The 57,671-nt window shown below is 37.0% G+C and carries 51 protein-coding genes and 1 pseudogene; 27 read left to right on the forward strand and 25 right to left on the reverse strand.

What is annotated here, in order from left to right; all coding sequences use genetic code 11:
- Positions 1–1,287 (reverse strand): hypothetical protein (locus tag V9G42_00130; protein MEI2757816.1); only part of this gene is annotated, 1,287 nt, incomplete at its 3' end.
- Between the two features lie 58 nt (positions 1,288–1,345).
- On the opposite strand from V9G42_00130, the gene V9G42_00135 reads away from it, so the two are divergent.
- Entirely contained in the window at positions 1,346–2,893 is a 1,548-nt protein-coding gene (locus V9G42_00135) for an IS1182 family transposase (GenBank protein MEI2757817.1), read from the forward strand.
- A gap of 179 nt (positions 2,894–3,072) precedes the next feature.
- On the opposite strand, the gene V9G42_00140 is transcribed toward V9G42_00135, so the two are convergent.
- The 5 genes from V9G42_00140 to V9G42_00160 form a co-directional block, all read right to left on the reverse strand.
- A complete protein-coding gene (locus V9G42_00140) occupies positions 3,073–4,650 on the reverse strand; it encodes a T9SS type A sorting domain-containing protein (protein ID MEI2757818.1) in 1,578 nt (525 codons plus the stop codon).
- Positions 4,651–4,857: 207 nt separating this feature from the next.
- On the reverse strand, positions 4,858–6,402 hold the full coding sequence (locus V9G42_00145) for a T9SS type A sorting domain-containing protein (GenBank protein ID MEI2757819.1): 1,545 nt from the start codon (positions 6,400–6,402) through the stop codon (positions 4,858–4,860).
- Between the two features lie 209 nt (positions 6,403–6,611).
- Complete coding sequence (locus V9G42_00150; GenBank protein MEI2757820.1) at positions 6,612–8,162, reverse strand: T9SS type A sorting domain-containing protein; 1,551 nt, start codon at positions 8,160–8,162, stop codon at positions 6,612–6,614.
- A 58-nt stretch (positions 8,163–8,220) separates the two neighbouring features.
- Positions 8,221–11,295 (reverse strand): T9SS type A sorting domain-containing protein, encoded by a 3,075-nt coding sequence (locus V9G42_00155; protein MEI2757821.1) that lies wholly within the window; start codon positions 11,293–11,295, stop codon positions 8,221–8,223.
- A gap of 47 nt (positions 11,296–11,342) precedes the next feature.
- On the reverse strand, positions 11,343–11,876 hold the full coding sequence (locus V9G42_00160) for a hypothetical protein (GenBank protein MEI2757822.1): 534 nt from the start codon (positions 11,874–11,876) through the stop codon (positions 11,343–11,345).
- A 408-nt stretch (positions 11,877–12,284) separates the two neighbouring features.
- On the opposite strand from V9G42_00160, the gene V9G42_00165 reads away from it, so the two are divergent.
- Positions 12,285–12,836: a transposase gene (locus tag V9G42_00165; protein ID MEI2757823.1), complete on the forward strand. Its 552-nt coding sequence runs from the start codon at positions 12,285–12,287 to the stop codon at positions 12,834–12,836.
- On the opposite strand, the gene V9G42_00170 is transcribed toward V9G42_00165, so the two are convergent.
- The 3 genes from V9G42_00170 to V9G42_00180 all read right to left on the reverse strand — a co-directional run bounded on the left by V9G42_00170 (position 12,811) and on the right by V9G42_00180 (position 18,270).
- A complete protein-coding gene (locus V9G42_00170) occupies positions 12,811–13,146 on the reverse strand; it encodes a T9SS type A sorting domain-containing protein (GenBank protein ID MEI2757824.1) in 336 nt (111 codons plus the stop codon). The two genes, V9G42_00165 and V9G42_00170, sit on opposite strands and share 26 nt — an antisense overlap.
- A 37-nt stretch (positions 13,147–13,183) precedes the next feature.
- The gene (locus V9G42_00175; GenBank protein ID MEI2757825.1) at positions 13,184–14,722 is read right to left on the reverse strand and encodes a T9SS type A sorting domain-containing protein; all 1,539 of its coding nucleotides are present in this window, start codon (positions 14,720–14,722) and stop codon (positions 13,184–13,186) included.
- Positions 14,723–14,790: 68 nt separating this feature from the next.
- Positions 14,791–18,270, reverse strand: a complete 3,480-nt coding sequence (locus V9G42_00180; protein MEI2757826.1) for a T9SS type A sorting domain-containing protein — start codon at positions 18,268–18,270, stop codon at positions 14,791–14,793.
- A gap of 264 nt (positions 18,271–18,534) precedes the next feature.
- On the opposite strand from V9G42_00180, the gene V9G42_00185 reads away from it, so the two are divergent.
- Positions 18,535–18,906 (forward strand): helix-turn-helix transcriptional regulator, encoded by a 372-nt coding sequence (locus V9G42_00185; protein ID MEI2757827.1) that lies wholly within the window; start codon positions 18,535–18,537, stop codon positions 18,904–18,906.
- A 211-nt stretch (positions 18,907–19,117) separates the two neighbouring features.
- Here the strand turns inward: V9G42_00185 and V9G42_00190 are convergent, their stop codons facing one another.
- The 4 genes from V9G42_00190 to accC form a co-directional block, all read right to left on the reverse strand.
- The gene (locus V9G42_00190) at positions 19,118–19,948 is read right to left on the reverse strand and encodes a 5'-nucleotidase, lipoprotein e(P4) family (protein MEI2757828.1); all 831 of its coding nucleotides are present in this window, start codon (positions 19,946–19,948) and stop codon (positions 19,118–19,120) included.
- Positions 19,949–20,023: 75 nt separating this feature from the next.
- A complete protein-coding gene (guaB, locus tag V9G42_00195; protein ID MEI2757829.1) occupies positions 20,024–21,493 on the reverse strand; it encodes an IMP dehydrogenase in 1,470 nt (489 codons plus the stop codon).
- A 62-nt stretch (positions 21,494–21,555) separates the two neighbouring features.
- Positions 21,556–22,203: a DUF4294 domain-containing protein gene (locus V9G42_00200; protein ID MEI2757830.1), complete on the reverse strand. Its 648-nt coding sequence runs from the start codon at positions 22,201–22,203 to the stop codon at positions 21,556–21,558.
- A gap of 20 nt (positions 22,204–22,223) precedes the next feature.
- Complete coding sequence (gene accC, locus V9G42_00205; protein ID MEI2757831.1) at positions 22,224–23,705, reverse strand: acetyl-CoA carboxylase biotin carboxylase subunit; 1,482 nt, start codon at positions 23,703–23,705, stop codon at positions 22,224–22,226.
- A 179-nt stretch (positions 23,706–23,884) separates the two neighbouring features.
- Here accC and pckA point away from each other — a divergent pair, with 179 nt between their 5' ends.
- Together pckA and V9G42_00215 are read left to right on the forward strand one after the other, a co-directional pair.
- Positions 23,885–25,501 carry a phosphoenolpyruvate carboxykinase (ATP) gene (pckA, locus tag V9G42_00210; protein MEI2757832.1) on the forward strand — a complete coding sequence of 539 codons (1,617 nt, stop codon included), beginning with the start codon at positions 23,885–23,887 and terminating at the stop codon, positions 25,499–25,501.
- Between the two features lie 390 nt (positions 25,502–25,891).
- A complete protein-coding gene (locus V9G42_00215) occupies positions 25,892–26,728 on the forward strand; it encodes a choice-of-anchor V domain-containing protein (GenBank protein ID MEI2757833.1) in 837 nt (278 codons plus the stop codon).
- Between the two features lie 30 nt (positions 26,729–26,758).
- Here the strand turns inward: V9G42_00215 and V9G42_00220 are convergent, their stop codons facing one another.
- The 5 genes from V9G42_00220 to V9G42_00240 form a co-directional block, all read right to left on the reverse strand.
- Positions 26,759–28,057, reverse strand: coding sequence for a glycosyl hydrolase family 18 protein (locus V9G42_00220; GenBank protein MEI2757834.1), 1,299 nt, complete (start codon positions 28,055–28,057; stop codon positions 26,759–26,761).
- A gap of 62 nt (positions 28,058–28,119) precedes the next feature.
- Positions 28,120–28,650 (reverse strand): ATP-binding protein, encoded by a 531-nt coding sequence (locus V9G42_00225; GenBank protein MEI2757835.1) that lies wholly within the window; start codon positions 28,648–28,650, stop codon positions 28,120–28,122.
- Positions 28,634–29,233, reverse strand: coding sequence for a nicotinamide riboside transporter PnuC (gene pnuC / locus V9G42_00230; GenBank protein ID MEI2757836.1), 600 nt, complete (start codon positions 29,231–29,233; stop codon positions 28,634–28,636). Before pnuC ends, V9G42_00225 begins: the two co-directional genes overlap by 17 nt.
- A 3-nt stretch (positions 29,234–29,236) precedes the next feature.
- A complete protein-coding gene (locus tag V9G42_00235; GenBank protein ID MEI2757837.1) occupies positions 29,237–29,989 on the reverse strand; it encodes a geranylgeranylglyceryl/heptaprenylglyceryl phosphate synthase in 753 nt (250 codons plus the stop codon).
- Between the two features lie 2 nt (positions 29,990–29,991).
- A complete protein-coding gene (locus V9G42_00240; GenBank protein MEI2757838.1) occupies positions 29,992–30,621 on the reverse strand; it encodes a 4'-phosphopantetheinyl transferase superfamily protein in 630 nt (209 codons plus the stop codon).
- A gap of 79 nt (positions 30,622–30,700) precedes the next feature.
- On the opposite strand from V9G42_00240, the gene ahcY reads away from it, so the two are divergent.
- Complete coding sequence (gene ahcY, locus V9G42_00245) at positions 30,701–32,017, forward strand: adenosylhomocysteinase (protein MEI2757839.1); 1,317 nt, start codon at positions 30,701–30,703, stop codon at positions 32,015–32,017.
- A 304-nt stretch (positions 32,018–32,321) separates the two neighbouring features.
- On the opposite strand, the gene V9G42_00250 is transcribed toward ahcY, so the two are convergent.
- Complete coding sequence (locus V9G42_00250) at positions 32,322–32,567, reverse strand: GDCCVxC domain-containing (seleno)protein (GenBank protein ID MEI2757840.1); 246 nt, start codon at positions 32,565–32,567, stop codon at positions 32,322–32,324.
- Between the two features lie 24 nt (positions 32,568–32,591).
- Positions 32,592–32,930, reverse strand: a pseudogene (locus tag V9G42_00255) (MerC domain-containing protein).
- A 694-nt stretch (positions 32,931–33,624) separates the two neighbouring features.
- On the opposite strand from V9G42_00255, the gene V9G42_00260 reads away from it, so the two are divergent.
- Positions 33,625–33,825, forward strand: coding sequence for a helix-turn-helix transcriptional regulator (locus V9G42_00260; GenBank protein MEI2757841.1), 201 nt, complete (start codon positions 33,625–33,627; stop codon positions 33,823–33,825).
- Positions 33,826–33,883: 58 nt separating this feature from the next.
- Here the strand turns inward: V9G42_00260 and V9G42_00265 are convergent, their stop codons facing one another.
- Both V9G42_00265 and V9G42_00270 read right to left on the reverse strand, forming a co-directional pair.
- Positions 33,884–35,599 (reverse strand): aldolase/citrate lyase family protein, encoded by a 1,716-nt coding sequence (locus V9G42_00265; GenBank protein MEI2757842.1) that lies wholly within the window; start codon positions 35,597–35,599, stop codon positions 33,884–33,886.
- A 320-nt stretch (positions 35,600–35,919) separates the two neighbouring features.
- Positions 35,920–36,327: a GNAT family N-acetyltransferase gene (locus V9G42_00270; GenBank protein ID MEI2757843.1), complete on the reverse strand. Its 408-nt coding sequence runs from the start codon at positions 36,325–36,327 to the stop codon at positions 35,920–35,922.
- Positions 36,328–36,851: 524 nt separating this feature from the next.
- Here V9G42_00270 and V9G42_00275 point away from each other — a divergent pair.
- The 3 genes from V9G42_00275 (at position 36,852) to V9G42_00285 (ending at position 40,878) form a co-directional block, all read left to right on the forward strand.
- Positions 36,852–38,627 carry an ABC transporter ATP-binding protein gene (locus tag V9G42_00275; GenBank protein ID MEI2757844.1) on the forward strand — a complete coding sequence of 592 codons (1,776 nt, stop codon included), beginning with the start codon at positions 36,852–36,854 and terminating at the stop codon, positions 38,625–38,627.
- Complete coding sequence (locus tag V9G42_00280) at positions 38,611–39,231, forward strand: CoA pyrophosphatase (protein ID MEI2757845.1); 621 nt, start codon at positions 38,611–38,613, stop codon at positions 39,229–39,231. Before V9G42_00275 ends, V9G42_00280 begins: the two co-directional genes overlap by 17 nt.
- A 66-nt stretch (positions 39,232–39,297) precedes the next feature.
- Positions 39,298–40,878 (forward strand): T9SS type A sorting domain-containing protein, encoded by a 1,581-nt coding sequence (locus tag V9G42_00285; GenBank protein ID MEI2757846.1) that lies wholly within the window; start codon positions 39,298–39,300, stop codon positions 40,876–40,878.
- A 50-nt stretch (positions 40,879–40,928) separates the two neighbouring features.
- Here the strand turns inward: V9G42_00285 and V9G42_00290 are convergent, their stop codons facing one another.
- A complete protein-coding gene (locus V9G42_00290; GenBank protein MEI2757847.1) occupies positions 40,929–41,846 on the reverse strand; it encodes a pyridoxal-phosphate dependent enzyme in 918 nt (305 codons plus the stop codon).
- A 140-nt stretch (positions 41,847–41,986) separates the two neighbouring features.
- Between V9G42_00290 and V9G42_00295 the strand changes: the two genes are divergently transcribed.
- Entirely contained in the window at positions 41,987–42,163 is a 177-nt protein-coding gene (locus tag V9G42_00295; GenBank protein MEI2757848.1) for a DUF5522 domain-containing protein, read from the forward strand.
- Positions 42,164–42,232: 69 nt separating this feature from the next.
- Positions 42,233–43,873, forward strand: a complete 1,641-nt coding sequence (locus V9G42_00300) for an acyl-CoA carboxylase subunit beta (protein ID MEI2757849.1) — start codon at positions 42,233–42,235, stop codon at positions 43,871–43,873.
- A 76-nt stretch (positions 43,874–43,949) separates the two neighbouring features.
- Here the strand turns inward: V9G42_00300 and V9G42_00305 are convergent, their stop codons facing one another.
- The gene (locus tag V9G42_00305) at positions 43,950–44,381 is read right to left on the reverse strand and encodes a hypothetical protein (protein MEI2757850.1); all 432 of its coding nucleotides are present in this window, start codon (positions 44,379–44,381) and stop codon (positions 43,950–43,952) included.
- Between the two features lie 72 nt (positions 44,382–44,453).
- Between V9G42_00305 and V9G42_00310 the strand changes: the two genes are divergently transcribed.
- The 15 genes from V9G42_00310 (at position 44,454) to V9G42_00380 (ending at position 56,931) form a co-directional block, all read left to right on the forward strand.
- Positions 44,454–44,999 carry a lysophospholipid acyltransferase family protein gene (locus tag V9G42_00310; protein MEI2757851.1) on the forward strand — a complete coding sequence of 182 codons (546 nt, stop codon included), beginning with the start codon at positions 44,454–44,456 and terminating at the stop codon, positions 44,997–44,999.
- A gap of 109 nt (positions 45,000–45,108) precedes the next feature.
- Positions 45,109–45,642 carry a 30S ribosomal protein S16 gene (locus V9G42_00315; GenBank protein MEI2757852.1) on the forward strand — a complete coding sequence of 178 codons (534 nt, stop codon included), beginning with the start codon at positions 45,109–45,111 and terminating at the stop codon, positions 45,640–45,642.
- Between the two features lie 28 nt (positions 45,643–45,670).
- Positions 45,671–46,192, forward strand: a complete 522-nt coding sequence (gene rimM, locus V9G42_00320; protein MEI2757853.1) for a ribosome maturation factor RimM — start codon at positions 45,671–45,673, stop codon at positions 46,190–46,192.
- A 170-nt stretch (positions 46,193–46,362) separates the two neighbouring features.
- A complete protein-coding gene (ccsA, locus tag V9G42_00325) occupies positions 46,363–48,792 on the forward strand; it encodes a cytochrome c biogenesis protein CcsA (GenBank protein ID MEI2757854.1) in 2,430 nt (809 codons plus the stop codon).
- Positions 48,767–49,558, forward strand: coding sequence for a Rossmann-like and DUF2520 domain-containing protein (locus tag V9G42_00330; GenBank protein MEI2757855.1), 792 nt, complete (start codon positions 48,767–48,769; stop codon positions 49,556–49,558). Before ccsA ends, V9G42_00330 begins: the two co-directional genes overlap by 26 nt.
- A complete protein-coding gene (locus V9G42_00335) occupies positions 49,555–50,061 on the forward strand; it encodes a 3-deoxy-D-manno-octulosonate 8-phosphate phosphatase (protein MEI2757856.1) in 507 nt (168 codons plus the stop codon). The genes V9G42_00330 and V9G42_00335 overlap by 4 nt, the downstream gene beginning before the upstream one ends.
- Positions 50,061–51,005 (forward strand): geranylgeranylglycerol-phosphate geranylgeranyltransferase, encoded by a 945-nt coding sequence (locus V9G42_00340; GenBank protein ID MEI2757857.1) that lies wholly within the window; start codon positions 50,061–50,063, stop codon positions 51,003–51,005. The genes V9G42_00335 and V9G42_00340 overlap by 1 nt, the downstream gene beginning before the upstream one ends.
- A 93-nt stretch (positions 51,006–51,098) precedes the next feature.
- Entirely contained in the window at positions 51,099–52,331 is a 1,233-nt protein-coding gene (locus V9G42_00345) for a polysaccharide deacetylase family protein (GenBank protein MEI2757858.1), read from the forward strand.
- Between the two features lies 1 nt (position 52,332).
- Positions 52,333–53,244, forward strand: coding sequence for a hypothetical protein (locus V9G42_00350; GenBank protein ID MEI2757859.1), 912 nt, complete (start codon positions 52,333–52,335; stop codon positions 53,242–53,244).
- Positions 53,245–53,246: 2 nt separating this feature from the next.
- Positions 53,247–53,894 (forward strand): uracil phosphoribosyltransferase, encoded by a 648-nt coding sequence (gene upp, locus V9G42_00355; GenBank protein MEI2757860.1) that lies wholly within the window; start codon positions 53,247–53,249, stop codon positions 53,892–53,894.
- A 51-nt stretch (positions 53,895–53,945) separates the two neighbouring features.
- Positions 53,946–54,527, forward strand: a complete 582-nt coding sequence (locus V9G42_00360; GenBank protein MEI2757861.1) for a hypothetical protein — start codon at positions 53,946–53,948, stop codon at positions 54,525–54,527.
- Complete coding sequence (locus V9G42_00365; protein MEI2757862.1) at positions 54,524–55,228, forward strand: YjjG family noncanonical pyrimidine nucleotidase; 705 nt, start codon at positions 54,524–54,526, stop codon at positions 55,226–55,228. Before V9G42_00360 ends, V9G42_00365 begins: the two co-directional genes overlap by 4 nt.
- A gap of 4 nt (positions 55,229–55,232) precedes the next feature.
- Positions 55,233–56,153 carry a ribosome small subunit-dependent GTPase A gene (rsgA, locus tag V9G42_00370; GenBank protein MEI2757863.1) on the forward strand — a complete coding sequence of 307 codons (921 nt, stop codon included), beginning with the start codon at positions 55,233–55,235 and terminating at the stop codon, positions 56,151–56,153.
- 3 nt (positions 56,154–56,156) lie between these two features.
- Positions 56,157–56,615 carry a D-aminoacyl-tRNA deacylase gene (dtd, locus tag V9G42_00375; GenBank protein ID MEI2757864.1) on the forward strand — a complete coding sequence of 153 codons (459 nt, stop codon included), beginning with the start codon at positions 56,157–56,159 and terminating at the stop codon, positions 56,613–56,615.
- A complete protein-coding gene (locus V9G42_00380) occupies positions 56,605–56,931 on the forward strand; it encodes a nucleotide pyrophosphohydrolase (protein ID MEI2757865.1) in 327 nt (108 codons plus the stop codon). The genes dtd and V9G42_00380 overlap by 11 nt, the downstream gene beginning before the upstream one ends.
- On the opposite strand, the gene V9G42_00385 is transcribed toward V9G42_00380, so the two are convergent.
- Positions 56,932–57,669, reverse strand: coding sequence for a hypothetical protein (locus V9G42_00385; GenBank protein ID MEI2757866.1), 738 nt, complete (start codon positions 57,667–57,669; stop codon positions 56,932–56,934).
- Positions 57,670–57,671 lie beyond the last annotated feature (2 nt).

The following is a 57,671-nucleotide window of genomic DNA, read 5'->3' on the forward strand; positions in this document are numbered from 1 at the left end:
TACTTTTATACTCCCCTCTCCCAATGGAGAGGGGTCGGGGGTGAGGTTTGTAAGCGTATCACACACACTTCCTGCTAACGCTCCCAAATCATACTTGGGGTTATTAGGCAAACCTAAATATGTACGTTTACCGCCTAAGTAAAAACTGAAGGGCTGAAAGTTACAGGTAGCTCCTAAACTATTAGGCTCATTAATTACTCCCAAATTCATGTTTATGTAATTATACATGGTGTCTGCATAAGGATAGCTGTTTGCAGTGAGACTTTTGTAGGCACGACTAAAATATATTTTACCATCAGGAGCAAGTTTTAATCCTCCTCCGGCATATTTAGGATAATTAATAGCCCATATTGTATCTTTGCTTGTAGCAATATTTGCAACATTCAAATCATATTGATATAATAATGTTGAAGTATCGCTTGCAGTAATATAAAGCTTACTTTCATCAGGCGAAAAGGCAACACTCCACAATGCCGGTGAGGGCGATACTAATACTCCGGTTTGTATGTGATGTTGTAATGTTAACTGCCCTGTACATTTGTCAAAATTCAAAATTTCTATCAGTCCGTTATAACTGGTTACAGCAACTTTATTTCCCGAATGTGAAAATGCAATATCAGCATTGTTAGAATAGATAGGACCACCTACATTTTGCTGAGTGTAATTACTTATGCCGGATGGGGTTATTAAATAAGTTAAAAACTCATTGGAAGGATTAAACTGTGGGTCGCGCCTGAATATTACCCACCAGTCTCTCCCATTGCCATGCTTTACAGCATTCAAACAATCCACCATAGGAAAGCTTTGCAATTGAACGTTTTTAACAGTTACATCACCCAATCCATTATTTAGTTTCATATCAATAATGCTGTAATAAATACCATAAAATGAGGTTACTCCCAGTGAAAACAAATAATATGTGCTGTCATTTATGGGATTAGGAACAATTATTAATTCATTATACCATCCTTCTCCTGCGATTGCATCACCATTTGACATTAGACTATTTTGTGAATCATAAACTAAGGTGCTATAAGTTCCCGATGCTGCCCTTGTATTGGCGTAAAATAATAAATTTCCTGAAACATCAGCAATAGACACACAACTGCCTCTGGTTCTTAATCCGGTAGCAATTGGTACAGGGTTAGATGGTATATTAAAATCAATCCCTGCTGAATCTCCAAAACACCAAACAGAATTCTTGTTTTGTGAAAAGCAAAAAAAAGAGGCTGTCTCAAAAGTAGGCAGCCTCTTTTGATTTTTTAGAAAATCAAAGGTTATTAACAAAAAAAGAATAGTTATCCAAAAGGGAAAGAAGGAAAGGTGATGCAACTAAATTTGTTGCATGAGCAAAACCAATATAGTATTCAAACCATATCAGTTTAATCCGCAAATGTTGTTGCCACCGAGTTTTGATGAACTCATTGATAAGAATCATCCGGTGCGTGTAGTACAACAAATCATCAGCGAAATTAAAATAGATGGGCTGATTGATCAGTATAAAGGAGGTGGTACAAGTTCATATCATCCACGTATGCTATTAAGCGCCATTGTGTTCGCTTATTTAAGCAATACGTACAGCAGTCGTAAAATAGAAGCGGCCCTGAAAGAGAACATCCATTACATGTGGCTAACGGGTATGAGTACACCGGATCATAATACGATTAACCGTTTTCGCAGTTCGAAATTAAAAAATGAGATTAAAGAAATATTTGCCCAGGTGGTAACCCTGTTGGTAAAGGAAGAACTGGTTAGTATAGAAGAAGTTTATACCGATGGCACCAAGATAGAAGCCAATGCCAACAAATACACCTTTGTGTGGGGCAAAGCCATCAAAACGCAAAAGGAAAAAATAGCAAAACAGTTAGAAGCGTTGTGGAACTACAGCCAGCAAGTTGCCGTAGAAGAATTAAAAGATACCGAACCGATTGATTTTAAGAACATCGATGCAGCAAAAGTAAAAGCTGTGGCAGCGCAGATTGATGAGGCATTGAAAAACAAACAGGTTGAAAAAAAAACTCTTGACCAAATCAAAAAAGCAAAAACCGATTTTGTAAAGCGCATGGAAAAGTATGAGCAACAAGAGGCCATACTGGGTAATCGAAACAGTTACAGCAAAACCGATCCGGATGCAACTTTTATGCGTATGAAGGAAGACCACATGCGTAACGGACAACTTAAAGCCGGATATAATTTACAAGCCAGTTCATGTCCCGGTAAAAAAATATTTTGTGTGAACTACAGCTTGCATCAAAAACCAACCGACACCACTACTCTCATTCCGCACATCAATCAATATCAACAACTTTACGGTAGTTATCCAAAGAGCATCACAGCAGATGCCGGATACGGGTCGCACGAAAACTATCAGTTCCTGCAAAACAACAGCATTGAGGGCTATGTTAAATACAACACCTTTGATAAAGAACAAAAGCGCAAAGCCACCTATAAGAAAGGATTTAAGAGTGATGAACTTTATTACAATAAGGAGCAAGATTGCTACTACTGCCCAATGGGTCAACGCATGCAATACATCAGTACTTCAACACGCACAACCGAAAATGGATATACACAACAGGTAAAAAAATACCAGACGCAAAACTGCAACGGATGCCCGTTAAGAAGCGTATGTCATCAATCAAAAAACAACAGAACAATCGAAGTCAATCAGCAACTGATCCAACTGAAAAATAAAGCCAATGAAAATTTGAAAAGTGAACAAGGCATCGCCCATCGAAAAAAAAGATGCTACACCATAGAGCCTGTGTTTGCTTGCCTCAAGCAAAACAAAAATTTTAAACGGTTCATGCTGCGATCTATTCCTAAAGTAGAGATAGAGGCCGGATTGTGCCTGATCGGATTTAATCTCAAACAAAAAGCACTCTTGAACTGAAAAAAATCAAAAAAAGGATGTCATAATCATTAAAAACATCTCCTAATGCACCATAACGTCCTTCAGGAATAAAAATAAAACTTGATTTCTTTTTAATCATCTGCCTCTATAAAGCAGTATATAAAAAAAGGCTGCCTCAATTTATTGTTTTGAGACAGCCTCTTAGTAAACATTTTAAATTATTTAATAACCACAAACCGCTTTTTAAAGTATTCGCCTGTTTCATTCTTTATTCTAATATTATACACTCCGTCAGAAAGCGAAGATACATCTATTACACCACTGCTGCTATTATTTTGCTTTTTCAATAATAACCTGCCGTAAAGGTCATAAACCTGCATTTCGTTTTTGCCTTCAGGCATTCCGCTAGCATACAATGTACTGTTGGCGGGGTTGGGATATAACCTCCCTCCCTCCCAATAGCTATCGGGATTCTCCAAAGGAGAGGGAGCAACACCTGTGATTGTATCACACACACTTCCTGTTAACGCTCCCAAATCATAATCGGGATTATTGGGTAAACCTAAATATGTACGTTTACCGCCTAAGTAAAAACTGAAGGGCTGAAAATCACATGCCGTACCTAAACTATCAGGCTGGTTTATTACTGACAAGTTCATGTTGTACATATTATAAACAGTATCCTGATATGGGTAAGGTGTTTGAAAGCCATTAAAATACCAATTGGAAAGATAAATTTTGTTATCAGGCGCTAATTTTAATTCTCCTCCGGCTTCTAATGGATAACTTAATGAATAAATAGTATCCTTGCTTGCAGCAATATTTGGTGAATTCAAATCATATTGAAAAAGGTAAGTTGGTGTTTCGTTTGTGGAAACATATAATTTACTTGCATCGGGAGAAAATGCACAACTCCAAAAATATTTTGCAGGAGGAATAGTGGGTTCAGGCTCAATAATAATTGGATTACTCAATAAACCATTACATCTATCAAAATTGAAAAGTTCTAGCAATCCCATAAGATTTGAGAACACTACTTTATCTCCCAATTGTGAAAAACAAATTTGTCCATTGTTTGTATGATTTTGTGAACCTATGGATTGAACGGAAAAATTTTGAATACCGTAAGGAGTTATTAAGTAAGTGTACCAATCATTGTTTGAACTGCCTACAGAAAAATCACTTTTCCTAAATATTACCCACCAGTCTCTGCCGTTGGCATGTTTGCAGGCTGTTATGCGTCCAAGTATTAACGTATCGTTTATAATATTTATATTTTTTGCATTGGGAAGCACACCCCCCCTCCCGCTGTCAAGCGAGGCATCTATTATGCTGTACGTTAAATGAAAAGGTTGTGCATCATTAAACTGACTATTATAAATAAACTCTTCAGCGCTTTCAGAAATCACATAATAAAACCGCGAGGTATCACTGAAAGGTAAAAATAATGCTGCTTGCGAAAAGCCTAAGCCTCCCGGGTAATAAGACAGTGTATAATAGCCCGGGTTAAAGTTTTGGCTGTTGAGCAAGGTATCGTTATCTTTATTGGCAATATATTGCCCGTTGGTATAAAACAGCAGGTTGCCTGTCGTATCGCATATTGAAGCATGGGTAATAAAAAACGGCATTTCACGATAATATCGTACCGTATCGGGCTGCCCATTTGAGAAATCAAAATAAAAATAATCAGGATTAGGAAAAGATCTGTATCCCATGGGCCAGATGTTATCACGTTTCTGACTATGGACAGTCGTTGACAGCAAACCGAATAATAATATGAATACCGCTTTTTTCATTTAACGCTATATAAAAATAAGAAAGGGCTGCTCTGTATGCAACCCTTTCTTGTTTTTTATTTCACAATTATCAGCTTCCCGTTCTTAATTACTTTTCCATTGCCTTTTATGCAGTAAAAATAACTGCCCTGAGCCGCTTCTATTGCAAGCGTTGTTACCAGCGCATCGGGAAGAAAGCCCCTCCAACCTCCCCGAATGGGGAGGCTCTTAATGTATGACAACAAGTTTTTTCTGTGTAACATAATTTCCTGATGTAATGATACATTGATAAACTCCATTGCTCAACTTAGGCAATGAAATAAATTGGAGTGTACTCCATTGAGGCAAGTTTTGAGAATACACGGCTCTGCCGTTTATATCAAAAATTTCCAATTTTCCACTTGTATTTTGCGGCAACTCATAACTCACAATAAAATTACCATTATTAGGATTAGGCATTACCCTTACTCCCCCTTTAGGGGGCTGGGGGGTATAGGTGAGGTTTGTAAGTGTATCACACGCACTACCCACTAACCTCCCTAAACGGTAATTAGGTAAGTTAGGAACGGTAGTATTACCAATATTATTATGCGGTAATCCATAACTGTGCTGGTTAAAATTACATGATGCTCCTAAGCTGTCAGGATATTCTATTACATGAAGACTGCGGTTACCTCCCCAAGTGCTTAAATATATTTTTCCATCAGGTCCAAGTTGGTTGATAAAAAAATAAGTTTGAAACGGATCCACAAAGCTATCATACACTGCAACCAATATTCCCGAACTGTCAATATTGGCGGCATAAGTATCGTACTGATAGCCGCGCATGTAGGTATTGGCATATAAAAACCTGCTGTTTGGCGAAAAACTGCAACCCAATGCCCAGTTATAACCGGGGTTTATGGGAATATTTACCGTTTGCGCATTGCTGAACATACCCGTGCAACGGTCAAAATCCAGCACTTCCATTATACGGCTCGGACCTACCGTTGCATACTTGCTTCCGTCAGGCGAAAAACACGCCATGCCGGCAATATCAAAATCATCATAACCGAATGGCGTTAAAATTTTTGCAGGAAACAAAGAGCCTATCTGTTGTGTGTAGGGTCCGTAAACACCGCTTTCAGTAAACAGCAACTTGTAATATACATCGGAATAATATTTATGCACCACCACCCACCAGTCTCTGCCATTGGCATGTTTGCAGGCTGTTATGCGTCCAAGCAGTAACGTATCGTTTATAATATTTATATTTTTTGCATTGGGAAGCCCCCCCCCCCGCCCGCTGTCAAGCGTGGCGTCTATTATGCTGTACGTTAAATAAAATGGCTGGGCATCTAAAACAGAATCTTTATTAATAAACTCTTCAGCGCTTTCAGAAACCACATAATAAAACTGCGAGGTATCACTGAAAGGTAAAAACAATGCCGCCTGTGAAAACCCTAAACCAACTGGAGAGTAATACTGTGTATAATATCCCGGGTTAAAATTCTGGCTGTTTAACAAGGTATCACCATCAGCATTGGCTATCCATTCACCATTGGTATAAAAAAGTAAATTACCTGCTGTGTCGCAAATGCTGGCATTAGTAATATACATGGGCATTTTACGGTATTGGACAACCGTATCAGGATTGCCGTTTGTAAAATCCATATAATAGTAATTGCTATAAGGAATAAAAGCAGCATAAATACCCATCATCCATATATTATCTCTGTGTTGACTATGAGCCGACATAGAAATAATACTGAGTATGATTGCAATTTTTTTCATTATCCTTTCCAAACAAAAATAAAAAAGGGCTGCTCTGTTTGCAACCCTTTCTTGTTTTTTATTTCACAATTACCAACTTCCCGTTCTTAATTATTTTTCCATTGCCTTTTATGCAGTAAAAATAACTGCCCGGTGATACTTCCAATGAAATGTTTGTTACCAGCGCATCGGGAAGAAAGCCCCTCCAACCTCCCCGAAGGGGGAGGCTCTTAATGTATGACAACAAGTTTTTTCTGTGTAACATAATTTCCTGATGTGATGATACATTGATAAACTCCATTTGAAATTTTCGGAATGGAAATATTTTGCAACGTACTCCATTGAGGCAAGTTTTGGGAATACACGGCTCTGCCGTTTATATCAAAAATTTCTAACTTGCCTTTTGTATTTTGCGGCAACTCATAACTTACAATAAAATTACCTGCATTAGGATTAGGCATTACCCTTACTCCCTCCCGATAGCTATCGGGATTCTCCAAAGGAGAGGGAGCTATGCCTGTAAGCGTATCGCACGCACTACCAACCAACCTCCCTAAGCGGTAATTAGGTAAATTAGGAACACTATTATTACCTATAGATTGCGGTAATATATAACTGTGCTGATTAAAATTACATGATACTCCTAAGCTGTCAGGATATTCTATTACATGAAGGCTACGGTTACCTCCCCAAGTGCTTAAATATATTTTCCCATCAGGTCCAAGCTGGTTGATAAAAAAATAAGTTTGAAACGGATCAACAAAGCTATCATATACAGCAACCAATATTCCTGAACTGTCGATGTTTGCAGCATAGGTATCATACTGATAGCCGCGCTGATAGGTATTGGCATATAAAAACCTGCTGTTTGGCGAAAAACTGCAACCCAATGCCCAGTTATAACCGGGGTTTATGGGAATATTTACCGTTTGCGCATTGCTGAACATACCTGTGCAACGGTCAAAATCCAGCACTTCCATTATACGGCTCGGACCCACCGTTGCATATTTGCTGCCGTCAGGCGAAAAACACGCCATGCCGGCAATATCAAAATCATCATAACCGAATGGCGTTAAAATTTTTGCAGGAAACAAAGAGCCTATCTGCTGCGTGTAGGGTCCGTAAACACCGTTTTCGGTAAACAGCAGCTTGTAATATATATCGGAATAGTATTTATGCACCACCACCCACCAGTCTCTGCCGTTGGCATGTTTGCAGGCTGTTATGCGTCCAAGCAGTAACGTATCGTTTATAATATTTATGTTTTTTGCATTAGGAAGCCCCCCCCCCCGTCCGCTGTCAAGCGAGGCGTCTATTATGCTGTACGTTAAATAAAACGGTTGTGCATCATACGCAGAGTCTTTATTAATAAATAGTTCAGCGCTTTCAGAAACCACATAATAAAGCCGCGAGGTATCACTGAAAGGTAAAAACAATGCCGCCTGTGAAAACCCTAAACCAACTGGAGAGTAATACTGTGTATAATATCCCGGGTTAAAATTCTGGCTGTTTAACAAGGTATCGCCATCAGCATTGGCTATCCATTCACCATTGGTATAAAAAAGTAAATTACCTGCTGTGTCGCAAATGCTGGCATTAGTAATAAAAAAGGACATTTTACGATAGTGTCTAATTGTATCGGGAAAACCATTAGAAAAATCAAGATAATAATAATTAGAAGAAGGTTGATTATTAAATCCTAACATCCATATATTATCTTGCTTTTGCGCATGGCATACGGATATAAAAAAACACAGGATAAAAACGATATTTTTTTTCATTATTAAAATTATATTTAAAAAATCAAAGGCTGCCATATATGGCAGCCTTTGATTTTCTTTACTTCATAATTATAATCTTTCCGTTCTTAATTACTTTTCCATTACCTTTTATGCAGTAAAAATAACTGCCATGAGCCGCTTCTATTGCAAGCGTTGTTACCAGCGCATCGTCAGCCAATGGTTTACGGCTTATCAGCCTTCCGGCTATGTCCGTAATTTCTATCCACCCGTTTTCCGCTTTTTCGCTTAGCGTAACATTAAATGTTCCCGTGTTCGGGTTAGGATACACGCCTGCACTTCGCTTTTTGTCGGGTTGCTTCGCTTCCGCTTCTGCATTGCCGCCCATGCGCGCGCTTATGCCACCGGGGCATAGGGCAGTTTCGTCATAATAACGGTACTCCTCAATGGCATTATACAATGCCCTTGCCTGCGCCACAGCAAGCCCGCCTGTGTATAAGCACTGGTTAGCTATGCTGGCAAGGGCGGTAGAGTCGTCAGCATTGAGCAGCTCACTGCCATAAACCAGCAGCTTAAACAGCACTTTGTTAACATTTCTCTGGTTAATGCTGTAAGCGTCTGTCGTATTTAGCGCAGAGGTAAGCGCACCTGCTTCAGTTAATTTATCCAGCAGCGTTGATTTATTTGCAAGCACTGCGGTGTCGGCAAGCTCTGTCATTTTTTGATTTAACGCAAACAATGCGCCAATGTTATCGAAATTGCAGGCTGTGTAAAAGCTGTCTATTACCGCGCTGCTGTCAAGATAATTAATATTATTGCTCAAAAACTCATACAGGCTGTATTTCCTGTACACCACAGTGTTTTTCAATGCATCGTCATCAGGGAGCGTATCGCTGCATATAGCTTCCATATAAGCTATGGAGCCGATATTTATTAACGGTGAGCTCACACAGCTTGCAGGCTGATATGGCGGATCTGCGAATTGTGGTGAAAAAGGACCTCCGTTTGAAGAGCCATTAACAGCAGAAGTATAGCATTTAATGCAATCACCTGTATTGGGGTCATTCACATTGGTGGACATATTAATGTTATTAATAACAATTGCCGATGTATTAAACCGGAATGTGCCGCCAAAAATTGTCGGGCTACCATCATAGGCTATAAAAACACTGTTGCCTGTTCCGTTATATTCATTTCCGGGTGCTTCGCTACCAATGCCATACTGGTCGCCCACCACTCCGTTGGCAACGCTAAATTCATCACCGGCAACAATTCCCAAGTTCATGTATCCTAAAATGTTGGCTAATATAGAACTATTATCGCAATTCTGAATGAATAAAAGTCCTTTTTGCACATATTTTAACTCATTTTGGCTTACGGTAATGTCGCTGCTGTTAACGGCTCTAAGTCCTATTCTGCCTTTCAGCAACTCATCATCGCCATTAAATGAGCCGTTAATAACATTGCAACTGACAACAGCATTGCTGCAACCCGTAATATCCACGGCAGGCATTTCCTTAACAAAACTATAAGGCTGCTCCATGTGAACGGAGTTTCCCGTAATGGTTAGGTTTGGCTCATTAAGGGCTAAAATTCCATACGTGCCTTGGCTGTAAATGTAATTATCGGTTATGGAAATATTGTTGGTTGCAACCTGGTTGCTCACCACGCTTATTCCTGATGTGTAATACATATAATCAGCAGGCGTTTTAATGCTCATGTTATTTTTGTCAATGCTGATGGCGGTATTGCCAATGCAGTTATTAATCACTATTCCGTTTTGCACGGTACCAATGCTATTGTGAGCGCAACTTATGGAAGCGCCTGAAATATAAGAAAACTCTACCGCAGCCTGCTCTATGTTGCTTAATGTATTATTTTCAAAATCAGCCTGTGTGCCAACAGATGAAAATCCGTTTCGCATATTTTCAAATACATTATGCGTAATGCTTCTTGTGCCTGTCGGAACTGGCGTATAGATGTATGAATTAAGAACCAACCCGTAACCTGAAGCAACCATAGGCACAGGTCTTGCTTCCTGATACATATCCATTGAGTAAGTATAGGCATTAGCCGTTCTTGCATACAGCAATGGTCTGGATACGGAAATCATGTCCTTAAAGATGTTATAATCTATATTAAAGCTTACCGGGTTGCCAAGCACAATGCCATATTCGGCATCGGCAAAAATATTGGCATCAGATGCTGATGTTCCTATGGTAAGATTTTCCGGAGCATTGAGCACAATGTGGCTGTAGCTCACATTATCATCAAACGGAGCGGGAAGAAGAAGATGCCTGTCCTTGCACCGGAAGGTGCAGTTTGTAATGGTCATGGTTGAGTAATCGGTTACCGCTTCGCCATTTTCCCTAATGCTGATGGCATTGTGGTCAAAGGTTGAGTTTGATACGCTTATTGCAGGGGCTGTTGCCGGGTCGCCATCAATTTTTATGGCGTTAAACGCATCTTCAATTACGGAATTGTCAACTGTCAGCACAGATGTTTCGTCTTCAAGCACTATGCCGTCCCATAAGCTGCTGCAAGCCATCAGGTGAGAGTTATCAATAGTTAACGATCCGCTGGCAGGCACAGTAATTTTTACATTGGGGGAGCAAATAACGGTTTTGCCTGTAAAGTCAAACGGCACGGTGGGGTCAAGCGTTAAATTTACAGTTAACTCTATAATTTGATCGGTTATTGATGTAGTGCCATCGGCTACATCGGCAACATTACCGCTGTTTATGGTAAAAACAGAAGGAGAGCATAAAGCAGTTGCAATGGAAGAACAGAAATCGGGCTGCGGCTGCAAAGCAAGGTTTTTGTCTTCGGCAATAACTATCTGGTCAACATCAATGCTTCCGGATGTTGATGCAATTTGCAGAGCATAGGTATGTGCATTTGATAATCCTGAAAGCATAAGCGGTTGCATGGTTCCGGCTTTAAAACGGAACCATAACCAATCACCCGTATTGTTAACACATGAAAAAGATTGTGATGAACCGGGTGTGCCGTCCGTTATCAAAGTGGCAGCTAAGCTGCCGTTGCTGCCGGATGTCATACGCGCTTTTATTCCGCAGGCATCATAAAATTCATTGCCTGCTTGTTTGTCCGCTGGCGCACACCCCGTTCCCTGATTTTCCAAATCGTCCGTAGGGGGCTTAGCACACACAAACATATAATCATTTGTGTAATGAATGAACAAACAAGACCTGCTTTTTTCATTTACTCATTATATCTGCATTCAAAATAACTGCATTTGATATGAATATTATCATTTGGTCCTGCCGTATAAGTTCCTTGAAAGTTACCATAAATTTTTTTATTGATAGTATCAATATGTAATTTTAAGAAATTATTAATAGAATCCTGCTCATAGATATAATATGTAAAATTCGGCTGATCAGGAAAGTTGGCACAACATAATTCACTATATTCAGTAGTAGCAGTGACTTTGTTATAATAACTATGAAGAGGAATACTGTCAGAAAAAATTAAGTTTGGAGGAACTCCAATGCCAAGTTCGTACTTTAGATTATTTTCTTTATAGTAACTGAAGCTAATACCTAAAGAGAAAACAGAGTTCAGAGATGCTTTGGTGCAATGCATTATAGCTGTATCTTCAATCTGAACCAAGCTGTTATATTTGCATTTTTCCGGAACAAATCCTTTATCTTTTTTACATCCTGAAATTAATATAAGACCTGCAAAAATCAGGCTAATGCTGCACAATAAATGATACGATTTTAATTTTTTCATCTGTAAAAATTTTAATGATATAATATCCGTCAGCAAAGCTGTTAACATTTATCAGGATTGAATTTTCCCCCGCAGGGAGTGATATATTCTTTTTTTCCAACACCTTTGCGCCTAATGGATTAAGGATTTGCCACGAAGCTAATGAATTTTCCGCCTTATAAACGGTTAATGTTAACATATTATTAGCCGGATTGGGCTTGAGTGAAATAAATTCTTCCGGTTGTTTACTTCCATTATCGGGTTCATTTGCCGATAATCTTGGAGGTACAATGCAAGGTCGTATCGGAATGCAGGTGTGCCCGTAAACGGTTGCTGCAGTTGCATCTGTAATGGCGCATTTAAAATCCCTACTGGCGCAAGTCTTCAGACTTGTGCCATCCTGTCATTAAAAATTGCACATTTGCAACCATGAGTTCCAAGTATAAGTTTCACACTCCTGATGCCATATATTTTGTTACTTTTTCGGTTATAAACTGGATTGATGTTTTTACAAGAAACGGTTATAAAGATATTTTAATTGACAGTATAAAACATTGCCAAAAAGAAAAAGGCTTAGTGGTTCATGCTTGGGTTATTATGACCAATCATGTACACATGATTATTTCTAAAAACGGAACATGTGTGCTGCCTGATATAATGCGCGACCTTAAAAAATTTACAGCCTATAAAATTACAGGGGCAATTATGGAAAATTCTCAGGAAAGCAGGCGCGAATGGATGTTTAATCTTTTTAAACGGGCTGGTGAAAGAAATTCCAACAATACAAACTGGCAGTTTTGGCAACAGGATAATCATCCTGTTGAATTAACTGATGCAAGAATGCAAGAACAAAAATTAAATTACATACATGAAAATCCTGTGCGGGCAGGATTTGTTTATAACCCTGAAGACTATGTGTACAGTAGCGCAACGGATTATTGCGGCAGCAAAGGGCTTATTGACTTAGTGCTGCTTGAATGATAGTAGGGCACAAGTCTGAAGACTTGCGCCAGTGGGGGCTTACATCAAGTTGCATTTCATTTTGACTGGTGGTAGCTTTTTGCTCATATACTTTTCTGCCCTGCATGTCGGTTATGGTTATGGTTGCTACATCGGTTTCATTTATTAAATCAAAGGTTGCCATTACATTATTTTTTGCCGGATTGGGGGCTAAGTTAAAATTAATGAGCTCTGTACCTAATTCTGTTTCATAGACACCGTAACCATACCGGCCGTTGCCTGTGTCAATAGGTGTTTCTATATATTCCTCGTTAAAAACAAATGATTTCACCTGTCAGGGGGCGAAGGGGCCGACCTTACAGGTGAGGTTATTGTTTCACCACCTTAACTCGTGCTGCATTATATCCATCAATCACCAACACAGCAAGGTAGGTGCCCGCTATATAGTTGGTTAAACTTAGCTGCACAGTGTTTTCACCAACTTGTAGTGGTTGTTCTAAAAGTTGTTTGCCACGCATATCAAACAAAATAATGCTTGCACCTTTTTTACCTGCGCCTGTGTGGTTAGTTTGCGGTACGGTGGTTGTAAAAGCACAATAGGTTGTTGTTGGATTAGGGAAAGCACTTAGCGTTGAATTTTTAAATATGGTTTCTTCCTCTATGCCTGTTACCAACAAGCCCAAGCTATCTGTTTTTACCAACCACAAGCTGCTTGTGTTGCCTACACCAGGCGTAAAGTTGCAACAGTATGTTTCTCCACACATAATGTAACCGCCATCAGCACAGGGTTCAATATCCCAAAAAGCCGCATAGTCAGATGGGTTACCATAAAAACGTGCCCAAACCGAATCGCCATTCGCATCTAATTTTAAAAGTATGCCTTGCATAAGTCCACCGCCTGTTACAAGCCCATTGCCTCCGCACATTAAGTAACCACCATCTGGTGTTTGCAAAACGCCAGTAGGCCCACCATCTTTAAAAAGTCCAAAAGATTTATCCCAAAAAATTACTCCTGTTGCATCTGTCTTAATAAAGCGATATTGGTAAATATTGTTAATACCCGTTGGGTTATATGATGTCCAAACGTAATTACTATCAGTTGTTGCAATTAAATTGGCTCCAAAACTTCTAATCATCCCCGAAAAATTGAAGACTGTTTGTTGAAAATTCCCTATTGAGTCAACCTTAAATAGTATTGGAACACCTTGATACTGTTGATTAAAAACCGAACCTGAGCATAAAAATCCATGATCTGTTGTTTCTATCATATTCCATATTGTACTTGTTAAATATAGATTACTATAACTTTTATACCACAATAAATTTCCAACACTATCAACCTTACATAAAAATGCACGCACATCTACGGTGTAATAAGAAGTTAACCATCCGCCAATTAAATAGCCGCCATCACTGGTTGGAATAATTTGGTTAGGTCTAAAGGATGTATCGTTTGGGTGGCTAATGGCTTTTGTCCATAAGGTGTCTAAGTTGTAATTTAGCTTTACTAAAAAAAGATCAAGATCGTAATAGTTAGTAGCTCCATAGCTTTGGGTTAATCCTGCAGCTAATAAGTTGTTATCATCCGTTTTTACAATTGATTTAAACTGGTCGTCTGAATTTGGACCCAAAAGCAATGTATCAAAATTATCCCAAGGAACAAACTGCTTTGAAATAAGCGTATCGCCATAAATATTAATCTTAACTGCTATTCCATTATAATTATCACCATCAGGCAACAAGCTATCATTCGATCCAACTATTATATAAGTTGAGTCAGTTAAATTAACTATTGACCATCCTGCTGTCCATGTACCAAATTCATAATGCCTGTCAAAGAGAATGAACTGCGCCATGACGTTAGTCCATAAAGCACAAAGAAGAAAGGTGGCTAAAAAATGTTTCATACTATAATTCCGTTAGTATTTAAAAAAGCAACCACACTTACTGATAAGCGTGGTTGCTTTAAGTTTATTTACAACTTACTAAATCGTTTGATGCTATGTGTTACTTTATTTACCATTAGCTGCACAGTGTATATACCCTTAGACAACGTGGCTACATCAATTGTTGCCTGCTCACTGTTTTCAGGTATATTTAACTGCTTAACCAATCTGCCTGTATAATCGGTTAACATTAGCTCAGCCCCCATTGGTATTGCCTGCCCAAAGCTAATAGTTAAATCATCTTTTGCAGGGTTGGGTTGCAGGGTTTGTATAAAAGCATCACGGTCAACCCACTCATTGGTATTTGCCATTCTTGCAACTGCAGTGTCAATTATTTCGGGTAAAAACTCACTGCCATAAACTAATGCCAACAAAGCCTGCGCCTGCACAGAAACGCGGTTTTGCCTTTCGGCAATTTCCTGTATATTATCATGGGTTTGATTGTCCATATCAAAGGGTGATGTGTTATTAATTTGCCAATCAATAAGTAAGGTATTGAGATAAATAAAATCTAAGCATTCTGCATCTGTGCACCCCTGCATTTCATCAATTAGCGCTTGTGCTTCGGTAAGCGAGCCATTGTCCATATATATGGCCAACAATCTTTCACGAGCAGCATGGTCACCTCTTTCTTCAAGGTAGGTAATGGCAGTTTCCATCTGATTGTTGTCAAGATACCAAGTTATTAGTCTGCTTATCATCATTTCTCTTATAGCTTCATTGGCTTCATTATCTATTTGTACTATGGCTGCTTGAGGGTCATAGGGTCCGGTGGGTTCTAAATGAGTGCCATCACAGGCATCAACTGGCCTTGTATGTGATGTATTAAGTACATTGACGGTATTAGTAGATGCCAATGGCCGTCCCAATGGGTCTGAGCTAATAGAATAATGATAATAGCCAAAATTAAAACCGCCATTGGGGTTGGCTACACTGTAAACATCAACCCTTGTAAGTGGTGCTTTATCAAACTGATTGCTTACTGGAGCGTAAGGATCCGAAAAGCTATTATGCCCTTGATCAGCCAAAGAACCAAAAATGGCCCATGCTGCACTATACTGTCCTAATGCCTGGTGGTTAAAAAACCTGTTGCAACGTATATAAAGGTTTCTGTTATCCTGAAAAGTTTGTATGCCTCGCCAGCAACCTGAAAAATCATTTCCCGTGCCATTTCCATTACTTTCAATACTACCGCCCATGGCGCCTGAGTTGTAAACAGTAATACCTGCTTTGCAACTGTAAAACCTGTTGTCGGTAATTATAAAGCCTCCAGCACTCATTAATCGTATGCCCTCGAAGTTAGCGCTTTGTGAACCGGTATTAAATAGTGTATTAAAATTGTTGTTGGTAATCTGGTCATACATTCCGCCATCAATTTGCATGGCTGTAAAAAAACTTTTAAAGTTATTGTTTGCAAACTTATGTTGCGATACAAATGCGGGATCAATTTTTCTTGAATAAATGCCATGTATACAATTTGTAAAATTAGCATTGCTCAAATCATAATTTGCATCTTCGGTATAAATGCATCGGTCGGCATTGTTAAAATTATTGGTGCCAAGAAACGTTACGTTTTTTAATCCCCACATGGTTATAAACCGGTAGGGACGCACAGGTGGTACAGGCAAAGTATTTAGTGGATAAAGCATGTTGCCATTGGTTGCATTAAAAGTACAGTTACTAATTACACTTTCATTACCCGGTGTTAATGCAGGTTGTCCGTTAGGCATAAATTCCATGCTACGGTAATTGTTGTCAAATAAAGTGTTGTAAGCAAATATATGTCCGCCCGATCCTGTTAATACGGGTCCACCATTATATTGTTGTTGCCACAACCTAATGCCACAAATAGCAAGTGATATGCAGCTTTGTACACTATTAAAATTTTGCATCACCAATTTTCCCTGTGCGTTAATATTATTTGGTTGGCTCAGGTCTCCCCACACCTCAACGCCTTGCCACATAGTGTTACATGTAGGTGAAGCAGTAAACTTAGTACCGTTTAGTGTTAGCGTAGCACCTGGATGCACTATTACTTTCCCGTTTAAGCCAAACCTGAACTCCATATTGTTAATGGCAATGTTAGCCCCAGTTGGTATGTCTAACAAATCTTTTATATAAACCGGATTACTCGTGTTGCCAAAAGGATTGTTACCGTTTGTCCAGGTGTCAGTAGTTGGTAGCGCATTATAAGTAGATTCATCCCATGAGGCTGCATTGTTGCAACATTCAGGAATAACATTGGCAGGAGCCACATCACCATCAATTTGATCGCCCAAGATGTAGCTTACTCTTGCGGGGTCGTTGCTATAATTTGTGTTGGTAGTACCATAGGTGAGCGTACTTGCAATGTTGGTTAGGTAGCTATCGTTCCAGTTGGCTGCATTGGGCGTGTTAGGATTAGTAAGCCTTGCATAACGGTTGGCGGCAGCAGCATATAAGTTGCCATCGGATCCAATTTCTAACTGCGATTGTCTGAAGTCCGCTGCATTTAAAAGTGGCGAAGCTGCTGTGCTGAAAGCGGTAACATCTGTTCCAGTGTTTACATCAATACAATTTAGATAGGGTCTTTCTAAATGAGTATAGTAAAGATAATTTCCATCGGGTGAAAATTCTAAGCCGCGTGCGAAGTTATTTATTGAAAAATTCAGCTGCGGCAGACTATAGTCTAAAGCAGTGGTCAGCAAACCGGCAGGGTCAATATTGCCAATTAAAAGGTGTGTTGCTGATGATGAATTTGTAGCTATAAATGGGAACGCCACTTTATAGTTCCCATTATTGAGAAGTACAATTTCCATTTCGCTTAAAATTTTGCCACTACCATTATGATTTCCAAATGTGGGAGCTAAGGTCTGTGTGTTTTCTAATATTATGCCGGAAGCGGTTATTCTGTACCTGCTAAATTCCACGGTGTTGGCAGTAAAAAGAAAACGCTCTTCTGTGAGGCAGTGGAGTTTTGGCGTTATAGCAAAATGATAAGCTCCGGAGTGAAAACCCAAATAAAATTGATTGGAAATTTGTTGTACATATGGTTGCGGATTACCAGCCAAATCAACAAGAAGGGATGAGGCAATATCAAAAACGGCAAAATACATTTGAGGGTCTCCACCTATACTCAGATTAGCAGGCCTGGGATAATCAGATGCAAAAATATAAAAACGAGTAGTGCTACCCGGCACAGGTATGATGGCAAATTCAGACATACCGGTGAAGTTTGCCGGTGTAGAAGATCCGTTAACGGTCATTAGCATTTGATCCACAAATATCCCTTGTGCATCATACACTGCACCATCAACAATAAAAAAAAGTAAATTACCATTAACGTCAGAGCAGGTGTTGTGGCAGACTTGATAAGACGTAGATGCCGGCATAGGTGTAACTGACGGACTGCCACTAACGAAGTTAATAAAATTGTCGGGTTGACTCCAAATGTTGTTTTGTGCTGTAGCTGCACATGTTGTCAACAACACTACGGTTGCAGACAATAGAAAGTGTTTTAAATTTTTCATTTGTATGTGTTTTATGTTGGATAATAAATACTATAATGGGTATATGTCTTAGCGGTTAAAATTTTATTAAGAAGTATCTGTTTTCATAAGTATGTGCAATGGTTGTTTTCAATTACCAAAGAAAAAGGACAGTGCTCAAAAAACCATTTTGTAATTCGGGAGTTTTTTTCGATTTGCGGAAATCTTTTTCGTGAAACGAAAATATTTTACGATTTGCGAAAATTCTTACTGTTATATATCTTTACCACATTAACTAATCAATATATGCTACTCATAGGTCACAAACTCCGAAAAATAAGATTGCTGAAAAATGTTGATGCAAAAAGAATTTGTACTGAAATGGAAATTTCTACAGCACAGCTAAGCCGTATAGAAAATGATGAAATAAAGATTGGTGTTGAGTTGGTGCAAAAATTTGCCGATTATTTTAATATGCCTTTGCAAGATGTTCTATCTTTTGATGATAAGAACACCGTGAGTAACAACAGAAATAGTAATGTTGCTAATGGCGGCATCAATTACGGTACTATCAACGACCCTGCCGTTACAAATTCTTTATTAAAGCTAATTTTGGAAAAGGTAGAAAGCCTTGAAAACAGGGTTAAAGAGTTGGAAAGTAAATCAGCCTCTCATTGAACGAACTTTTTCATCTGGCAAGAGATTTAAGAAAGTCTTAGCAGAACAAAGAATTTCACCTATCAGGGGCGCAAAAGCGCGTGACCTTACCGGTGAGGTTATAAAAACGTATTAACCCTTCAATGTATTTTATTATTTCAAAGTCCCCTGAAATGCGGGAGACTTTGAAAGTACGGAGAAGCTAAAGGCACTAAAAACCACTGAAACAGAATTAGTAGTTTTTTAATAAGCTTTTAATGATTGAGTCTTTTTCTGCCGGTGGGCGTTTGTAGTTGTATTGATAAAAGGCTCCTTCCCAGTCGCCATAATTGGCATTGGGCAATACGATAAATTTTTTTCCAAATTCATTGGCTGCACGTTGTACATTTTCATTTCTTTCTTCTGTTGTTTTGCGGTCAAATAAATCACTAAAGTCGGCCAGATTATCGCCAATTAACAATACAATATCATAATTTTCTGCCAGTTTTTTTCTTCGTCCTTCTTTACTTGAAGATTCTGTTTTTAAAATCAGGTGATTGTTATCTGCATAAGGGAAGCCATATTTTACGATATTCCTTAGCGTCCCAGGCCGATCGCTCTCCGCTCTGTTAGAAAGATAAAAGACTTCAACATTTTTGGAGGCTGCGTATTTAAAAAAAGGCAATGCTCCGGGCATGGTATCTGCTGTGGCTTTAGCAATCCATTCGCCCCACGTTTTGGGTTCATAGTCCAGATTGTATAATGCTCTGTGAACAGAATAGGGCGAGTTATCCAAAATGGTTTCGTCTATATCGGTAATAATGGCTTTGGGTTTTGTGGAATTTGAATCGCTAAGAATCTGATCCAATCGTAATGCTGCAATGTTGTAGGCCTGAATACAAAGGGCTTTGTACTCTCCGGCATACTGCTGATAAGCGGAGGTAAAAAGTCTTCCGTCAGCAGTTAACGAATTACAACTGCCGGCAACAGATGTGTTGATTTTTTTGTGTGATGTACAGGAATAAAAAACGATAAGAACCTGGACAAAATACTTTTTCATTTCAATCAAAATTATTATAAGCATCAAATATAGAAATTCAGAGAGAATAAAAGTTGTCTGGAAGATATGGTTATTCCAAAAATTTCACCGTTGTTAATCTTATCCGGTATAGTTAGGTGCTTCTTTTACAATGGTAACTCCATGCGGGTGGCTTTCACGTACGCCACTTTGTGTAATACGGATAAACTTTGCTTTCTGTAGTTCGGAAATATTCTTTGCACCGCAATAACCCATCCCTGCCCTCAGACCTCCCACCAACTGATACACTGTTTCGGCAAGTGTTCCTTTGTATGGAACGCGTCCTACAATACCTTCAGGGACCAATTTTTTGATATCGTCTTCTGCATCCTGAAAATAACGATCTTTTGAGCCTTCGCGCATGGCTTCAATGGAGCCCATACCACGATAGGATTTAAATTTCCGTCCTTCAAAAATGATGGTCTCACCGGGAGACTCTTCAACTCCGGCAAACATGGAACCTGCCATGATGCTGAATGCCCCTGCGGCAATAGCTTTTGGAATATCACCGGTAAAACGAATTCCGCCATCTGCAATAATAGGTACTCCGGAACCTTTAATGGCTGACGCTGCATCTGCTACGGCTGTAAGTTGCGGCACCCCCACACCGGCCACCACACGTGTGGTGCATATAGAACCCGGACCAATGCCTACCTTAACACCATCAGCACCGTTCTTAACCAACAATTTGGCACCATCGGCAGTGCCTACATTGCCTACAACAACATCCAAACCCGAGAACTTTTTCTTTACTGATTTTAATGCATTGATAACACCTTTAGAATGGCCATGTGCCGTATCAATTACTATGGCATCAACACCTGCATTTACCAACGAGGCTACACGATCAAGCATATCTTCTGTAACACCAATGCCTGCTGCCACCCTCAATCGGCCTAATTTATCCTTGCATGAGTTAGGTCTTGACTTAAACTTTATAATGTCTTTATAGGTAACAAGTCCTATTAATTTACCTGTCTTATCTACTACAGGTAGTTTTTCTATTTTATACTGTCGTAAAATTACTTCTGCTTTTTGAAGAGAAACTACTCCTGTCACAGTAATCAACTGTCCTGAAGTCATGACTTCTTTGACCTTTCGGCTTTCATCGGTTTCGAACCTAAGGTCTCTGTTGGTTAAAATACCTACTAACTTTTGATTGTCATTTACTATGGGGATACCGCCAATACGTTGTTCGCGCATGATGCCCAGAGCTTCTTGAATGGTGGCATTTTGATGCAAGGTAATTGGGTCATGAATCATACCACTTTCCGACCGTTTTACTTTCCTTACTTCATTTGTTTGCTGCTCAATAGACATGTTCTTATGCAGTACACCAATGCCGCCTTCCTGAGCAATAGCTATGGCCATTGCCGATTCGGTTACCGTATCCATTGCTGCTGAAACAATGGGGACATTGAGCTTTATGTTTTTTGAGAAATATGTTGAAGTATCAACATCGCGGGGTAGTATTTCCGAGAAAGCAGGAACGAGTAAAACATCATCGTATGTTAATCCTTCCTGTAAGTTTGATTTTGTTGCAAGAGCCATGGTATTTGCTTTTGCCGGGCAAAGATACAGAATAAAAACGCTTACATGGCGTAAGTTGCAAGTTAATTTCTAACTTGTAGCTCGCCTTTTTCAATAGACTGAACTACTTTTTCTATCATTTTATCTGCTCCATCAGGGTCGTACTCCGACTTGAGGTTTGCACTGAAAATTTTGGCTATCCCCTGCCAGAAAAACGCCTGTAAGCTACCCCTGAGTTCTTTCACCAGCGTATAAGAAGTGTGCCCGGTTTCACGATCAATCAGTTTGATGAGGATTTTACCCTGTGTGTAGGTGAGGTTTTTTAGATCTTTCTCAAACTGCTCTTTCATTATTTTTTCCTGTTCCTTAATAAACTTTTTCTTCTCTTTTTCTGAAGTCATTTTTGAAACAGACTCTTCTATAAATCTTAATTCTGCCGAAGCAATTTTTGCATAAGGATAGGCCTTCAAAACATCTCTGCGTAACTTCATGTATTTACGTACATCATCAGATGCATTGGCAGGAATAAAACCGTAAATATCCACAGCATTTAAAGTGTAATAAGCTATAGTATCGCCATCATAAACAGCTGTTGATGAACCAACAGGTGTTTGTGCATTGCTGAATTGGATAAAAACTGTCAACAAGAAGCATAGCGCTACTGAAAACTTCATGACTGATGTTTTAGCAAATGCATTGCCGATTTCGCAATTCAAAATTTTCTTAATCATTTGTTTAACCAAACGTTGGTTCAGGATCTGTTGTTGCGCCAGTGCGATATAGACTTTTCTTGTTGTTGCTGCATAGCAGCAGGCTTCTTTTGTTCATGCCAGAGTTGTGCTGCCAAAGAAGCTATTTCTACTTCGTCAGCAATTGATTTTTCTAATACATCCGTTGTAAAATATTTTTTAACAAAATGAGTATCAAATTTTGCGGTAACAAAAGCTTTATGCTCCATCACAAAGCGGCAAAAAGGCAAGGTTGTTTCGCACCCTGTAATTTTATATTCATCAATGGCTCTAATCATTCTTGCAATTGCCTCATTCCTGTCACGCCCATAGGTAACCAACTTGGCAATCATCGGGTCGTAATAAATTGGAATTTCCATGCCTTGTTCATAACCGTCATCAACCCTCACGCCTACACCCCTTGGTGGAATGTATGTAGAGAGTTTACCTACACTGGGAAGGAAATTGTTTGCAGGGTCTTCGGCATAAACTCTCACCTCAACAGCATGACCGTTAATTTTTAAATCTTCTTGAGTAAAACTTAATTTATTACCAGCAGCAACATTTAGTTGTTCTTTTACTAAATCTATGCCTGTTATCATTTCTGTTACCGGATGCTCTACCTGCAAACGGGTGTTCATTTCAAGAAAGTAGAAATTGTGTTTTTCGTCCAATAAAAATTCTACTGTACCGGCACCTGAATAATTGCAAGCTCTGGCAACCATCACGGCACATTGGCCCATGGCTTCTCTTGTTTTGTCTGTAAGTATTCCTGAAGGGGCTTCTTCAATCACTTTTTGATGCCTTCTCTGAACGGAACATTCTCTTTCAAAAAGATGAACCACATTTCCATGGTTATCACCCATAACCTGTATCTCGATATGACGTGGCGAAGCAACGTACTTTTCAATAAACACACTGCCATCACCAAAGGCCGACAACGCCTCGCTCATTGCCGACTTAACGGAATCTTTAAAGTCTTTTTCATGCTCAACAATACGCATGCCCTTGCCACCGCCACCGGCACTGGCTTTTATCAATACAGGAAAACCAATTTCAATAGCTATTTGTCGGGCTTCATCAATATCGCTAATGGCATAATCAGTTCCGGGTACTAATGGCACGTTAAACTTTTTGGCAGCCTCTTTAGCACCTAATTTGCTTCCCATGGTCCGCATGGATTGTGGTGAAGGCCCAATGAAGATTAATCCTGAATCTATAATGGCTTGTGCTGCATCGGCATTCTCAGACAAAAATCCATAGCCGGGATGAACAGCTTCGGCACCGGTTTGTTTGGCCGCTTGAATTATTTTTTCAACCAGCAGATAGGATTGTGCTGATGGTGAGGCTCCTATGTGTACAGCGTCATCGGCAAAAAGGACATGTGGCGCCAAACGATCAGCATCGCTATAAACGGCTACCGTTTTAATTCCCATATCTTTTGCTGTGCGCATCACCCTGAGTGCAATCTCTCCTCTGTTGGCTATCAATATTTTCTTAAACATGCAATCTCTTTTAACATCTTAACTACAAAAGTAAAACGTTCTGTGAATCAAACCCTTTACAAAAGCTAATTTTATTTAAGCCGTCAGGTTGATAAGTTATGTATAGAAAAGCAGTAAAAGGTAATGTAGAATTTCATATTTTTTTGTTACTTTGCGGCTCATAAAAACGATGAAATATCATGAATGAATACGGATTAAAAAACCCGAATTTTTCTGTTGCTGAACTTGGTCTAAAAAACGTGTCAGCAGCCTATTGGAATCTTACCGTTGCAGAACTGGTTGAAGAAGTTGTCATCAGAGGTGAAGGTGAATTAACAGACTTTGGTGCATTGGCAGTTGATACGGGCGAATTTACAGGTCGCTCGCCAAAGGATAAATTTATTGTAGCGGATAAGGAGACTGAAAATTCTGTTTGGTGGGGAGATATCAACATAAAATTTGATAGCGATAAGTTTGATGCTCTTTATAACAGAGTTACGGCTTATTTTTCGGGCAAAGAAGTGTATGTGCGCGATTGTTATGCCTGTGCCGACCCTCGATACAGACTCAATATACGTGTCATTACGGAATCACCATATCAAAGTATTTTTGCCAACAACCTTTTTCTGCGTCCAACAGCCGATGAAATAACTTCTGTAGAAAAAGACTGGGTAATTCTTGCTGCATCTGGCTTCTATGCCGACCCGAAAATTGACGGCACACGTCAGCATAATTTTGCCATTGTTAACTTCACTAAGAAGATTATCCTTATTGGAGGTACTGGCTATACAGGCGAAATTAAGAAAGGTATTTTCTCTGTTCTGAATTATATTTTGCCGCATCATAAAAACGTGCTCAGCATGCATTGCTCTGCCAACATTGGGAAAAATAATGACACAGCTATTTTCTTTGGTTTGTCGGGCACAGGTAAAACTACACTTAGTGCCGACCCCAACAGAGGTTTAATTGGTGATGATGAACATGGCTGGAGCGACAATACAGTTTTTAATTTTGAGGGTGGATGTTATGCTAAATGTGTAAACCTGAGCAAAGAAAAAGAGCCACAGATTTATCAGGCCATCCGCTTTGGTGCATTGTTGGAAAACACTGAGTTTTATGAAGGCACAACACGTGTTGATTTTGATAATATATCCAAGACAGAAAATACAAGAGTAGCCTACCCTATTCACTTTATTGATAATGCTGTTGAACCTTCAGTGGCAGGGACACCTAAAAACATCTTCTTCTTAACTTGTGATGCTTTTGGGGTGTTACCTCCTATTTCACGCCTCACTACCGGTCAGGCTATGTATCATTTCATCAGTGGATATACGGCAAAAGTGGCAGGAACAGAAGTAGGCATTACTGAACCTACAACAACATTCTCTGCTTGTTTTGGAAAAGCATTTTTACCCTTGCATCCTACACGCTATGCCGAGTTGTTGGGCAAAAAACTGCAAGAGAATAAAGACATCCGTGTTTGGCTGGTAAATACAGGCTGGAGCGGTGGCTCTTATGGCGTAGGTGCACGAATGAAACTTTCATATACTCGTGCAATGATTACTGCAGCACTCAATGGAGAGTTGGATAATGTAAACTTCGAGACACTGCCTGTTTTTGGATTGCAGTATCCTGTTTCATGTCCGAATGTACCTTCAGAAATTCTGAATCCAAAAGCTACATGGGCAGATAAAAGTGCCTATGACAATAAAATTGCCGATCTGGCTTCTAAGTTTGTAAAGAACTTTGAACAGTATGCTGCACAAGCTAACAAAGAAATTATGGATGCTGCCCCAAGAGTTGCAGTAGTAGCGTAATTTTTTTAATTTTTTTCTCCCTCGGATTGAATTTTCCGGGGGAGTTTTTTTTTAACTTATTGAACCTTGGTTTTTGCCTAAAAAAACTTCCCATTTACCAAATATCCTATAATCATTTAGTGGTTGATACTAATTTAGAGGCATGTTATTACTATTTACATTACTCAACATTACAGCCATCGTTTTCTTTTTCTGTATTAAGGTGCGTTCAAAAAGCAACCGCCAGCATTTTCATTTTCATGTCAGCAAGTAATTTGCTGCCTTAGTTTTTAGACTGTACAGATAAGTTTATCCCCTTTTCGGAAGGATATAATTCCTTTTTGTATCATTGTTTTTTATGCTTTTATTATTAGTTAGCATATTTGACCTGTCAAAATAAAAACAAAGGTTATGAAGAAACTCTTTACACTAATTTTCTTTGCAATTGCAGGTCTTGTAGTTGCAGACATTTTAAATGAACAAGGACAAGCAGTTGCTACCGGGTCGCCCGGTGAATTTGATTGTACATCATGCCATACAGGCAATAATGTAAATAGCGGAACCGGTTCTATAACAATTGCATCACCTAACATGCCCAACTGGCAATATGTTCCCGGACAGGTTTATCAAATTGATGTCACTGTTTCGCAAACAGGTGCTCCGCTGTTTGGATTTGGATTTGAAGCACTCAGAACAAGCAACAATACAAACGGTGGCACATTTCAGATTACTAACGCTGCAAGTACTTTTCTAAAAACTGGTTTTATAAATGGTTCGAACAGGACCAATGTTGTCCATAAGAAAAATGGCGGACTGAGCAATGATTCACATACCTTCTCTTTCAACTGGACAGCTCCTGCAACCAACATTGGAAATATAATTTTCTATTCAGCAGGAAATGCAGCAAACAATCAGGGAGATACATTAGGAGATTTTATCTATAAAACGCAACAACTAATTACACCGTCTATTACAGGAATAAATGAAATTCAACAAGCAGATTTTTCTGTTTATCCTAATCCGGCAACAGATTTTATCAATATAATTTTTCCTGAAAGCCAAACTGTAACAACCTATTCTATTCTTGATATTAGCGGCAAAATGGTTGACCAAGGAAAGGTGCTGCATTCTCAGGCGGAATACTTATCTGTTAAACTTCCTGATTCAATGAAAGCAGGAATTTATTTTATTGAAGTCAATAATTTGGGTGATTACAAAAGACAAAAATTTGTTAAGCTCAAGAATTAATAAGTCTGATAAAGTGCTAAAAAATGAAAATCAGTACTTCACAAATTTAACAATCTGATTTTTCAATTTAACATAATACATTCCATTTGACAAGTTTGAAATATCTACCTCCTGCTTGTTTGAAGTACAGTTTACAGACTTGATTTTGTTGCCAAGTAAATCGTTAATATAACAAGGCTCGTTTCCTACTGAATTAGTAGTGATATAAATTTTATCAGAGGCGGGATTTGGGAAGACTGCTATATTCTGTTGGTTCAAATCTGCCAATGAAGTATTTGTACCGAATATTTTCTGAAAGTTTTCGGCATATTGATAAGAGGAAGTTGAGCAATTGTTGACAGCATCCCAATTGATAGACCAGGTCATCATACCACGTAATGTTGGATAGCCCCCTGACTGAACCAAGGTATAGGTACCCGGCTTTGGTCCTTTACCAAGCAAATAATCAAGTGCCGATTTCACGGTGGCTGTATCAGTATAACCACCTCCTGCAGCACTTGTGCAAGCCGGCAAGCCAACAGCTACCTTATGAGCAGCTAAGCCGGCAAACATTCCTCCTGAAGTATTAAACCCTTGAATGACGGCTTCTGTCATGGCAACAATAAAATCGGCAGTGCCTTGTGTATAGATGTTACCATCAATACCAAACATAGATCCGCTGTTATAGAGCTGAACGTGCAATATTTCCAACGAATCGCGCAATGCATCTATTACCGGCAAATAGGCACCCCAGATACTGCCAAAAGCCGACATACCCCCTTGTACAAATGCAGTCTCTGGAGCCATGGTAAGTATCATTCTTTTTCCGTGCGAAGCATAATAGTTGCTCATGATTTGTTTTACTGCATCTATAAGGTTAATAATTTTTGCGTCAATTGGGTTTGCTATTGTTCCGCCACTTACAGCGATAGAACTGCCTTCAAAATCAATATCCAAACCATCAAAACCATAGAAGTCAATTATACTTGTCATACTCGAGACAAAAGAATCGCGTTCCATAGTATTATCTAATGAAACCGGTGCATTAGCACCTCCCATGCTGATAATTACCTTGCGACCCTGATTCTGTAAATTCTGAACCTGTGTAGCAAAAACTGCCGGAGTAACTTGTTCAGGGATAAACTCCATCTGATAGTCTGTACCCAACTGAGGTACTGCAAAAGCAACGTCAATAACATTATAACGTGAATCAACACTATCGAGCATAATGTATGGTGCTGATGGGGTATTCCAGTTATGCCAATAACCAACCAACGCTGGTGACTGCGACAATGCCACAACGGGCAAAATATATAATGCCAATAAAAGTGTAAATTGTTTTTTCATCATTTTTATTTTTTAAGAAAGAAATTTATTCAGATGCGAATTTATCTAATTCCGGAAACCATACATCATTTTAAATGTGGTTTAAGTTTTTCTATATGGTTTAATGCATTTTTTAATCGGCACTCTCCTATTCCACTTACAGTTTGATACCCTAATTCAAAGTTATTCAATTCTTGTACATACAATTCAAACAGTTGCCTTCTGAATTGCGGATGCTCTCTTAAAGGATCGTCTTCCCAGGGAAGATCAATTTCTGTCAACAAGTGCAATGAATAATCACTCTTCTGTATTGCATCAGTAATCCATTTTTCAGTACGGCCATATTTAAAGTCGCTCCAAACTTTTATCACAATTAAGTTAGTGTCGCAAAACAAAAAGTTATTTGCAGTTTTTGACAATCTCTCTTCTTCCGCTAACTGCAATTTAGCGATAACAGATAAATCATCAAAATTATATGGCCTGCTTAAATTCTGTAAATAGCTACGTGCAACTTCAGTTACCCAGGTGGTGTTATAATGTTTGGCTAACTGTTCACTTAACAAACTCTTTCCTGTTGATTCAGGTCCTACAATGGCAATTTTATGAATTTTCCTCATGTCTGATGAGATGGTTCTGCCATTTAAAATAGCCTATAATAGCCATAACTAAATAAATGGAAAACAAAATTGCATACAATGGCAGACCTTTATAAAGATAAATTCCTATATATAAAATATTGGCATCAATCCATACCAACCAATTCTCAATTTTCTTTTCCGCCATTAAATACTGTGCTGCAAAACATACGCTTGTTGCCAATGCATCCCAGTAAGGCAAATGAGCATTAGTATAATGACTGAACCATCCACCCATGCCAATTGTCAATAAAATGATTCCACCAAGTAAAATGAAAATGAGTTTTTTTGAAGCGTTGGTAACAGGCATTTCAGTATTTTGATTACCTCTAAACCAACGTAACCAACCATAGGAAAGCAAGATTATATAAACACCCTGTTGTATAACATCACTATATAAATTCTGATGATAAAAAATATAAAGTGATACAATTACATTTACCAAACTAATAGGAAAATATGCAATCTTTTCTTGTATCCCAAAATAAATTCCAACTACTCCAAACAAAAAGCCAATCCATTCTATCAAAGGAATATTTAAAAACATAATAGTTTGTAAGTCCACAGGCTACAAAGCGTTTAAGGTTTGGTTTAAGTTAGATTTAGCTTTTGCAATTTCAAACATGAGTTCCGGATTAGATTCAATAGCATTTCCTACCACAATAATGTCTGCTCCTGAATTATAAATTTCAATTGCTTTTTCAGCAGTACGAATTCCACCACCCACTATCAATGGCAGGTTTGTATTTTTTTTAACCATTTCAATCATCTGACCGGAAACGGTTCTTCTTGCTCCACTTCCAGCTTCAAGATAAATTACCTGCATACCTAAAAGTTGTCCGGCAACTGCTGTTGAAACTGCCAATTCACTATGGTCATGAGGAATAGGTTTAGTATTACTCACATACTGAACCGTGGTTACATTGCCACTGTCAATTAGAATGTATCCTGTAGGTATTACTTCAATTCCTGATAGTTTTACAGATATAGCACTAAGCACATGTTGGCCGATTAGCAAATCTGCATTGCGACCTGATATTAGCGAAAGATATAAAATAGCGTCAGCCTGCGGATCAACTTGTGAGGCATTACCAGGAAAAAGAATTACTGGCAAGGAAGTAAATTTTTTCAACCATGCAATAGTTTCAGAAATGCTTCCATGAGTTAAAATACTTCCACCAACAAAAAAATAGTCAACTTGATACGCTGATGCATATTCGCAAAGTTTTTTCAAATGCTCTTCATTAACCTTATCAGGGTCAATTAAAACAGCAAGCTGCTTTTTTCGGTTATGAAATTGCTGAAGTAATTGTTGCTTCATATTTATTTTTCGATTGCAATAGTAGTTAGCAGGTGATCCTGAAACGAATATTGAATATCATAGCTGCAAATATCATTATTTAAAATTAACTGACCTTTAATTTCTCCTTGTTGCTGATATTCAAATGGCAAAATACGAAGGTTGTCTTTAAAATCGAGCGATTTTTTACCATAGATTTTATAAATAACTTCTTTTGCACTCCAAAGCATCAGTGTTTTTTGCTGAGGATTGTCAAGTAAAAAAGATGTTTCATCGCTGCGGACAAACTTATGCGAAATAGATACAACAGACCTGTCCAATAGTTCCATATCAAAACCGCAATTGTTGTAACGGTGAAACAGTACGCCCACAAAACCATGTGTATGTGAAATAGAAATGAAACCTTCCGGTGATGCCAGAAAAGGTTTTCCATATTCATTATAAAAAATATCGAAGTGCTTTTCAGGTAATATCTCATGCAAAATCAATCTCACGGCATACCATTCTGCAATACGTCTTTGATGGGTATAGTGTCCGGGTAAATTATATTTTCCATAGAAACGCAGCATTTGTGAAAGCATATTTGTGCTTTCTGTTAAATGCCATATTCCTGTAAAACTATTGTCAGACTTAATTGACTTTATTAGAGGCATAAAATAATCCTTTGTTAGTAGGCAGTAAATGTGTAAATTTGCGCAAAATTTTGAAAATCATACAAATTAAATCAAAAATATGTCAACAGTAACAGATTCAAAACTGAAGTACAAAGTAAAAGACATTTCACAGGCTGAGTGGGGTCGTAAAGAAATTAAACTAGCTGAGGCAGAGATGCCGGGATTAATGTCGTTGCGTGCAGAATTCGGCAAACAAAAACCACTTAAAGGTGCCAGAATTGCAGGATGTCTTCACATGACCATTCAAACGGCTGTATTAATTGAAACTTTAAAAGAGTTAGGTGCAGAAGTTACCTGGAGTTCATGTAATATTTTTTCTACACAAGATCATGCAGCAGCAGCAATTGCAGCAGCAGGAATTCCTGTTTATGCCTGGAAAGGTATGAACAATGAAGAGTTCGACTGGTGTATAGAACAAACGCTGTTTGCTTTTGAAGGCGGCAAACCATTAAACATGATTTTAGATGATGGTGGCGATCTTACCAATATGGTATTTGATAAATTTCCGGAGTTAATTAAAGGTATTAAAGGTCTTAGCGAAGAAACGACTACAGGTGTTCACCGCTTGTATGAGCGTATGCAAAAAGGCACTTTACCAATTCCTGCCATTAACATTAACGACTCTGTAACCAAATCGAAGTTCGATAATAAGTACGGCTGTCGTGAATCGTTGCAGGATGCTATTCGCAGAGCAACAGACCTGATGCTTGCAGGAAAAGTTGCAGTAGTTGCCGGTTATGGTGATGTTGGAAAAGGATCTGCAGAATCATTAAGCAGTGCCGGTGTTCGTGTTATTGTTACAGAAATTGATCCAATATGTGCACTACAAGCAGCTATGGAAGGCTATGAAGTGAAAACAATGGATAATGCCATTCCGGAAGCAGACATTATTGTTACTGCAACAGGAAATCATAACATTATTGTTGACAAGCATTTTAAAGCAATGAAACATAATGCTGTTGTTTGTAACATCGGTCACTTCGATAACGAGATTGATATGGCATGGCTGAATAAGAACTACGGTCATACAAAAGACACTATCAAACCGCAAGTTGACAAATATACCCTTGACGGCAAAGACATTATTGTACTTGCAGAAGGCCGTTTGGTTAATCTTGGCTGTGCAACAGGTCACCCATCTTTTGTGATGAGTAATTCATTCACCAATCAAACACTGGCTCAGCTTGAGTTGTGGAACCATACCGATAAATATGAAAACAAGGTTTACACACTTCCAAAACATCTTGATGAGAAAGTTGCACGTTTGCACTTAAGTAAAATTGGTGTTGAGTTGGAAACGTTAACACAAAGTCAGGCAGACTATATTGGTGTTGCTGTTGCAGGACCTTATAAGCCTGATTACTATCGCTACTAAAATGATGTTTCATTAGATGATAAAGTAAACTGACAATGTGTAATTGATTTTCTGATTAAGAGCTCATTGTAAAATATAAACCGCTGTTGTGCTTAGCATGATGGCGGTTTTTGTTTTTGAAGTACATAGAATTGTCTTCCGTAACCAACAAAAAGTAGTAAAGCATATCTTCTATAAGAATAAAGAAAAATAAAATCGCATTCTAAACGATTCTACATAGTGCGTTTGCCATAACACCAAACAGTTTTACGAAGCATACATGCTTCCATTAAATAAAACCGATCTTGCAAATTGTCCCTATTTTTTAACAGCAATTTTCTCCGGCTTGTATTGGCGGACATTTCATAGTCCCGTAACTACAGTAAACGCAACAATCACCTTCCAATGGTTTTAATCTTGTCCTACAGTTTTCACACTCGTAAAAATATACACAAGCGTCAGTTGGCATAATTTCTGTTTTTTTGTGTCTGCAGTTTGGACAAATCAGCGTTGATTGAGTTTCTATTTTCTTGCCTTTAGATGTAGCGCAGTTGTCACAATTTCCGTGCATTTTATTTCGATTGTAATTCCATATTGTTGCCACTAAAAGTCCAAACATACCTGCGTAAAGAAAAAACATCCAATAGTCGCTTTGGCTAAAGTGATAGGCATAAAAAATTATAAGTCCGCTTGGAATAGATATGAGCAAGGGATATAAACAACGATGCTTTCTATAAGAAATGTAAAGACCACCAACTGAAAAAATGACCATTGCTTGAAAAACCCACATTGTCCAACCACCAAAAAGTTCAAAACTACCCAATCCGAGTGCTGACGCAACAAATGCAAAAAGCGGAAAACAGCAAGGTGAGAAAATAGCAGTCAGGAATACCCCAGCCGTTCCTAATTTATCCATGTTGCTTATCAATTTCATTTTATTTTTTTTGGTAGTACAATGATTGTCTTTTTAACGAAGGTTTGGGCTTTTTGTAGTTAGGCTAAATTGAATAACGAATGTTGAGCCATGTACAAATATCTATTATAAGTCGCTCAGTTCCGCTTGCTACAAACAGAATATTACCTACTATTTTGTCGTGTATTCTTTACTAAACATAAAATATATTTGTCTTTTTGTATAACATTATAGGCTTTTGTACAAAATTAATTATATGTCAAAGTCAATATTATTACCAAACAAATTTAAAAAATCGGATGGTTTATTCTAATACCATCAATTTTAATAGGAATATTTTTAACATTTTCTGATTACAGACCAGATTGGTTAAATGGTAAAATGGTTACAGTTTTTCATTTCAGGACAGATGAAAAATATTTCGCTGTTCTTAATGTAAATTTTACAAATACCATTATTGGTGTATTACTTATTATTGGTGGGTTACATGTTAGTTTTTCAAAGGAAAAAAATGAGGATGAATTTATTTCAAAAATTCGTTTTACATCACTTCTTTGGGCTGTCCTTGTTAATTATGTATTATTAATTATAGCTTTTGTATTTGTTTATGAAATAGAATTTTTCAATGTAATGATATATAATATGTTTACTGTCCTGATAATTTTCATTGTTAGGTTTAACTATATTTTATTTAAAAATTCAAAAAATTTGTCAAATGCAGAATAAAATAAAAGTTGAACGGGCAATTTTAAATATTACTCAAGAGGAACTTGCAAGAAAAATTTCTGTAAGCCGTCAAACTATTAATGCTATGGAATTAAATAAATATGTCCCTTCAACAGTTTTAGCATTAAAGCTTGCCAAAGTCTTTAATAAACAAGTGGAAGATATTTTTTCTCTTGATAAGGACGATTAAATTTCAGGTCACTTCTAAAATAGCTGGCATCGGCACTTTTTTGTAATTGAGCTTTTTTCTATTTGTTATCTTGTTTTGACGCAGCTATTTTTTCTATTTTATCTGCTAGTTTACATACTATTCTGTCAGCTATTAATTTGTGATAATATTTGTTAGCGTGAATTCCATTATCTTGAAATAATTTCTTTCCATCCTTTATCAAATCTGAACCGACAATAAATTTATCCTCAGAAACTTTAATGTTTTTTTTCATAAACGTTTCAAGTCTTTTTGAAATGATCTTTTCCAGTGAAGTATTTGTCCGGATAGCTGGCCCCATAATCAGTAACGGAATATTATTTGTATTGCAATAAAGTGTGAGTTGGTTAATTAACTCTAAATATTTCTTTAAAGCAATTCGATTGTTGCCAACTATTAAGCCGAAGAAATAATTAATATTAGTCCATATTTTTCTTTTTGCAATCTGTGGTCTGTTTGTTGGAAGCAAATTGCAATGTGTATAAAGTAAATCGTACTCTTCCGGATTCAATTGTTTTGAATAAGGCAGATTAAATGTTCTTCTTACTTGCCCCAAATTGTCAATAAATTTATATGAGAATTTAGTTAAGCGCAGGATTGGTTCTGGCCGTATACAAAATACAAGCACGTCAATTGGATTATTATCCAAGTATTTAGTTATTTTAGCAAGGCATGTTTTGAATCTTTCATAACGGATAATATTTACATTAAAATTAACTTTATATTGACTCTCGAACTTATTTTTCATTATTTGATGAAACAAGTCCTCAAATATTATACTCCCTTGAACGGGAAAGCACCCACCAACAAATGTGAAATTAAATTCAGGATTGTGTCTTTTACTTATTAAATTTTTCGCGGACAAGTATTCTTGTGGAGATAAAAATATTTTTTCTCCTTCTGTTATTAAAAATCCACGGTCTTTATTCCCTTTTTCAAATAATTCAATAATTTTATTAGCAAGAGAGTATTCCGCTTTCATATTTAATCTATTCGAAAATTTGTTGAAATAGGGAATTGCTTGTCTATTATTCCTTTGACACAACATTGCTTGATTAAAAGTCAGAACGATTTGCCCACAATCAGTCCCACAAATTGAAAATAGATTTGAAAGCATTTTTTCAAAATCCAAATCGTTGTTAAGTTCTAAAAATGGCGAATTCACAAATTTTAAACCGTGTGGTTGAATTGTTGAAACAATATTTTCAATCCAAGACCAATATTCTCTTGAGTTTTGATGAAAAAAAGGAAAATGATTCACATCTAAATTGTAATCACAATGACCAAATGCAATTCTCTTTATTTTTGGTGACTTAACCTTTGCAATATTTTCTAAATTCTCTATGCCTGCTTTCGTTTCGATAATCGGAATTATTTCTTTATAGGAAATATTATTTTTTTTAAGTTTATCCATTAAATCAATAATTTGCTCCGCACTATTCGTTTTCGGGAGTAAGATTGTATGAATACACTGCAAATTATTTAATATTTTTAAATCTAATGCCTGCTCATTATCGCTATCAGAATTAATTCGAACTCCAATTTTTAGTGATGTAATATCAGTTGTATAGGAAGTTAGAATACTTAGTAATAATTTTCTGTAGGTTACTTTGAGTTCGTGACTTCTATCAACATCTAAGACATCTTGAATGCTATCCTCCAAGTCAAAACAAATTGTTGCGTTTGAGATGTTTTTATCAAGCAATCTGTCTAAGGAAAGTCCTTGGTAATATTTTACAAAATGATATATCTCCATCGTCTAATTGTTAGGTTCAACGTCAGTTTCCATGTGAATTGGGACAAGTTGTGAAAATAATAATTTTATAAATATTTTCAAATATAGGGATAATGTTATGTGCCTACATTATTCCAATGAACAACAAACAACTGCAATACATCAAACAGCAACCTTAAAAAACATTAAGCATACAGAGATAAAAACCAACTATCCAAAAAATGCCGATGTCGCTGAATTTATGCTGTACTTACCTCAGTTCACCAAATAGCAAAAGGCTCTGGAATTCTACACCAATCATGGCATTTTTCTACTCGGCATAATGTTATGCGGCTGACAATTTACTTCAGTTTATTTATGTCATCTAAAAAGTAGCAATTTTCGTGTCGTGTCATACCGATTTTTGGATAATAATTTACTGCTTTAGGAGCAGCAAGTAAAATAAGTTTCGCTTTCGGTGTTTCCAATTTTGTAAGTCGTATAAGTTCTTTTCCAATTCCTTGTTTTTGAAATTTGTTGTCAACGGCTAAGTCTGACAAATAAGTGCAATATAAAAAGTCTGTCAATGACCTTGCTACACCAACTAATTTTCCACCAAGACGGGCAGTAATTATTAAGTTTGCATGTTCCAACATTTTTGCAATTCTGTCTGGTTCGTTAACTGGTCTTCTTTCGCCCAATGTGGAGTTTACTAATACTTCGATAAATTCATCAATGCTTAAGTTTTTTTCTATTTGATATATCAACATAGTCTCTCGAATTAGATTGTTTTTTGTCTGTTGTCAAGTTCGTTGTTCTGTATAACGGTGCTGTCGTCCTAAATTTGGCGCTAATGGCAGTCTCCTGAGTAATCGAAACAAGTTGTGAAAATTTAATTTCAAAAACATGTTCAAATATAGGTATAATTTTGTGTGCTTAATATATTCCAAGTAGCAACAAACAACTACAATACATCAAACAGCAACCTTAATAAATACAAAAAATACAAACTGCGAAAGTTACAAAACCTCCTATAAAAAAATATCGGAGTCTTTAAACATCGAAAATAAAGTAGCCATGATGGAACATACATGATTTTTGACCTAAAACCGTGCCATGTACAGGTGCGATAGCAGTACCTAACCACTGATGAAGATACCGAAGCCTATGCTCCAAAATACATATTTCATAAATACCTTCTCTACCTCACTCCTATTATTATACAAATTTGATTTCAGTTTATTATGTTACTCAATAAACTCCTATTTTTGAAACTCCTAACAAATCAAAAAGTTTGAAAATATTAGTCGGTTATTTAAAGCGTCACTGGAAATTGGTTTTATTAGCCTTACTTCTGGCGGCAGTTAATCAATGTTTTTCTTTGTTGGATCCGTTGATTGCAGGTAAGATGCTGGATCGTTTTGCTATGCATGTTTCAAATTACAATGATGATTTCCCAAAATTCTTTAAAGACATTATCTGGTTTTTAATGGCTTCGATGGGTGTGGCATTGGTATCGCGTATTGCAAAAAATTTTCAGGATTACTTTGTTAATGTAATTGTACAACGCACAGGTGCAGAAATGTATAGCGATGGCATAAAACATTCATTGGAATTGCCGTATCAGGTTTTTGAAGATCAGCGCAGCGGTGAAACATTAGGCAAACTGCAAAAGGTGCGAGCCGACAGCGAGAAGTTTATCAATGCTTTTATCAGTATTCTTTTCCAAAGTGTGGTGGGAATAATTTTTGTAATGGCCTATGCCATAAATGTACATTGGAGCATTGCACCTGTTTTTCTGCTTACTGTCCCTGTTTTGGCTGTAGTAAGTAATATGTTGAGCAAAAAAATTAAAGTTATTTCTAAGAAAATATTGGGTGAGACAACAGCATTGGCCGGTGCAACAACAGAATCGCTAAGGAATATTGAGTTGGTAAAAAGTCTGGGCCTGGCAAATCAGGAAATTAACCGGCTGAATACGGTGACGGATAAAATTCTGAATCTGGAATTAAAAAAAGTGAAGTATATACGCAGTCTTAGTTTTATCCAGGGTACTACTGTGAATTTTCTGAGGACACTTTTTGTTTTCTTACTGTACTATTTGATTTTTAAAGATGATATTTCGCCCGGCAAGATGATGACTTTGATGTTTTATTCTTTTTTTATTTTTGGGCCATTGCAGGAGTTGGGTAATGTTATTGCCATTTATCGCGAAGCACAAGCCTCGCTGAATAATTTTAATGAAATAATGGAGATGCCGCTGGAATATAAACCACAATCACCACATCAGTTAAATGCCATTGAAACTTTTGAGTTTAATAATGTTTCGTTTAAACATATAACAGCTCACGGCCATGCTTTAAAAAACATCAGCTTTAAAGCCAAACGAGGCGAGACTATTGCCTTTGTTGGACCTTCGGGCAGCGGCAAAAGTACCTTGGTTAAATTACTTGTGGGTTTGTATCATCCTGCAGAAGGAAAGATTCTTTACAATGGTATTGACGCAAGCAATATTAATTTGAATGAACTTCGAGAGCAGATTGGTTTTGTGACTCAGGATACACAATTGTTTGCAGGTACAATAAGAGAAAATCTTTTATTCGTAAATCCGCAAGCCGTTGATGAGCAAATTTTGAATGCATTGAATATGGCATCGTGCCACACACTTTTGGCAAGAGCAGAAAATGGACTAAATACTGTTATTGGCGAAGGTGGCGTGAAAGTATCCGGTGGTGAAAAACAAAGACTTTCAATAGCAAGAGCCTTGTTGCGCAATCCTAATTTGCTGGTGTTGGATGAGGCCACTTCTGCACTTGATTCAATTACCGAAGAAGAGATTACTGAAACGATAAAGTCTATCAACAAAAATAAAAATCTTATTACCATACTGATTGCTCACAGACTTTCGACCATTATGCATGCTGACCATATTTTTGTTTTGGAAAAAGGCCAGAAGATTGAAGAAGGAAGACATGAAACACTTCTTGAAGAGAAAGGTCTTTATTATGCCATGTGGCGTCAGCAGATTGGTGAACGCAAAAAAGTAGAAAACGTTGTCATTACTAGATAACATAACAGACTTTGAGATTACTATTTCCGGAAGAATAAAAGATTTACCCGGCAGAAACTCTCATTTAAAATTAGCATCTGTGAACCGCCCTGTATATGAGCCTGACGGAGATTACCGCACCGGAAGTGTTGTGCTACTTATCAATAATAAAAATAATCTGCCCCATCTTGTAATGATTCAACGTGCGGAAGACGGAAAAGTGCATTCCGGGCAAATTGCTTTTCCGGGTGGAAAAGCGGAGACTGATGAAAGTTTGGCAGGTGCTGCAACCCGTGAGTTGGAAGAAGAAATAGGAATAGCAAGTGATAAAATTAATATTATAGGTCAGCTTACAAGAATTTATATTCCACCTAGTAATTACATGGTGTATCCTTTTATCGCCACTCAGGTTCATACATCAGCTTTTATAGCGAATCAAAATGAAGTGAAAGAAATTTTTGAAATCCCGTTGCACAATTTAATAGAAAACAAAGCGATTATCCAGGGAGTGCAACATCAGACAACAAGAGGAATAATTAAAGCTCCTGCTTTCAGAATAAACAATCTGGTTATTTGGGGCGCAACAGCAATGATTTTATCTGAGTTTATTGACCTGCTGGATTAAGTTTTAAGCAAATACTTTTTTATTTAAAGTTTGTTTTTATTTTTACATCCATAAAACCATAATAAGATGAGAAGAAATTTACGAAAATTAGCAGTATTGGGCATGTTCAGCATGTTTGCCTATACTGTACAAGGACAGAGATTTTTAACTGAAGTTTTTCCTTCGGTTAATGTCACGCCCAGTGTAATTTATAGCCAAAACTACGAAGTCTTAACAGGGACACCTGTTTTAAAAGATTTAAAAATGGATATTTATGAGCCGTCCGGTGCTGCAGATCCAATGACTGAAAGACCCTTGATTATTTATTTACATACAGGCAGCTATATTCCGATTATTGTGAATGGTAATGCAACAGGATCAAGAAATGACAGTGCAGCGGTTGAAATTTGCAAGCAGTTTGCTCGCAGAGGTTATGTTGTTGCAAATATGGATTACCGTTTAGGATGGGATCCAACCAACACAAACCCGACCAACGGACTTGATATTCGCAGAGGAACCTTGCTGAATGCCGTTTATCGTTCAATACAAGATGCAAAAGCTTGTGTTCGTTATTTCAGAAAAGACGCTGCAATAAATAATAATGTTTATAAAATTGATGTCAATAATTTTTACCTTGTTGGTCAGGGTACAGGAGGATATATTGCATTGAATTATGCAGTACTAAACAGTCCGTCTGAAATTACATTACCCAAGTTTATAAGCAGTACAGATGCACCAACCTATGGAATTTTTGCAGGTCAGCCTTACGTAAATCAAGCCGCTTTGGGTGATTTTGATGGTATAGGCGGTGTAGCTCCATATAACAACGAAAACAATCCCGGATACTCTAATGCAGTTCAGTTTGTAGTGAATTTAGGTGGTGCTATGGGCGACAGTTCATGGATTGCTGCCGGTGATGCACCCATGATCGGAATACATTGCGTTGATGATCCTTTTGCACCTTATGGCGTTGGAATTGTTTATGTACCCACTACTCCACCACAAGCTGTTGTTGATGTAATTGGGTCAGGAGAAATTATTAAACATGCAAATCAATTAGGCAATAATGCTTGTTTTGCCAATGCAGGATTTACAGACCCTTATACGTTACGTGCCAACAGTATTAATAATGGCAATGAGGGATTATTCCCCCTTCAGCAAGGTATTAACCCGGTGAATCCACAACTTGGACATGCCGGACCGTGGGAATGGTACAACTTAACAGCAACACAAAATCTGGCCGTTGCTATGGGTTATCTTCCAACACGTGGTGATACCTGTTATGGTAATTCTTTGTTAACCAATCCTACTATGAGCAAGGCTTATGCTTTGGCTTATATTGACACTATTATGAACTACGTAAATCCCAGAATCGTTTTCTGTCGTAACCTGCCAACTTCAGTAAAAGAAGTTTCTACAAACAGTTCAGAAGTGACTATTTATAACAGTCCATCAAAAAGTTATTTTACTGTTGTTTCTACAAGTAAAGAACCCATGCGCTCTATTGAAGTTTATGATATCAAAGGCAGTCTTTTAACATCTGAGAAAAATCCGAATGCCTTTAATCAGCGAATTGAAAAAGCATCACTATCACTCAATAAAGGTGTTGTTCTAGTAAAAATAACTTACAACTCTGACGTGATAACAAAAAAAATAACGTTGGATTAATTTTTCTGATTCAAATATTCTTAAAAAAGGCAGTCTTTGGATTGCCTTTTTTATTTGTCAATCAGATACTGGCAACCACCGGTGTGAATGGCAAGAATTTTTGTTTCAGGATAAAATTGAGCCTTAGCAATCATATCAAATATTGCATAAAATAATTTACCTGTGTAAACAGGCTCAATCAGAATATTTGTCTTCTGCGTAAATAACTCACAAAATGCTTTTAGTGCAGCATTGCTTTTACCAAATCCTTCAAAGGTGTACTGATGGTGAATAATATAATTTGAATTTGAATTTGAATTTGTGTTCGTATTAGCTAAATGCAATTGTATGTTTTCAGTCAATGATGCGGCAGCATTAACTACGGCAATGCCATGTACACTTGTATTTTCAGGTACTGATGCCGCAATTCCTGCAAGCGTAGTTCCTGTTCCTACAGCACAGATTACTGTATCATATTCAGTAATTACATTATTAAGAATTTCTGCACAACCTTTATACCCTTCGGTATTATTTCCACCTTCAGGAACAATATAACAGTCATCAGGATTTAAATCGTTCGCAAGAAGTAAATTCTTAACCACATCGCTTTTATAGAATTTGCTGTCATGTATTTGTTTGTACCACTGACGACTCACAGGTATCAGAAGCATTCCATCATTAACAGCACGATTTAAAGTGTTATTCAAGGGCAAAACAATTTCACCTCTGATAATACCTACAGCTTTTAGATTTCTTAATTTGCAAGTACGTGCAGTTGCTGCTATATGATTGCTGTATGCCCCACCGAATGTCACTAAGGTACTTTTACCCTTTTCTGTTGCAGTTTGAAGATTGTACTTTAACTTAAAAGATTTATTTCCTCCTGAAATTGCATCTGGCAGATCCAGCCGGAGTATGTTTAATCTCATATTTTTATGTCCTAACTGAAAAATATCTAAATCAATTTCTTCAACAACAATTTTATTCATCACTACAAAATTAAATAGTTAAATCTGATATTGGTTTATACTCCTAAATTCAATTTACAGTCAAAATCACTCTTATGAAATTACATCATTTTATATAATTTTTGAATTCAATTGCAAAAATTCAGAAATTTGCATTCGTAATGGCATTTACAGACAAGTTCGAAAAAGACGAGTTTTATTTAACTCCTGAGGGTTATATTGTTTTTACTGAAAAATATCACCTGAAAAGAGGCTACTGTTGTCAAAGCGGATGTCGTCATTGCCCTTGGCAGTCTAGTGATAAAAAGTCGGCTAAGAATAAAAACCTTAAGCAATAATCTCTGCTACTGATTAAAAACACAAGTTTGTTATTTTAATCTATTTTTGTCCACTATTGATTATATATTATGACTGAGAAAGTTAATCTTGAATTTAATGTCAATGAAGATTTATATAAATCGCATCTGATACGTTTGACAGAGCGGTTAAATAAAATTTATGAAGGTGGTGGAAAGAAAAATGCAGCCAAGCAAAAAGAAAAGAATAAAATGTTGGCACGTGAACGAATTGCATATTTGTTGGATGCCGATAAACCGCAGTTTGAAGTAGGTGCCTTTGCCGCAGATGGCATGTATGCCGAACAAGGCGGTTGCCCTTCTGCAGGAGTTGTTGTTGTGATTGGCTACATTTCAGGCAAACAATGTATAGTTGTAGCCAATGATGCAACAGTAAAAGCAGGTGCCTGGTTTCCAATGACAGCAAAAAAGAATTTGCGCGCACAGGAAATAAGTATGGAAAATAAATTGCCAATTGTTTATTTGGTGGATAGTGCTGGTGTTTTTCTTCCTATGCAGGACGAAATTTTTCCTGATAAAGAGCATTTCGGTCGCATATTCAGAAATAATGCTGTAATGTCATCAATGGGAATTTTACAAGTTGCAGCTATTATGGGCAGTTGTGTTGCAGGAGGAGCCTATTTGCCGATTATGAGTGATGAAGCTTTGATAGTGGACAAAACAGGCTCTGTTTTTCTTGCAGGCAGCTATTTGGTAAAATCTGCTATTGGTGAAGAAATAGATAACGAAACTTTAGGTGGTGCTACAACACATTGCGAAATTTCAGGTGTAACAGACAATAAATTTAATGATGATGCATCATGTCTGGACTATATTAAGCGATTGTTTTCTAAAATCGGAACCTTTGAAAAAGCCGGTTTTGATAGAGCAGAGTCAAAAGAACCTACTGCAAATCCAAAAGAAATTTATGGAATAATACCTGCAGAAAATTCCAAACAGTATGACATGCATGAAGTCATCAACCGACTAGTAGATAACAGCGAGTTTGATGAATACAAGGAAAAATATGGACAAAGTATTTTATGTGGTACAGCACGTATTGATGGTTGGGCTGTAGGCATTGTTGCCAATCAGCGAAAGGTTGTGAAAAGCAAGAAAGGTGAAATGCAGTTTGGTGGAGTTATTTATAGCGACAGTGCAGATAAAGCGGCAAGGTTTATAATGAACTGCAATCAACGGAGAATACCACTGGTGTTTCTTCAGGATGTAACCGGATTTATGGTTGGCAGTCGCAGTGAACATGGTGGTATTATAAAAGATGGTGCTAAATTGGTAAATGCAATGGCCAACAGTGTTGTACCTAAATTCACCGTCATCATTGGAAACAGCTACGGTGCTGGCAACTACGCAATGTGTGGCAAAGCCTACGATCCTAGATTAATTGCAGCATGGCCAACAGGGCAAATTGCTGTGATGGGTGGCTCGCAGGCAGCAAAAACATTGTTGCAAATTCAGGTGGCTGCTCTTAAATCACAAGGAAAAGAAATTTCTGAAGAAGAAGAAAAGGCTCAATTAAAAACCATTACTGACAAATACAACACACAAACTTCGCCATATTATGCTGCATCAAGACTTTGGGTTGATGCAATAATTGACCCACTTGAGACTCGTAAAATGATAAGCATGGGTATTGAAATGGCAAACCACAATCCAATAGTTAGACCTTATAATGTTGGTGTAATCCAGACTTGATGCTTTTGGAATTGGTAGTCACAAAAAAAGCGGAAACATACAGATGCTTCCGCTAGGCTTTTAACAGTTAACTTTATTAATGTTTGTGATTTGGGTCACTATGATCATGACCTTTAACATCATTATTCTCACACATACGGGCAATTTCTGTAAAAATAGTATTGGTCTCACCTAATTTCTTAGTGATTGATTCATCACTCTCATTAAGTTCAATCAATCCAAACAATTCTTTACAAGCAACTGCCAATCTTGTAGTAGCATCACTCATTTTAGCCGCATCAATTCCTGATGGCGCTTTTGATTGATGTAATGCAACAGCAAGTTCCATCAGTTGTTTATACTCTGCCTTTATTACTTTTAAATTACCATCCTTACTTGGCTGGTAGGTTTCAGACATAACTTTATGAAAGTTATTTAACTCAGCCCATGAATTCATGGTCTTGTTGGCCTGACTGTTTGCTGTCAGACTGAATGAAGCAAGTGCAATGAATAAAAGAATCCTTTTCATTTTATTTGATTTTAATTTATGCAAATTTATATGATTCCTTCTTAAAACAAAACAGTTTTTTATCTTTACCCAATGACGAGATTTATCTATAGTTTTTTCTTTAAACTTTTTGGATGGAAAATTAAGGGAAAAATACCCGATGATTTAAAAAAATATGTAATGATTGTGGCGCCTCATACCAGCAATATTGACTTTTTTGTTGGTCTTGCCACCAGAAGTATTCTTAGACTTGACACCAAGTATCTGGCTAAAAAAGAGCTGTTTAGACCCCCTTTGGGTTGGATTTTTTATGCACTAGGTGGATATCCGGTAGATAGGTCTAAACCGGGAAAACTAGTAGAAAAAGTTGCTGAAATTTATAACCGTCATGAGCAGTTTTCAATCTGTATTACTCCTGAAGGCACACGAAAATATGCTGAGGAATGGAAAACAGGATTTCATAAAATAGCAATAGCAGTAAAAACACCAGTGGTAATGGTAGCATTTGATTACCGCACTAAAACGGTTGTCATAGCTCCACCCTTCGCTCCTACTGATGATACACAAGGCGATATAGCGAAAATCAAGGATTGGTACCGGCAATTTGAAGGAAAAATAGCCGAATATGGTGTTAAATAAAAAAAGACCATAAGTATTTGATAATTCATCTAAAAGTTAGATATTTGCAGCCCCAAAATCAGGGAGGATTTTGGGATAAATAAATTTATTAATCATAAAAAATTAAAAAATGCCAACAAAAATCAGATTACAGCGGTTTGGAAAAAAAGGCCAGCCGTTTTACCATGTTGTGGTGGCGGATTCACGTGCTCCCAGAGATGGCAAGTTCATTGAAAAAATCGGGACCTACAATCCAAGGACTATCCCGGCAACCATTGACCTTAATCTCGACAGAGCACTCTATTGGTTAGGCACAGGCGCACAACCAACGGAAACAACGCGTGCCATTTTAAGTTACAAAGGTGTATTGTATAAGAATCACCTTATGGGCGGAGTAAAAAAAGGTGCCTTAACACAGGAACAGGCCGATGCTAAGTATAGCGCTTGGATGGAAAACAAAAACCTGAAAGTTCTTCAGCATTCGCAAAAAGTGCAATCATCTAAAGCAGATGATATGAAAAACCGTTTGGAAGAAGAATCCAAAAAGCGTGAGGTTATTGCTAAGGCTATTGCTGAAAAACGTGCTGCTGCCAATGTTGCCGAAGCCGAAGCTGCTGCTGCACCTACAACTGAAGGAGGCGAAACTCCGGCAGAAAACGCTTAAAATAATAATGCTATAATGCCCTTTGATAATGGGTTTTGACGAAGTTACTTTTTTTGGAACACTTGTTAAAACACATGGTATCAAGGGGCATTTGGTTTTAAGATGCTACGATAACTTTACGTGTAAAAAGAAAAGTCCTGCATTTCTCTATATAAAAGAAGGTGATCAGTTGAAACAAGAAGCGGTTTCAGAAATCCAATTTACATACCCATTTTGCCGAATAAAATTTTCAAATGTTGCAGATATAAATAAAGCTGAAATCTGGCTGAAGAAGGAAGTTTTTATAGAAAAAAAACTGCTTCTTGAAAACGAAATTCCATATAAATTTCAACTTTTAGGTTGCTTGGTTATAGATAGCATCTCGGGACCAATAGGCAACATTGTTGACATTGCAGAATATCCACAGCAGCAAATAGCCATTGTTAATGCTAATGCTAATGGCAAAGAAGTTCTAATCCCTCTTAATAAGAATTTCATCACCACATTCAATAGCGAGGCAAATAATTTAATTGTTACGCTTCCTGATGGCCTACTTGACATTTATCTTTAGTAGTTCTATCATTTTTTATTGTGTATTGCAATAAATCTGAAGCAGTACTTAATTTTCCGCTCTAGGCAGCCTTTAAAATCTCTCCTAAAAACATAATAATAACTTGACATGATATTTACTATTATGACTCTTATTTTTTCAGATATTCGCAGCAAAATTATCGGTGACGAATGGAGATTAAATATATCGGAGAGCAGTTATTCTGGGGCTACATTGGCAATGGATTCATTTTTACTGCATTTATCAGTGCTTTATATGCTGCAATTTTATATCTGACAAGTGTAAGAAATGAAGAAAAAGCAAAATGGGCTACACCATTAGCTAGAAAATTTCTTTACCTGCATAGCATTGCATGTTTTGGCATCTTTTTCCTTCTGCTTTACTTAATTTTCAATCACCGATTTGAATATTATTATGTGTGGCAACACTCCAACATGACCATGCCTATGTACTATATTCTTGCTTGTATTTGGGAAGGTCAGGAAGGAAGTTTTTTATTGTGGATGCTATGGCATAGCTTAATTGCATTATTTGTTTCCAGAAGAAACCGTCATTGGGAAAGTCCGGTTGTAGGAATAATTATGTTGGTGCAGGTTTTTCTAGGTTCAATGCTGTTGGGCGTTTATGTATTCGGTTATAAACTTGGATCAAATCCTTTTACACTGCTTCGAGATAACGAACAGTTTGCCAACCTTCCGTTTATTAAAATGCCCGATTATCTTTCTCGCATTGCTGATGGTCGTGGACTTAATCCTTTGTTGCAGAATTACTGGATGGTAATCCATCCTCCAACTTTATTTTTAGGTTTTGCTTCTACTGTTGTTCCATTTGCATTTGCTTTAGGGGGACTCATGCGTAAAAACATTACCGAATGGATTAAACCCGCACTGCCGTATGCGTTTTTTTCAATCATGTCTTTAGGTGCAGGTATTCTTATGGGTGCAGCATGGGCATATGAAGCGCTAAGTTTTGGTGGTTTCTGGGCATGGGATCCTGTTGAAAACGCCTCATTGGTGCCCTGGCTTGTTATGGTTGGAGCAGGACATGTTATGCTTGTGTTTAACAAACGTGGCCGGGCTTTACTCAGCACCTACATACTTTGTATTCTTTCATTCTTGTTGGTTTTGTATAGTACGTTTCTTACTCGCAGTGGAATACTTGGAGAAACTTCCGTACATGCTTTTACTGACCTTGGAATGAGTGGTCAACTTATTTTTTATATGCTGTTCTTTGTAATTCTTGCTGTAGTGATGCTTGCAATAAACTGGAAAAAAATTCCTAAAGAAAACTCAGATGACAGCATCACATCAAGGGAATTCTGGATGTTTATTGGCATGTTGGTGCTATGTATTTCAGCAATTCAAATTACTTTTACTACAAGCATCCCTGTTATTAATAAAATATTCGGTTCAAACCTTGCTCCCCCGGTAGATGTAAAAGAACATTTCAACTCCTGGCAAATGCCTATAGCTATGATTATTGCATTGCTAATGGCTGTTGGACAATTTTTTAAATATAAAGAAAGTAAACCCAAAGAAGTATTTAAAAAGCTCTTGTTTTCTCTGATCATTTCAACAATACTCTCTGTCGTTTTAATTTTGTTACTGAAGTTTAACAGCATCCATTACATGGTATTGCTGTTTACTGCTGTATTTGCAATCATTGCCAACTTCGATTATTTTCTTCGTGTTTTGAAAGGAAAATTTTCTTTCAGTGGTGCTTCCATTGCTCACATTGGTTTCGCATTTATATTACTGGGCACACTAATTTCCAATGCAAATTCAAGAATTATTTCTAAAAACAGATTGAATATTGATTTAGGAAAAGATTTTCCTAACAATGAAAACATTATGCTTGCTAAAGGTGACACCTTGCAGATGGGAAAGTATTTTGTAACCTATAGTGGCCGCGAGAAGAAAGATCATAATATCTATTTCGATGTTGAATATTTTAAACTGAATAACAAAACCGGAGAATTGAAAAAAGCATTTAGCCTGAAACCAATTATTCAGCTTAATGAAAGAATGGGAAATTCACCAGAGCCTGCTACTAAGTGGTTTCCAGATAAGGATATTTATACACATGTGACTTATGCTAATTTAGATGAATACACCAAAAATGTATCTATGGATGAGTATGATGCCCCCGTTGAACATGAAATGGCTGTAGGTGATACATTGGCAACTTCAAACAGCCTTATTGTTTTGCAAAAATTAGCAAAAGACAATACAGGAATTGAAGTAGAATCCTTTGACAGTTTTGGTGTTACAGCAATGCTGGAAGTAACTGATGTAAATAAAAAGAAACATTTGGTTACGCCACAGTTTCTAATCAAAGACCGAATGGCTGTTTCAAAAAATTATTTTCTTGATGAACTTGGTTTAAAATTCAGGTTTACGAGCATCAGCCCTGAAAGTGGAAAGATTAAACTTGAAATAGCTGAAAAGAAGGCGAATAAGAAAGACTTTATAATTATGAAAGCAATCATTTTTCCTCATATAAATTTATTGTGGATTGGTTGTATCTTAATGCTTACAGGGACTTGGATAGTTTCAGTAAAACGATTTAAAGAATATGTCCGATACACAAACAAAGGATAACAAATTCACACTGACCTTTATTGGATCAGGGAATGTTGCCTGGTTGTTGGCCATTTTATTTAAAACTTCAGGACATAAGATTAAAGAGATTTACAGCAGTAATAAAAAAACCGGTTCTGCACTTTCAAAAGTTACAGGCAGCAAGTTTGTTTCTGACATTCAAAAAATCAACAACCATTCAGACATTTATTTCATTACAACTAACGATGACAGCATTGCCGAAGTTGTTACTCATTTACCAGATTCGCAGAGCATAGTCGTTCATACATCCGGTACTGTTGATATACAAGTACTGAAAAAGAAATTTAAAAATGCCGGAGTTGTTTATCCTTTGCAATCTATAACCTCTGCAAGTGTTTTATCGGACGAACTAACCTTTTGTTTGGAAGCAACCAGCAACAAGGTATTAACTTCGTTAAAACAATTAATAACTTCAGTAAATTGTCGTTTTGTAGTAATGAACTCTCAAAAAAGAGCAAAATTGCATCTTGCTGCTGTGCTGGTAAATAATTTCACTAATCATTTGTATGCACAGGCATTTTCTTTTTTGAACAAAAACAGAATAGAATTCAATCTTCTGAAGCCTTTAATTACACATACTGCAAAGCGATTAGAGGGTAATCCTGCTGCTTTTCAAACCGGGCCTGCTGTCAGAAATGATAATAAAACTATTCAACAGCATTTAAGTTTATTAAAAGACAACAAACAACTTGCGGAATTATACAAGCAAATGACAGAATCAATTTATAAATTTCACAAAAAATGAACAGCGTGAATTTTAAAGAAAAATTAAAAGAAATAAAATGCTTTGTCTTTGATGTAGATGGTGTGCTTACTAACGGTATGCTGCATGTCACCAACGATGGAAAACTTTTACGTGCCATGAATATTAAAGATGGATATGCACTTCAATTGGCAGTAAAAAAAGGTTATCGTGTTGTAATCATTTCAGGTGGCAAAGATGAGGGCGTTGTTATCCGTCTTAAAAATTTAGGTATAAGTGATATTTATGTTGGCATTGGAAATAAACTGCAACAGTTGTTTTCTGTAATGCAGGAACATCATCTTACATCAGCACAACTGCTCTATATGGGTGATGACATGCCTGATGCAGAAGCAATGAAAAATTGTGCCATAGCCAGTTGCCCTTATGATGCTGCACCACAAATTCGCGATATTTGCCATTATATTTCACCTATAAAAGGAGGTGAAGGTTGTGCACGTGATGTTATTGAACAAGTTTTAACTCTAAACAACGATTGGGAATAATGGGATTTTTAAGGCTTATAAGATTTCCGAATTTAATAATTCTGGCATTGGCTCAATGTCTGATTTATTATATGATTGTTGTGCCTTTGCTAAAAACATCGGAGTTTACGCCTTCATTGCATACATGGCAGTTTTTGTTGATAGTCCTAAGTACAGTACTTATTGCAGCAGGAGGCTATACTATAAATGATTTTTTTGACAAAGACATTGATGCTGCAAACGGAATCGGCAAAGTGCACGACTTCTCCGGATGGACAATGAAAACATTTTATTTTGTTTTCTCTATCATAGGTATTGCTATTGGGCTTTACCTTACTTACGCCTTGAAATTAAGGCAATTTGCACTCACCTATTTACTCACTGCAGCACTACTTTATTTTTATTCTGCATCATACAAAAGACTTCCATTGGTTGGAAATTTTGTTGTTGCTTTTTTAACAGCTGTAGCGGTTTTCCTTCCTGCATTTGCAGACTATGAATTGCAATATGCATTTCGTGATATTAAACTTCCTGTTATTAATAATAAGATGTATAATCTTAGATTAATAATTGCAATTACGGCAGCTTATGCTTTTTTTGCATTTCTTATTTCATTAGTCAGAGAAATAATTAAAGATATTGAAGATATTGAAGGCGATAGAGAATTTGGATGCAACACACTCCCAATTGTTGCCGGCAAGGATAATGCAAAATTTATAGCCATTGGTTTATTACTCTTGATATTTGGATTGATTTTATTTCTTCAGATTAAACAAGCCTGGTGGGAAAGTCTTCCGGTCTTTGGTTATACTATGCTATTTGTACAAATACCAATTCTCATTTTAGCAGTGAAATTATTTTTCTCTGTAGAAAAAAAGCATTTCAAAGCAGCCAGCATAATGGCAAAAGTGGTTATGATTGGGGGCATATTATCTCTTCCGGTTTTTAAATATTTCAGTACCTGACCCTGATTTTTTCGATAACTAATGTTATTAGTCTATATACATAAAAATTCACCACGCCTAAAATATATCTTCGATTTATTTATTGGCAAACTAATGGGTATTAGTTACGAAACAACTCAAAATGTAGAAGAGTTTAAAAGTTATGCCGGCCCCAAATTCAATTATTCAGAACATCAGATTGAAAATGAAATATTCATTTATTCAGAAAGGTTGTTGTTTGAGAAAGGTATTGAAGACCAGCAATTCGGGTTTACTGAATGGGATGGCATAAAAGCATTTTATGCAACACATCCAAAATACAGTGTGCCATTCGATTTATTTTCTGCATCATTCTATTTAGTGAGTCGTTACGAAGAATATCTTCCACATTTAAGGGATTCGCATGACCGATATAATGAAACGGAAAGTATTGCATACACCAGAGGATTTCTTCAGAAACCTGTAGTGAATATTTGGGCACAGAAATTCAAATCTATAATTTTAGAAAGATATCCTAATCTTAAGTCGGCAAACTCAAAGTACAAGTATATATCAACTATTGACATTGATAATGCATATGCTTACTTAGAAAAGGGCCTGATGCGTACTTTAGGCGCTTACGGCAGGTCTTTAATTAATTTCGATTTACCTCAAATTGTAGAACGTACCAAGGTGTTGATGCGTTTGATGCATGACCCTTATGACACTTATGACTTAATGCATGATTTGCATAGACGATATAAGATCAATGTAATTTACTTTTTTTTACTAGGCGAATATGGAGAAAACGATAAAAATGTTTCTGTTGATAACAGAAATTTTCAATCACTCATTCAATCCTTAGCTGACTATGCCGATACAGGAATCCATCCAAGTTATGGTTCAAATATCAAACAAGGCCGTCTGCAAAAAGAAGTTCAGCTGCTGACTAAAATTCTAAAAAGAGAAGTAACTAAAAGCAGGCAACATTTTCTCAAAATAAGATTGCCTGATACTTACAGACAATTAATTAGTGTTGACATTAAAGAAGATTTCACAATGGGCTATGCAGGAAATATCGGTTTCAGAGCAGGCATTTGTTCTTCTTTTTATTTTTATGATCTGGATCAGGAAGTACAAACACCACTTGTCATACATCCGTTTGCTGTAATGGATGCAACTTTCAGATATTACCTAAAAGTAAATCCTGAACAGGTAATAGATTTGATAAAACCACTGCTTGAAGAAGTTAAAGCAGTAAATGGTACTTTTATCAGTTTATGGCATAATGAATCACTCAGCGAGAATCATATCTGGAAAGGTTATAGAAGTATTTATGAAGAATTACTTAAAATAGCATCTGCCTGAAATGGAAATAAAGTACCTTGAACATAATGAGATTGACAAAGCAAAATGGGATCTCTGTATCAACCAGGCTATAAATAGATTACCCTATGCTTTTTCATGGTACCTTGATGTGGTTAGTCCAAACTGGCATGCATTAGTGAGTGATGATTATAAATTTGTGTTTCCCTTAACATGGAGAAATAAAATGGGATTCAATTATCTCTATCAGCCACTGTTTACACAACAATTAGGAATATTTTCTTCACTACCTGTAAGTTTTGCTGTCTCGAATGATTTTTTAAATGCAATTCCATCAAAATTTAAACTGATTGAGATTAATTTAAATTCCTTCAACCCGGCAGCCGGCAACAAATTTGTTGCATCTAAAAGATTAAACTTCGAAATGGATTTATCTTTATCTTACGAAGAAATCAGAAAATTTTACTCTGACAATCAAAAGCGAAACATTAACAAGGCAAAAAAAAATGAATTAAAAATAAATCAACCTGACATTTCCGAAGTAATAAGTTTATTTAAAAATGACAGAGGTTTGAAAGTTGAACGAATGAAAAATGAAAGTTTTGAATTACTAAGAAGATTGTACTCTGCTTTGAAGCAAAAAGGAATAAGTTATATACGAGGTGTTTCTGACGGTTCCCAAACTATTTGTGGGGGAATATTCATTCAAACAGAGTACAGAATTATTTTTCTCTTTTCCGGCAACACTGTAATCGGAAAATCTTCAGGTGCCATGTCCTTTCTAATTGACTCTGTAATTCAGGAAAATTCAAACAAAAAAATTATTCTGGATTTTGAAGGCTCTAATGATTTAGGTTTGGCGCGTTATTATAGTAGTTTTGGTTCGATTGAACATGTATATTTACACCTGAAAAAAAACACACTTCCATTTCCTGTAAGACTTTTTAAACGATAACTATGGTAAATATTCTAAGCACAGGCAACTCCTTACTACATCATTTTGTCGCAGAATTACGTGATGTAGAAATACAGAATGACAGGATGCGTTTTAGAAGAAATCTTGAACGCATTGGTGAAATTGCCGCTTACGAAATAAGCAAAACCATGAATTATGAAAACACAGATGTAACCACCCCTCTGGGTATTGCCACTGTTCCACTTCTGCAAAGTCAACCTGTATTAGGCACTATTTTAAGAGCCGGGCTACCACTACATCAGGGCTTATTGAATTATTTTGATCAGGCAGATAATGCATTTATTTCGGCTTACAGACGTCATCATAAAGATGGTAGTTTTGATATACACCTTCAATATCTATCATCTCCACCAATTGCTGGAAGAACATTGATTTTAAGTGACCCTATGCTTGCCACAGGTCAGTCATTAGTTGAAACTTATAAAGCAATGCTTGAATCCGGACAACCTGCGCATACACATGTTGTAGCTGCCATTGCAAGCAGACAAGGTATAGAATATGTTAAAGCAAATTTACCTGATGACTTAACCATTTGGGTTGCTGCTGTTGACGAGGAACTCACTGCACAGTCATATATTGTCCCCGGCTTGGGTGATGCCGGAGATTTAGCTTTTGGTGAGAAAAAGTAATTCAGTCAGTTATTTTTACTATCTTTCGTTGATTAATCAGAATAATAAAACATGGGTGAGTTTGTAAAAATTCTGATGGTCATATTAATCAGCAGTGTAAAATTTGTAGTCGGTCCTGCATTTGCTTATTATGATGAAAAATATGACTTCACAATTTTCGAAGCAATAGTCTATCCTATTATCGGTGGCATGCTAGGTGTTTTTGTTTTTAGTTTTTTTAGTGATCAGGTTGCAAATGTTTGGCACTGGATACAAAATCGAATTAAAAGGACCGTTTCACGGAAACAGCCTTTCTCTGAACCCACAGTAGATAGTGATGGTAAAGTTGTTGTCAGCTACACGTATGTTGATTCTAAAGAAAAACCTAAAAACAAAATTTTTACTAAGCGCAATAGAAGACTAATAACCATTTGGAAGAAATACGGTTTGTTTGGAATCGCATTACTAACACCTGTAGTAATTTCAATCCCTATTGGTACAATCATTGCATCACGATTAGTACCCAACAAAAAGAAAGTTTTTTTATACATGCTCATTTCAATTTCAGCCTGGTCAATAGCAATGGTGTCTTCGTTTGAACTATATCATGCCTATTCCATAAAAGCGCTACAACAGAAAGTTCTTGAACCATGAAAAAGTTAAAGCGCTATACACATCTCATTTTTGACCTTGATCATACTTTATGGGATACCAATGCCAATGCAGCACAATCGCTGTCTGAAATGTATCATCAATATAATTTAGAGCAGAATGGCATAAATAGTGAGCATGCTTTTATTCAGAAATATGTGGACATTAACAATAGAATGTGGACAGAATATTCTCTTGGACGAATTAAAAAATCGTATTTGCGTGCAGGACGATTTGAACTCACATTAAAATATTTCGGAATTGAAAATCCGGAGTTAGTTGAAAAGCTATCTGATTTCTTTGTCCAAAACACACCCAGTAAGAAAGAGTTAATCCCATTTGCTAAAGATTTATTAAATCATGTACATGGCAAATATCAGTTAGCTATTATTACAAATGGTTTTTCAGAGGCACAACACACAAAGTTAAAAGCATCATCAATAGATCATTTTTTTAGTAAGATAATAATTTCAGAAGAGATTGGTTATCATAAACCCGACCCCAGAATTTTTTTAAAGACTGTAGAAATACTTAAGACACCCATTAAAGACTGCTTGATGATTGGTGATAACATAGAAACCGATATTGCCGGTGCAATTGCTGCGGGCATGGATTGTGCTTATCTTAATCCAGAACGAATCAGGCATAACTGTGAAGTGACATTTGAAACACATTGTCTGAGTGATTTGATTAAATGGCTTTAATGTTATGCAAACTTTTGAAGGTGTAGTCGTAAAAACAACAGGCAATATTATAACGGTTCAAACGGGAAACGAAAGAATTTTTTGCAGGGTAAAAGGCAGCTTCAGGATAAAAGACATTAACAGCACCAATCCTGTAGCCGTTGGTGATTATGTGAAGTATTATTTTGAAGGTGGTGATGCGCTGATTACAGAACTTCTCGAAAGAAATAATTACATTATCAGAAAATCAAAAAAATTAAGTAAGCAGGTACATATTTTAGCTGCCAATATTGATCATGCATATTTGGTCGCAACACCTATTTTACCAAGAACATCAACAGGATTTATAGACAGATTTCTTGCTACTGCCGAAGCCTATTCTATTAAGGCTTCTATCATTTTTACTAAAGCAGATATTTATGATAAAGACATATTAAATTATGTTGATGAATTAAAAAATCTGTATTCAGGAATTGGATATTCTGTTTATATAGTATCAAATCAGCTACCGGATTCATTAATTGCGTTGAAGCTGCAACTAAAAGATAAAATCAATTTATTCACCGGACACTCAGGGGTTGGAAAATCGTCTCTTATTAATGTGTTGATTCCCGGTTTAAATTTGAAAGTAACACCAATATCTGAACAGCATCTAACAGGAAAACATAGTACTACTTTTGCAGAAATGCATCAATTACCTGAAGGTGGATTTATTATTGACACACCCGGTATCAGGGAATTCGGCACCTACGATTTCAATAAAAACGATGTAACACATTATTTCCCTGAGTTTTTTCGATTATTACCCAATTGTAAATTCAACAATTGTATTCATGTTAATGAAAGTGGTTGTGCTGTATTGACGGCACTTGAGAAAGGAGAAATTAGTCCATCTCGATATCACAATTACCTGAGCATTTTAAACAATGAAGATATATTTCGTTGAACTATGAAAGTTGTAATTCAAAGGGTAACTGCAGCAAGCGTTGAAATTGAAGGAGCCATCTATTCTTCCATTAAGAATGGACTATTAGTGCTTTTGGGAATTTCTGAAATAGATGAAAAGGAGGATGTTGACTGGTTATGCAAAAAAATTGTTGGCTTGCGCATTTTCGCTGATGAAAAAGGGTTAATGAATCTTTCAGTCAAAGATATTCATGGGCAATTGCTTCTGGTGTCACAATTTACACTTTATGGTGACGTAAATAAAGGTAACCGACCTTCATTTATTCAGGCTGCAAGACCGGAGAAAGCAATTCCTCTGTATGAGTATTTTATTCAGCAACTCAACAAATATGATATTGAAGTTTGTACAGGTAAATTTGGCGCTGATATGAAAGTGTCATTAACCAATGATGGGCCTGTTACAATAATTATTGATTCAAAAAAACAAGCAAATGACAATTAGAGATTCACAACAAATTGTTGACGATTGGATAAAAAAACATGGTGTCCGTTATTTCAATGAGTTAACCAACCTTGCATTACTGACAGAAGAAGTTGGTGAATTAGCAAGAATAATTGCAAGGAAGTACGGTGAGCAGTCAGCAAAAAACAATGAAGACAATTTGCAGATGGCAGATGAAATGGCAGATATATTATTTGTTTTGATTTGTTTGGCTAACCAAACCGGGGTTGATTTAGAAGATGCTTTTAAAAATAATTTATTAAAGAAAACTAATCGTGACGCAACACGACACAAAGAGAATAAGAAACTGTTTTAGTTATTTTTCCTTGTGATGACCAATTAAAAAATCAACACCAAAACTCAAAATTAATTTCTGGCGATTAAAATCCCTTTCATTGTCTATTTTGAATGAAGGCGTCATTTGAAATTTTGCTTTAACCAAATTGCCTCCAACGGACAAATAAATACTGGGCTCATAAAACAAATAACTTTTCCCATAAAGCATATCATCAGGGTCTGCCTGTCTGTAAAACATCATATCATCGTATTGAACATAGCTTATTCTGAAAACCATTCCAAAGTTGAATCTTTTATTCTTGTAGAATACTCCCGGTTGTATGTAATATCTTGTTAAGTCAGAGCTGAAAAACTTTAAACTGTCTTGATTCATTTTAATACTACCTTTCCCAATGCCTGTATAAATATCAACACCCCATTTTTCAGATGCCATGGCATAATAGCCAAGTCCAACATTTCCTACGATTCCATTTCCTGAATAATCGTTAGTGCTATTTCCTCCACTAAAATACATACCGTCAGCAGTAATGCCCAGATGTTTAATCGGTGAATAACTCAACTGTGCATCGAATGACAATCCACCTACCCCAAATTGCGGCAATGAAAATGAAGTACCTACTTTTCCTTCGCCACCATTTGCTAACATTGGTATATTGGGTTGTGGTGGAACATAATATTTAGGTGAACAACCGGATTCTAATAGTACTAATGTAATTGCCCATAATATAAGAGATGCTAATTTGAATTCAGGTTTCATAT

This window comes from Bacteroidia bacterium (assembly GCA_037045145.1).
Lineage (GTDB): Bacteria > Bacteroidota > Bacteroidia > AKYH767-A > OLB10 > OLB10.

Excerpts from the sequence above, each read along its gene's own strand:
- V9G42_00135 (MEI2757817.1), top strand. The coding sequence starts at position 1,346 with ATGAGCAAAACCAATATAGTATTCAAACCATATCAGTTTAATCCGCAA.
- V9G42_00140 (MEI2757818.1), bottom strand. The coding sequence starts at position 4,650 with ATGAAAAAAGCGGTATTCATATTATTATTCGGTTTGCTGTCAACGACT.
- V9G42_00145 (MEI2757819.1), bottom strand. The coding sequence starts at position 6,402 with ATGAAAAAAATTGCAATCATACTCAGTATTATTTCTATGTCGGCTCAT.
- V9G42_00150 (MEI2757820.1), bottom strand. The coding sequence starts at position 8,162 with ATGAAAAAAAATATCGTTTTTATCCTGTGTTTTTTTATATCCGTATGC.
- V9G42_00155 (MEI2757821.1), bottom strand. The coding sequence starts at position 11,295 with ATGTTTGTGTGTGCTAAGCCCCCTACGGACGATTTGGAAAATCAGGGA.
- V9G42_00160 (MEI2757822.1), bottom strand. The coding sequence starts at position 11,876 with ATGAAAAAATTAAAATCGTATCATTTATTGTGCAGCATTAGCCTGATT.
- V9G42_00165 (MEI2757823.1), top strand. The coding sequence starts at position 12,285 with ATGAGTTCCAAGTATAAGTTTCACACTCCTGATGCCATATATTTTGTT.
- V9G42_00175 (MEI2757825.1), bottom strand. The coding sequence starts at position 14,722 with ATGAAACATTTTTTAGCCACCTTTCTTCTTTGTGCTTTATGGACTAAC.
- V9G42_00180 (MEI2757826.1), bottom strand. The coding sequence starts at position 18,270 with ATGAAAAATTTAAAACACTTTCTATTGTCTGCAACCGTAGTGTTGTTG.
- V9G42_00185 (MEI2757827.1), top strand. The coding sequence starts at position 18,535 with ATGCTACTCATAGGTCACAAACTCCGAAAAATAAGATTGCTGAAAAAT.
- V9G42_00190 (MEI2757828.1), bottom strand. The coding sequence starts at position 19,948 with ATGCTTATAATAATTTTGATTGAAATGAAAAAGTATTTTGTCCAGGTT.
- guaB (MEI2757829.1), bottom strand. The coding sequence starts at position 21,493 with ATGGCTCTTGCAACAAAATCAAACTTACAGGAAGGATTAACATACGAT.
- V9G42_00200 (MEI2757830.1), bottom strand. The coding sequence starts at position 22,203 with ATGATTAAGAAAATTTTGAATTGCGAAATCGGCAATGCATTTGCTAAA.
- accC (MEI2757831.1), bottom strand. The coding sequence starts at position 23,705 with ATGTTTAAGAAAATATTGATAGCCAACAGAGGAGAGATTGCACTCAGG.
- pckA (MEI2757832.1), top strand. The coding sequence starts at position 23,885 with ATGAATGAATACGGATTAAAAAACCCGAATTTTTCTGTTGCTGAACTT.
- V9G42_00215 (MEI2757833.1), top strand. The coding sequence starts at position 25,892 with ATGAAGAAACTCTTTACACTAATTTTCTTTGCAATTGCAGGTCTTGTA.
- V9G42_00220 (MEI2757834.1), bottom strand. The coding sequence starts at position 28,057 with ATGATGAAAAAACAATTTACACTTTTATTGGCATTATATATTTTGCCC.
- V9G42_00225 (MEI2757835.1), bottom strand. The coding sequence starts at position 28,650 with ATGAGGAAAATTCATAAAATTGCCATTGTAGGACCTGAATCAACAGGA.
- V9G42_00235 (MEI2757837.1), bottom strand. The coding sequence starts at position 29,989 with ATGAAGCAACAATTACTTCAGCAATTTCATAACCGAAAAAAGCAGCTT.
- V9G42_00240 (MEI2757838.1), bottom strand. The coding sequence starts at position 30,621 with ATGCCTCTAATAAAGTCAATTAAGTCTGACAATAGTTTTACAGGAATA.
- ahcY (MEI2757839.1), top strand. The coding sequence starts at position 30,701 with ATGTCAACAGTAACAGATTCAAAACTGAAGTACAAAGTAAAAGACATT.
- V9G42_00250 (MEI2757840.1), bottom strand. The coding sequence starts at position 32,567 with ATGCACGGAAATTGTGACAACTGCGCTACATCTAAAGGCAAGAAAATA.
- V9G42_00260 (MEI2757841.1), top strand. The coding sequence starts at position 33,625 with ATGCAGAATAAAATAAAAGTTGAACGGGCAATTTTAAATATTACTCAA.
- V9G42_00265 (MEI2757842.1), bottom strand. The coding sequence starts at position 35,599 with ATGGAGATATATCATTTTGTAAAATATTACCAAGGACTTTCCTTAGAC.
- V9G42_00270 (MEI2757843.1), bottom strand. The coding sequence starts at position 36,327 with ATGTTGATATATCAAATAGAAAAAAACTTAAGCATTGATGAATTTATC.
- V9G42_00285 (MEI2757846.1), top strand. The coding sequence starts at position 39,298 with ATGAGAAGAAATTTACGAAAATTAGCAGTATTGGGCATGTTCAGCATG.
- V9G42_00290 (MEI2757847.1), bottom strand. The coding sequence starts at position 41,846 with ATGAATAAAATTGTTGTTGAAGAAATTGATTTAGATATTTTTCAGTTA.
- V9G42_00295 (MEI2757848.1), top strand. The coding sequence starts at position 41,987 with ATGGCATTTACAGACAAGTTCGAAAAAGACGAGTTTTATTTAACTCCT.
- V9G42_00300 (MEI2757849.1), top strand. The coding sequence starts at position 42,233 with ATGACTGAGAAAGTTAATCTTGAATTTAATGTCAATGAAGATTTATAT.
- V9G42_00305 (MEI2757850.1), bottom strand. The coding sequence starts at position 44,381 with ATGAAAAGGATTCTTTTATTCATTGCACTTGCTTCATTCAGTCTGACA.
- V9G42_00310 (MEI2757851.1), top strand. The coding sequence starts at position 44,454 with ATGACGAGATTTATCTATAGTTTTTTCTTTAAACTTTTTGGATGGAAA.
- V9G42_00315 (MEI2757852.1), top strand. The coding sequence starts at position 45,109 with ATGCCAACAAAAATCAGATTACAGCGGTTTGGAAAAAAAGGCCAGCCG.
- rimM (MEI2757853.1), top strand. The coding sequence starts at position 45,671 with ATGGGTTTTGACGAAGTTACTTTTTTTGGAACACTTGTTAAAACACAT.
- ccsA (MEI2757854.1), top strand. The coding sequence starts at position 46,363 with ATGGAGATTAAATATATCGGAGAGCAGTTATTCTGGGGCTACATTGGC.
- V9G42_00330 (MEI2757855.1), top strand. The coding sequence starts at position 48,767 with ATGTCCGATACACAAACAAAGGATAACAAATTCACACTGACCTTTATT.
- V9G42_00335 (MEI2757856.1), top strand. The coding sequence starts at position 49,555 with ATGAACAGCGTGAATTTTAAAGAAAAATTAAAAGAAATAAAATGCTTT.
- V9G42_00340 (MEI2757857.1), top strand. The coding sequence starts at position 50,061 with ATGGGATTTTTAAGGCTTATAAGATTTCCGAATTTAATAATTCTGGCA.
- V9G42_00345 (MEI2757858.1), top strand. The coding sequence starts at position 51,099 with ATGGGTATTAGTTACGAAACAACTCAAAATGTAGAAGAGTTTAAAAGT.
- V9G42_00350 (MEI2757859.1), top strand. The coding sequence starts at position 52,333 with ATGGAAATAAAGTACCTTGAACATAATGAGATTGACAAAGCAAAATGG.
- upp (MEI2757860.1), top strand. The coding sequence starts at position 53,247 with ATGGTAAATATTCTAAGCACAGGCAACTCCTTACTACATCATTTTGTC.
- V9G42_00360 (MEI2757861.1), top strand. The coding sequence starts at position 53,946 with ATGGGTGAGTTTGTAAAAATTCTGATGGTCATATTAATCAGCAGTGTA.
- V9G42_00365 (MEI2757862.1), top strand. The coding sequence starts at position 54,524 with ATGAAAAAGTTAAAGCGCTATACACATCTCATTTTTGACCTTGATCAT.
- rsgA (MEI2757863.1), top strand. The coding sequence starts at position 55,233 with ATGCAAACTTTTGAAGGTGTAGTCGTAAAAACAACAGGCAATATTATA.
- dtd (MEI2757864.1), top strand. The coding sequence starts at position 56,157 with ATGAAAGTTGTAATTCAAAGGGTAACTGCAGCAAGCGTTGAAATTGAA.
- V9G42_00380 (MEI2757865.1), top strand. The coding sequence starts at position 56,605 with ATGACAATTAGAGATTCACAACAAATTGTTGACGATTGGATAAAAAAA.
- V9G42_00385 (MEI2757866.1), bottom strand. The coding sequence starts at position 57,669 with ATGAAACCTGAATTCAAATTAGCATCTCTTATATTATGGGCAATTACA.